Raw genomic sequence first — 57,671 nt, 5'->3', positions numbered from 1 at the left:
ACTGGCTAACGTCAGCAAAACCGCGACGGCGATGAGCGTGATTGAAAACCTGCCGCCGGGTAATGTCGATTTGCGCCACGCCATTGCCCGCCGCTATGCACAGCAGGGGATGAATATCTCACCGGAGGAGATCGTGATCACCGCAGGCGCGCTCGAAGCGCTGAACTTGAGTCTCCAGGCGGTGACCGAGCCGGGGGACTGGGTGATTGTCGAAAACCCCTGTTTCTACGGCGCGCTGCAGGCGCTGGAACGTCTGAAGTTGAAGGCCCTGTCGATTGCGACGGACGTGCGCGAGGGAATCGATCTCAATGCCCTTGAACAGGCGCTGAATGATTACCCGGTCAAGGCCTGCTGGATAATGACCAACAGTCAAAATCCGCTTGGCTTTACGCTCAGCCTGGAGAAAAAAGCGCAGCTTGTGGCGCTGCTGACGAGGCACAACGTCACGCTGATTGAAGATGATGTCTACAGCGAGCTCTATTTTGGCCGTGAAAAGCCGCTCCCGGCGAAAGCATGGGATCGTCAGGACATGACGCTGCACTGCTCCTCGTTTTCGAAATGTCTGGTGGCCGGTTTTCGTATCGGCTGGGTAGCGGCGGGTAAACATGCGCGGCGCATTCAGCAGCTTCAGCTGATGAGCACGCTCTCTACCAGCTCCCCGATGCAGCTGGCGCTGGTGGATTACCTGGCGACCAAACGCTACGACGCCCATCTTCGCCGTCTGCGACGCACGCTGGCCGAGCGTAAACAGCAGGCGTGGCAGTCACTTTTGCGCCATATGCCGCCGGGCGTCAAAATCCATCATAACGATAGCGGCTACTTTTTGTGGCTGGAGCTTCCGGCACAGCTGGATGCAGGACTGTTAAGCGAACAAGCGTTACGCCATCACATCAGTATTGCCCCAGGCAAGATGTTTTCCACCTCAGATGTCTGGACACCTTTTTTCCGTTTTAATACCTCCTGGGCATGGGGAGAGCGGGAAGAGCAGGCCGTTATTCAGTTAGGGAAATTAATCAGCAGCATGTTGAAATAACGATTCCGGTCTCTCGCTAAATAATCATTGCTTATCTTTTTGCCGCCGCGGCGACCATTTTGCCGCGTCTCATCATACGAAATCTGCATACCACCTCTCACGCCTAACCCCTTGTCTATAATCCAGTTAACGGGGAATGCGCCCTCGGTCACACCTTGATGAAATTTCCTTAAGCCGCACGGTGCGGGGCATTTGCGCGGTCTACGTTTAATGAGGGAGATATTTTTACGGCACGGCTGCCGCTAAATTTTCATTGCGACTGGAGTAATGTTTATGAGCAAAAAATTTGCCCGCAGCAGCCTGTGTGCGCTTGGTATGGCCATAATGACCGCGCAAGCCGCCGAGCCACCGAAAGCGATTGGCGACGGAGAAGGTCGGCTGGATATTATTGCCTGGCCGGGTTACATCGAGCGGGGACAAACGGATAAAAATTATGACTGGGTAACCCAGTTTGAAAAAGAGACCGGCTGTGCGGTAAATGTCAAAACCGCCGCCACGTCGGACGAGATGGTGAGCCTGATGGCGAAAGGCGGGTATGACCTGGTCACCGCGTCCGGAGATGCGTCGCTCCGTCTGATTATGGGCAAACGCGTTCAGCCGATTAACCCGGAACTCATCCCCAACTGGAAAACCCTCGACCCGCGCCTCGTTAAAGGTGAATGGTTTAACGTGGGCGGCAACGTCTACGGCACGCCGTATCAGTGGGGGCCAAACCTGCTGATGTACAACACCAAAACCTTCCCGACACCGCCGGACAGCTGGAGCGTGGTGTTTGTAAAACAGGACTTACCGGACGGTAAAACCAACCAGGGCCGCGTGCAGGCCTATGACGGTCCGATTTACATTGCCGATGCGGCGCTGTTTGTGAAGGCCACTCAACCCCAGTTGGGTATTAACGACCCCTACCAGCTGACGGAAGAACAGTACGCTGCGGTTCTGAAAGTGTTACGCGATCAGCACGCCCTGATCCACCGCTACTGGCATGACACCACCGTACAGATGAGTGACTTTAAGAATGAAGGCGTGGTGGCGTCCAGCGCCTGGCCATACCAGGCGAATGCCCTGAAAGCCGAAAACCAGCCGATCGCGACCGTCTTCCCGAAAGAGGGTGTCACGGGCTGGGCAGACACCACTATGCTTCACGCTCAGGCAAAACACCCGATGTGTGCTTACAAATGGATGAACTGGTCGCTGACGCCAAAAGTGCAGGGCGATCTGGCGGCGTGGTTTGGCTCTCTGCCGGTAGTGGCGCAAGGGTGTAAGGCCAGTACGCTGCTGGGTGAGAAAGGCTGTGAAACCAACGGTTACGACGCTTTTGACAAAATCAAGTTCTGGAAAACCCCGATCGCCGAAGGCGGCAAATATGTGCCTTACAGCCGCTGGACGCAGGATTACATCGCCATCATGGGTGGCCGTTAATCATCCGGGAGCAGAACATGACGTACGCGGTAGAGTTTAATGACGTTTCCCGTCTGTACGGCGACGTACGGGCGGTGGATGGGGTGAGCATTGCCATTCGTGACGGGGAGTTTTTCTCCATGCTGGGGCCGTCGGGCTCCGGCAAAACCACCTGCCTGCGGCTGATCGCCGGTTTTGAACAACTCTCCGGCGGGGCGATCACAATCTTCGGTAAAGAAGCGAGTGAGCTTCCTCCGTGGGAGCGAGACGTCAATACGGTGTTCCAGGATTACGCGCTGTTTCCGCATATGTCGATTCTCGATAACGTCGCTTACGGGCTGATGGTCAAAGGCATCGACAAGAAAAAACGCCATGCACTGGCGCAGGAGGCGCTGGAAAAGGTCGGGCTGAGCTTTGCCATTGCGCGCAAGCCGTCGCAGCTTTCTGGAGGCCAGCGTCAGCGCGTTGCCATTGCGCGTGCGCTGGTCAATGAACCCCGCGTGCTGTTGCTGGATGAACCGCTGGGCGCGCTCGATCTGAAACTGCGTGAACAGATGCAGGTCGAGCTGAAAAAACTTCAACAGGCACTCGGGATCACCTTTATTTTTGTGACCCACGATCAGGGGGAAGCCCTGTCAATGTCCGACCGGGTCGCCGTTTTCAACAACGGACGCATTGAGCAGGTGGATACCCCGCGTGAGCTATACATGCGCCCGCGTACGCCGTTCGTGGCCAGCTTTGTCGGCACCTCGAACGTTTTCGATGCGGCACTGGCGCAGAAAGTGTGCGGCATGCAGGGCGCTTATTCGCTTCGACCGGAACATATCCGACTCAATGAGAGCGGTGAGGTTCAGGTTGAAGGCGTGGTTCAGGCTGTCCAGTATCAGGGTGCGGCAACGCGCCTGGAGCTGAAACTTGCCGGGGGGGCAAAACTGCTGGTGAGCCAGGCCAATCTCAGCGCGGGCACACTGCATACCGGCGTTGAGCCGGGGCAGGCGGTGCTGGCGTCATGGTCGCGCGACGCCATGATCCGCCTGCATGAGGAAGGGTGAAATGGCGATGAGCGTCTTACATCCTCCCGCACCGCGCGGTACCCTAAGCCGCATTACCGCGCACTTCTGGCGCAAACCGTCGCTGGGGATATTCCTGCTTCTGCTGGCACCGCTGATGTGGTTTGGCATCGTCTATCTGGGATCGCTCCTTACGCTACTGTGGCAGGGCTTTTATACCTTTGATGACTTCACCATGTCGGTTACGCCGGACCTGACGCTGGCGAACATTCAGGCACTTTTTAACCCGGCAAACTACGACATCATCATCCGTACGCTGGTGATGGCGATTGCGGTCACCGTCGCCAGCGCCATTCTGGCCTTCCCGATGGCCTGGTATATGGCGCGTTACACCAGCGGCAAATGGAAAGCGTTCTTCTATATTGCCGTTATGCTGCCGATGTGGGCGAGCTATATCGTCAAAGCGTACGCGTGGACGCTGCTGCTGGCGAAAGATGGCGTGGCGCAGTGGTTTCTCAGCCATCTGGGGCTGGAGCCGATCCTGGTCTCTGTTCTGACGCTTCCGGCGATTGGCGGTAACACGTTATCAACCTCCGGGCTGGGGCGGTTTCTGGTCTTTGTCTACATCTGGCTGCCGTTTATGATCCTGCCCGTGCAGGCGGCGCTGGAACGGCTGCCTGCCTCGTTGTTGCAGGCCTCTGCCGATCTCGGCGCGCGTCCGCGTCAGACCTTTCGTTATGTTGTTCTGCCGCTGGCGATCCCGGGTATCGCGGCGGGCTCGATATTTACCTTCTCTCTGACGCTCGGTGATTTTATCGTGCCACAGCTGGTAGGGCCGCCGGGCTATTTCATTGGCAATATGGTCTATGCCCAGCAGGGGGCCATCGGCAATATGCCCATGGCTGCCGCCTTCACCCTGGTGCCGATTGTGCTTATCTCGCTTTATCTGGCGTTCGTGAAACGTCTGGGAGCATTCGATGCACTCTGAACGCGCACCGTTGTTCCTGAAAGTGGCCGCCTGGGGCGGGGTGATCTTCCTCCACTTCCCCCTGCTGATTATTGCCATCTACGCTTTTAATACTGAGGACGCGGCCTTCAGCTTCCCGCCGCAGGGGCTGACGTTGAAGTGGTTTAGCGTGGCGGCGGGGCGTGGCGACATCATCGATTCCGTGACGTTGTCACTTAAGATTGCGACGTTTGCGACGGCTATTGCCCTGGTACTTGGCACGCTTGCTGCAGCGGCGCTGTGGCGTAGCGCGTTTTTTGGCAAAAACGCCATTTCGCTGTTGCTGCTGTTACCGATAGCGCTGCCGGGCATCATCACCGGTCTGGCGCTGCTGACCGCTTTCAAAACCATCAATCTGGAGCCTGGTTTTTTTACCATCGTTGTCGGGCACGCCACGTTCTGCGTGGTGGTGGTGTTTAACAATGTGATTGCCCGGTTCCGACGCACCTCCTGGAGCCTGGTTGAAGCGTCGATGGATTTAGGGGCCGATGGCTGGCAAACCTTCCGTTACGTGGTCCTGCCCAATCTTGGGTCGGCGCTGCTGGCCGGGGGCATGCTGGCGTTTGCTCTGTCGTTTGACGAAATTATCGTCACAACCTTTACCGCGGGACACGAGCGCACGTTACCGCTGTGGTTGCTTAACCAGCTCGGACGTCCGCGTGACGTGCCGGTCACCAACGTGGTCGCACTGCTGGTGATGCTGGTGACAACCTTCCCCATTCTGGGAGCCTGGTGGCTAACCCGCGACGGCGAGAACAGCGCCGGGAGCGGGAAATAACATTGATTTCAACGGGACAATGCTATGCAAAAACGACTGCTGATTAATGGTGAACTGGTGAGTGGCGAGGGGGAAAAACAGCCGGTCTATAACCCTGCCACCGGAGAGGTTCTGCTGGAGATTGCTGAAGCGTCAGCCGCGCAGGTCGACGCGGCCGTGCAGGCAGCCGATCGGGCGTTCGCACAGTGGGGGCAAGCCACGCCCAAAACGCGTGCCGAATGCCTGCTGAAACTGGCTGACGTTATTGAAGCGCATGCCGACGAGTTTGCCAGACTCGAATCCCTGAACTGCGGTAAGCCACTGCACTGCGCGCTGGGGGATGAGATCCCCGCGGTAGTCGATGTGTTTCGGTTCTTTGCTGGCGCGGCCCGCTGCCTGAACGGACTGGCGGCGGGTGAGTATCTGGACGGGCATACTTCGATGATCCGCCGCGATCCGGTCGGGGTTGTCGCCTCCATCGCCCCCTGGAACTACCCGCTGATGATGGCGGCGTGGAAGCTGGCACCTGCGCTGGCCGCCGGGAACTGCGTGGTGATCAAGCCCTCTGAGATTACGCCGCTGACCGCCTTAAAACTGGCCGAACTGGCGAAGGATATTTTCCCGGCTGGCGTGCTGAACGTGCTGTTCGGGCGCGGAAAAACGGTAGGCGATCCGCTGACCGGGCATGAGAAAGTGCGCATGGTGTCACTCACCGGCTCAATTGCAACCGGGGAGCACATCATCGGCCATACGGCATCCTCGATAAAACGTACCCACATGGAGCTGGGCGGCAAGGCACCGGTTATCGTCTTTGATGACGCCGATCTGGATGCGGTCGTCGAGGGTGTGCGGACGTTTGGTTTCTACAATGCCGGGCAGGACTGTACTGCGGCCTGCCGAATTTATGCCCAGAAGGGCATTTATGCTGCACTGGTGGAAAAACTGGGCGCAGCGGTGGCCAGCCTGAAGATGGGGGCGCCGGAAGAGGCCTCTACCGAGCTGGGGCCGCTGAGCTCGCAAGCGCATCTGTCGCGCGTCTGTCAGGCTGTGGAGGAGGCCAAAGCGCTCAGCCATATCCGCGTGGTGACGGGCGGCAGTAAAAAAGAGGGGGCGGGTTACTACTTCCAGCCAACCCTGCTGGCCGGGGCAAAACAGGAAGATGCCATTGTGCAACGTGAAGTCTTTGGTCCGGTGGTGAGCGTCACTGAATTTGACGACGAAGACCAGGCGCTGGCCTGGGCTAACGATTCACAATATGGCCTGGCCTCGTCCGTCTGGACCCGGGATGTGGGGCGAGCTCACCGGCTGAGTGCGCGTCTGCAATACGGCTGCACCTGGGTGAATACCCATTTTATGCTGGTAAGCGAAATGCCACACGGCGGCATGAAGTTATCCGGTTATGGGAAAGATATGTCGGTATATGGGCTTGAGGATTATACCGTTGTCCGGCATGTGATGATAAAACACTAATATGCAGTTAAGTGACTGTAATATATTGGAAATATATTGCAGTCGCTTGCTTGTGGACCATTGAAGTTAAAATTAGTGCTCAGCAGAGCTGCTGGTTGATGATTATGCCATCCTGACTGGAATTGGATAAACATGTGTAATAATGGCCCAAAACGGCAACTGGAATGACAGGTAATGGGATTTCAATATTGGTTCACGGTGTGTGCAATTTTTCTGACCTGCCCCTTTATGCTTGTTCAGTCGATTATCTTTTTGCGACGAGGTGTCTACACTAAAACCTTCAAGGGAACGATGCGAAAGGAATATATCCACAAAGACACTAAACCTATTGAATACTGGTTTAACGTTATTGCTCAAATGATGATGAGTGCTGCAGTACTTGGTTTAGGCTTCTGGTTATTAGATGACCTACCTGCCTTTCATAATTGGCACACTGAAATCCGCGCAATGCTTCCTTTTTAATTCACCATTGAAAAGATGCCAAACCTCGCTCAAGCGGGGTTTTTTGTTACCTGAAGATAACCACGGGGCATCGAAGCCAGAGGGATTAAATAGTCAACTGCAATCTTGATCTTGTCATGCATGGTTTTCGAAGACGGATCCTTGTCAGGGCATAGTTGTAACGCAATATACTCATTTGTTATTAGCCTTAATATTTAAGTGGTTATTGTGTAACGAAAAAACTTGATCTGTATCAACATATGACGCATATTGCGTGCGGTTATTTTTTCGGCTCTGGAATACAGAATGACGTTGTATCAAAAGATGTTGGTTTTTTACGCAATCATGGCTTCTATCTGCGCATTAATCACCTGGTTCCTGTCTAAAGATCGTAAACGCATCCGCCTGCTCAGCGCGTTTCTGGTAGGGTCGACCTGGCCGATGAGCTTCCCCGTTGCGCTGCTGGTCTCGCTTTTCTGAAGCACGCTTCCATTTTTAAACGATGAACATGGCATTCCCGTCACGATAACTGTATAAATAAACAGTGCATCGTAAAAGGAGTGCTTATGAACAGTTTTTACTCGCAACATGCGGGTTGCATCGTCCGCTGGCATGATTTGCCCGGCACCGGCGATCCTGTCGTCTTCATCCACGGATTGGGCTGCGCCTCGTCCTATGAATATCCCCGCGTCGTTCGTGACCCTCAGTTTGGCGGGTGCAGAACGATTCTCATCGATTTACCCGGCAGCGGTTACAGCGATAAGCCTGAGCACTACAGCTACAAAACTACCGATCAGGCCCGCGTTGTGGCTGAACTGATGGATCATCTCAAGCTCGATGCCTTCTGGCTGTACGGTCACAGCATGGGCGGCAGCATCGCCATTGAAGCGGCGGGGCTGCTGGCATCGCGTGTTAAAGGGCTGATGGTGTCGGAACCCAATTTTCATGCCGGGGGTGGGATGTTCAGCCGCTCGATTGCCGCACAAACGGAACAGCAGTTTCTGAAACAGGGATATCAGGCCATGCTCTGTGCAGAAAAAACGGCGTGGGCCGGGTGCCTCCAAAGTAATGCACCTTATGCTGTCTGGCGCGGCGCATCGAGCCTGGTGGCAGGCGTTGAGCCAGACTGGGAAACGCAATTTCTGTCGCTGCCTTGCCGGTGACGTTGATTTTTGGCGAGCTCTCTTTGCCGGATGACGATGTAGAGCGCCTGAAGCAGAAGGGCGTTGAGGTCAAAATCATCCCTGCTGCGGGGCACTCCATGTCGTGGGAAAACCCGTCGGCACTGGCGCAGACGTTAGCGGAGTGTATGGCGGCGTGATTATCGTTGCGGAATGTTGGCCGGGTAAGCGCAGCGCCACCCGGCAACAAAGGCTGCTACATGATTAAAGCCCGAAGTGCCCGACGTGCGTCAGGCTGAACATCATGCGGGTGCTGATAATCAATGTTCTCTATTGCCCGGCTATAGAGGGCAACCAGCCAGTCGTAAACGTATGCGGTGGCCGCATGGACAGGCTGTTCCCCCAGGCGCGTCAGGCGCGGCGCGGCGCAGCTAACCACGGGCGTAACAAAGATTGCCAGCCCCTTACGGATGCGGCTTGCCGGACGTTCAGCAACAGGCGTCTGGTCGTAACCCAGCCAGCCAACGAAATTACCTATCACCGCATGCAGCTGTGCGGCGCTGCTCTTGTCGGTTTCGACAATACGCTGAAGCTGCTGAGGCAGGTTAAGACGGTAGCTGGCGACCACCAGAACCTCGGCAATTTGCTGTAACACCGCAGGCTCAAGACCCAGGCGTGTGGCCGCTGCGTCATTGCGACTCCACTGGCGCAAATGGTTCATCCACACTTTATGCGCCAGGCGCGCTTTATCTTTTGTCTGGAACGTGCTGGCACTTTCCTGCGCATTATCGGCAAACAGATCGATGGTATCCGTAAACAGACCGTTGACCTGCTCCTCGCGCGGTTGCTGGACGGCCAGAAGCGTTTCAAAGGCTTTGAGCGGAGGCAGAAGCCCTTCGAGCAACTCACCGTGGCGGGCAGCGCTGCTTTGCAGGGTACGAACCATGTTCTCGGCCTGAGTTCGTCTTGCTGCAGGCTCCTCAACCAGCGGTGCCAGATAGCTGTGCATTAAAGCCGACAGATCCTGGCGCAGCGCCGTTTTCAGCGTGTTAAGACGTTTCTGTCGCTGGGCAGGTAACGTGGCCTGAGACAGCCACTCGATGACGCGCTGCATGCTGTGGCTGTCCAGCGCCTGCAGCGTGCCCCAGCGCAGGCCTGGTTTACCCAGCAGATGCTGGACCGCTTCATCGAGATTTTGCCGGGTGGTAAAACGTGCGTCGTGAGGCGTAATCGCCCACACCAGACCCGGCAGGGCTGATTCCTCCGCAGGCTGCGTCTCTTTGACCCAGTTCATCAGTACCTTTGCTTTTTTTGCCGTCTGGTCGTGCTGCGCGGTCGCATTGCAGATCACCAGCACATCTGGCTGCAGCTGCTGGCGATAGTGTTCCAGCAGCCACTGACATTTGGCCTGGCTTAGCGGATCGGCGCTGTTGTCTGCAAATACCGGGATATCAATAATATCGACGTTATCCAGCGCGCTGCTCTCGACAGGCAGTACCAGTTCACGCGTCAGGAATGCCAGTACATCGACGGGGAGGCTAATAGCATTAAGCATCTCGCCGTTGTTCAGGGGATGCAGCAGCGTCTCCTGAGCGTCCGGAAGGGTAAAGGTGCCATGGGTCAGGAAGCCTTCGCCAGGCAGACCAAAGTTATCAACCAGCAGGCTGAGCGGGGCGGCAAGTTCGCTGGCGTGGCTGGTCTGGTGCAGAACATGGGCGAGTTTTAACCACTGCTGGGTCAGTTCCTGTTGCTCACCCCACAAAAGCGACCAGACGCTGGCCCGGGTGGTTAGATCAAGCGATGGCACCAGTTGCGCAAACTGATGCCACAGCACATCATCAATTTGCTGTCTGGCGGCAGGTACCGTGCTCTGCCAGAAGCGGGCAATCGCGCCAACTTCCTGCGCCGTTATGCCCGGTACACCCTGCGGCTGACGCAGGCCGCGCCACTTCTCAAGGCGCGTCTCGATAACGGCTTTATCCACGGCGCGGATCTGCGGGTGTAAGGTGGTGCGGGCAATAAACAGCTGCACCAGCTCGGCCTCGGTGACCAGGCTCAGACGTAGCGGGAAAGCCTCATCGTCCACTGCCGCGCTTTCAGTGGTGAAACGCAGTGCCATGTTGGTCAGGGCATGTCCCGGGTTGATATGTGAGAAGTAGTCAAACGTGCGTTGCCCGGGGGTGACGTTCAGCCGCCCGTTACCGTTGCCGCACAGGGACAGCAACAGATGCGCTTTGGCGCTTTGGGAGTGGCCATACAGACCAATGCTGCTCCGCCGGGTCAGGGCCTGTTCAATGGCCTGCTCCCGCGCCTGCGCCGCATTGATACGGGCCAGCAGGGCGTCGGCATCGTTATCCAGCACCGGGGCGTGCAGGCGCGTCTCGTTAATCCACCCGATTAAGGCCTGCGTGGTGGTCATCGTTGCACTCATTTCAGGTATACACTCCCGCTGTCGATCCAGTAGTGGCTACCGCTATGACGGCGATCGGCCAGGGTATTCAGTTTGAAGGTTAAGGCGTCTGGTGGGACAGGGGTTCCATCCTGCAGCCAGGCGTCGCTCAGCTCGAAAGATTCCGGGCCTTCGTGCTTGCTGCCTCCGCAGAGCTTAAGCCGCACGTTCAGCACGCCGTCGCCAGCAATCGCTTTGGCCAGTTCCGCCGAGTTGATACTCAGGGTGTACAGCGGCGTCGCCGGCCAGCGTGCGTTCGCCAGCTGGCGGAAGCCAAGCGTGACGTTCCCACGCAGCGGGAAATGCAGGCGGGCGTCGAGTTTTGCGCCAGGTTTATCCAGGTCGATATCCTGATACCAGACGTTCTCCTCACGCAGCGTGTTAACGGTGTTATCCAGCACGCCCAGATAGCGCACGGTGGAGTAAGCGCCAATATCGGCCGCCTTAAAGTTAAAGCGCGGCAGACGCAAATCGAGCGCCAGGCTGCAGAGCATGGCCCCCACGGCGGCGGTCGATTTCGGGTTGCCGATGCGACCCTGCTGGCTGAACGGATACCACTCATGAACCTGGTATTTATCCAGCCATACGATGCGATTAACCGGCACGGGCTGGAGATGGCGGATCAGCGCCTGCACGCCCGGCAGGCACCCCGGACGACCGGTGATCAGCAAAATATCGCAGCTGTAATGAGAGATCGCTTCGCACACCGCATGAAGCGGAGAGGCCAGCGTGAACTGACCTGCCAGCATCGCATCCTGCATTTCGCGGAAATTCACATGCAGCGGCACGGCAAACAGGTCGAAGGCTTCAGAGCCAGCAGGCAGAGCGTGGTCGACTGCCTGCTGCAGGTAGTTCATCACGTTGCGGGTCGGCTTCTGCGGCAGCAGATCGCCAAAGGTGGCATGCAAACCGGCCAGCGGATCGTCAATGTCGCTGGATTCCCACGCGGCAAGGATCGCATGACCGATCGGCATAAAGAGCTGAAGTGCGGTCTGCTGGCGCAATACCGCTTGGGTATCAATACGCCCGGAGTCACCGAACAACGACGCCATCAGCAGAGACGCGTCCGCAATGCCGGACTTCTGCAACTGCGTTTGCAGGGCTGGCAACACATAGCGCTGGATAACGTCCAGCAGCGTGTCGTCGCCGGCCACTTTAAACCCTTCGCGGAAGAGAAGCTGTGGCGTGATTTTGACGTTATTCCCGGAGCCGTCATCCAGCTGATAGTGGGTGATCGCCATATCTGTGGTGCCGCCGCCAATATCGATAGAAGCAACGCGCAGCGCGCGACCCGGCTGGACACCAGGCTCGGGTTCACGATCCGGGCGGGCGAGGGAGGCGAAGAAGGCTTCCGTCTGACCACCAAAACGGGAGATCGCTTCGTTGTAAAGCCAGACCAGTTGCCCGCAGCTCGCTTCATCCCACTCCATCTGGATCTCAGGCACCGGCACCACGCTTTTATCCTGCTGCTTGCGGGTGGCAAAGTCTTCATCCTGCGGATGCCATCCCATCGCTTTCCAGACGATGGCAATCGCTTCAAACATGCGGCGACGGAAGATCTCGCGCTCCTGCTTCGGCATCGCCGAGGGCAGTGTGAGGATCAGCGTGCGCAGCTGGCGCGGAGACGCCGGGAAGCCCAGACGCAAGCGCGTGGCGACGCTGTTGATCTGGCCCAGCGCCTGTGCCAGCAGCTCGCACAGCATATGGGTCATCAGGGTGCTGCGGCTGTACTGCGGGGAGAAAACCGGCAGACGCTCGTCCTGGGGCAGCGTAAACAGCGGTTCGCCGTCATCATTCATCAGGTTCATCAGCGGGAACGCGGTCGCCAGCGGCTCGCGTTGGGTTTTGCTGTTCATCTGGCTGAAACGCCAGTCCTGCACCACCGGCGTCTCATCCCACAGGTAGCGACGCGGGCTGGAGATACCGCTGTTACCTTCAGTCCCCAGACGCTGCATAGCCAGCTTACGCGCCTCATCGCCAACCCGGACAATAGAAGGCCAGACGAAGGCATCCTCGCGACCGCTTTCAACCGAGAAGTGCTGTTTGCCAAAGCGTGCTTCCGAGAACTCCAGGCGGCTGGTAAACAGGGGCTCATTGAGGAACTGCGGCTCGCTTAAAGAGCGCACCTGCAACTCGGCCGTCTGACGCAGACCGTCGTTGGCGTCGCCGTGATCTTCAATAATCACGCCGCAGGTATGGGTGTTGCCCACGTCGAGGATCAAATCGACCGGAATGGCAGGCGTGCTGAGCGTATGGGTGACAAATTTGACTTCCGGCACGGTGAGCTGTTCACCAAGCATGGTCAGCACATTCAGCCAGTGTGCCTGATACTCAAAGCTGCGCATGGCCTGCTGCAGATCGCGTTCTGAACGGTGTTCGACGTCCGAGGCGTACTGCGTGAACGCTTCGCGCAGCCAGCCATCTATCCACGTCTGGTCGAGGAAATTTTCTACTTCGGCATCGCGCCAGGCCAGCGCGAAGCGGGTCCCGTTAAGAATATCGTTTTCCACCGGCGACAGCGCGGAGGTGGCATGCTCTGCAATCTGGCTGTCGAGGGCGAGGGCGACACGATGGGTGTTACCTGCGGTGTCCGGCGTCTCCAGCTTGCGGACCTGAACGCGCGCCCAGTTGTCCGGGCCGTCAACAAAGGTTCGCGGCGGGTTGAAGCGCAGGAACGGAACGGGGAGCCAGACGCCATCCAGCACGGCCAGGGACTGATGCAGCGCGATGGTTGTCTCAGGCTTGACCACCTCAGGTTGGCCGCCGTCCGTGCCGGGCAGTGTGTAACGCCCGTTAACCAGGTCGAAATCAAGGCGCAAAAGCGGGCCGTTCGCGGTTTTACGCACGAAACGTCCGTTGCTGGCGGTGTCCTGCGGGGTCAGGCCGAAATCGAGGAACTGTACACCGCTGTTGGCAATAAGCGTAACGCTCTGTTTATAGTCGCAAAGATTTACCAGCATAGGATCAGGCACCTGCTTTCTTAAACGTCAGTGGAACGACGGTTTTTGCATCATAACGGGCATTGCATTCGGCGACATCGCTGGTGCCTGCTTTACAGGAGACTTCCGGCATCGGGTAGCGGGAACCGTCTGTGCAGCGTGCATTGCCGCGACTCTTAATCATCAGCTCGCCATTGCTGTGCAGGCCGGAGAAAACCTCTACGCGGCACACAACGTTATCGCCATGCACAACACGGGCGAAGCCTTTGTTGTTCTGGATCTGATAGCGCAGTGACGGCGGTTTGCCGGTCACCGGATCTTTTACGTCAAGAATGGCGCGCCAGGTGCCGTTCAGGAAACGCGTCGAGCCCGCTTTGACCTGACCGGCCTCCATGACCATGGCATCTTTCGGGATCGCGGCAATCACCACCGGGGCAGACACCGGAGCGGGATCGGGTTCCTTCGCTTTATTCTCTACCACCTCAGCCTGATGCAGCGGCAGCGGCTCAACCACTTTAATCGGTTTTGGGGCAATCGCCACGGGTTGCGGTGCCGGGGCGGCGGCTGGCGCGGGCTCTGCCGAAGGGGCCTGTTTTGGCCACAGCAGCGGGGCGGCAATGGCGGCAACGATCACAGCGGCAACCGGCAGCGACCATAAGGGCACGCGACGCTTTTTCACGACGGGCGCAGGAGCAGGCTCTTCAACAGGCGGCGCAACGGCGGGTGCGGACTCGGGCTCATACAGCGCTTCCGGCGTAATGCGCACAACCGTGGCCGGCGCGATCAAAGGTTCGTCAGCGTGTTCAAAGGTGACGGCCGGGGTCGGTTCTGGTTCCGGTTCAGGATCTTCAATCACCACCGGCGCGGGCTCAGGGATCAGCGATTCGCGCAGGCAGTCGAGTACGTCATCGCGTGCATTTTCGTTCAGGTTTACAAATCCCCAGAACGCAATGACCGGTTTACCGTCGACCAGATAAAGGAAATTTTCGCTCGGGAACTGGAAGGCTTTCGACAGCAAGGAGCCAAAAAGCTGTTGTGCGGTTTTAGGCGACTGGAGGCATTTCTTACTCAGCGATTCAACGCTGGCAAGGGTATTTTCCAGATAGCGCAGGGCGCGAAAACGGTCATCTTCATTGGCCGTTTTCCAGCTGGTGACGCTACCTTCCACCGGGGAGTACCAGTCCACGCGGTCACCGCCGTCGTTGACCTGTGGAATGGCCAGACAGTCGACAATGGCCTGCTGTTTGCGCAACCGGAGTGCTTCACGTATTTGCAACGCTGATTCAAAAACGGCTTGTCCGCCGCCGCCAACGGCCTGAAAATCATCCAGATTACCGCTGCGTAAAAGAGTTTTTGCCACGATTTGATCCCATATACTTCTTCACACCGTTACTTTAACGAAACCGGAAAGCAAACAAACGGAGGAAGAGACGCTAAAAGCGCCGATTTCTTGCGGCATAGATCGTGACGGTTGTGCTTGACGGATAATGGAACTTAAGACAAATCACCTTTTTCGGCACTGGCTGTAAAACCAGCGAAAAACGCGGCTTTAGAATAACCTGATAGTGTTTCGTTATTTGCCAGCTTATAGCGGCTGTGCTGTTATTACTGTCCTATATAATAAAACTGTCAGGGTTATAACCATGTCTACAGGGAAAACACTGCTCGCCCTTGCGCTGAGCGCTATTTTACCAGCCGGTGCCGCATGGGCGGCAAACAACGACACCCTTATTTACTGTTCTGAAGCGTCCCCCGAGTCGTTCAACCCGCAAATTGCCAGCTCAGGCCCGTCATTCGTCGCCAGCTCTCAGGTACTCTATAACCGCCTGATCAATTTCGACCCGGTGAAAAACACCCCGGTTCCGTCTCTGGCGGAATCCTGGACGATTTCACCGGACGGCAAGACCTATACCTTTACGCTGCGTAAAGGGGTGAAGTTCAACAGCAACAAATACTTCAAACCGACGCGCGACTTTAATGCCGATGACGTTATTTTTTCGGTCATGCGTCAGAAAGACCCTAAACACCCGTATCACAATGTGTCGCAGGGCAATTACGAATACTTTAACGACGTCGGCCTCGATAAGCTGATCCAGGACGTTAAAAAGGTCGATGATTATCATGTTCAGTTCACCCTCAGTGAACCGAACGCCGCGTTCCTGGCCGACTGGGGCATGGATTTTGCCTCCATTTTGTCTGCCGAATATGCGGATGCGATGCTGAAAAAAGGCACGCCTGAGAACGTCGATACCTGGCCAATTGGAACCGGCCCCTATGTACTCCAGCAGTACAAAGTGGATTCTCTGATCCGCTATGTGGCTAACCCGAACTACTGGGAAGGCCCGGTCCCGACCAAACACCTGATCTTCTCCATCACGCCAAACGTGGAGACCCGTCTGGCGAAACTGCAAACCAATGAGTGCCAGATCATTCCTGCGCCATCTCCGGTGCAGTTTGACGTCATTAAGAACAACAAAGACCTGACGCTGCACTCCGTCGATGCGCTGAATGTGGGGTATCTGGCGTTCAATACCGAGAAAAAGCCGTTTGATAACGTGCTGGTGCGCCAGGCGCTGAACTACGCCACCGACAAAAAGGCCATCGTTAACGCCGTCTTTATGGGCTCCGGTACGGTCGCGAAATCCCCAATTCCGCCAAATATGATGGGCTTTAATAAAGATCTGAAGGATTACAGCTACGACCCGGAAAAAGCGAAAGCCCTGCTGAAACAGGCCGGACTGGAGAAGGGCGCGGAGGTCACGCTGTGGTCAATGCCGGTACAGCGTCCGTACAACCCGAACTCCCGCCGTATTGCCGAGATGATCCAGAGCGACTGGGCGAAAGTGGGCGTGAAGGCCAAAATCATCTCTTACGAGTGGGGAGAGTATCTTTCCGGAATGCGTAAAGGCGAGCATGACTCCGCGCTGTTCGGCTGGATGTCGGATAACGGCGATCCGGATAACTTTGCCGATGTGCTGCTGGGTTGCAATAGCATCAAAACCGGCTCCAACGCTGCGCGCTGGTGTAATAAGGATTATGATGCCCTGGTGCAGAAAGCCAAACTGACCAGCAACCCGGACGATCGTGCGAAGCTGTATAGCCAGGCGCAGGAGATTTTCTATCAGCAGGCGCCGTGGATTGCGCTGGCAAACGGCAAAACGTTCTATGCAACCCGCAGCAACGTCACGGGTTACAGCGTGAGCCTGATGGGCAGTGATTTCTCAAAAGCGAAGCTGAACTAAGCATTTTATAGCCGGGTGGCGGCTACGCCTTACCCGGCCTACTCATGCCCCGTAGGCCCGGTAAGCGCAGCGCCACCGGGCAGATGAAAAGGAGTGACAATGTCACATTTAAACGAAGTTATCGCCCGTGTGGATGCCGCGATTGACGAAAACGTCATTGCGCATATGAACGAACTGCTGATTGAACTGAGCGAAGATGCTGAGCTGAGCCGCGAAGAACGCTATACCCAGCAGCAGCGCCTGCGTACCGCGATTTCGCACCACGGTAAGCAACATAAAGAAGAGATGGAGGCGCGCCAGGAGCAGCTCACCAAAGGCGGCGTTATTCTGTAATGTTCAAAACTGGCGTCGGGCCACCAGCCACGCGCCCACCACCAGCATTACTGCACCGCACACCGGGCCGATCAGCGCCCGCAGCGGGATGCCATGGCTTTTTAGCACGTCCATTATCAGCCCGCCGATGAGCTGGCTTGCCACCAGCACGGCGATGGTTGTCGCCGCGCCAACGTTCTGGTAACCACTAATGCTGGCAAAAACAAAAAATGAGCCCAGCAACCCGGGGATCAACGTCCACCAGCGCACCGTGGATGCCAGCTCGCTAAACCCCGCGACCCCTTGTTTAAACAGCAGAATGCTGACAAACAACACAATGCCGACCAGCGAGTTCAGCAGCATCGCAATGAGTATGGTGGAGGAGGACTGGGTGATGCGCACCATCAGGGTATTTTGCACCACCAGGCCAATGCCCGCCGCCACCAGAAAAGCCAGCGTCAGTGATTGGTTCATTTAATCGCATCCGGATCGCTGCGCTCATCAAGCTGCAGCTGCATAAAGGTTAAGTCCAGCCAGCGGCCAAATTTGGTGCCCACCTGCGGCATCTGACCCGTTGTAACAAAGCCAAGCGTCTGATGAAGATGGATAGAGGCGTGGTTCTGCGCTTCAATCCCCGCCACCATCACATGCTTGCCGATGTCACGGGCTTCAATAATCAACGCCTTCATCAGCATACGGCCAATGCCTTTGCCCTGGTGATCCGGGTGGACGTAAACCGAGTGCTCTACCGTATGACGAAAACCGTCAAAGGCGCGCCAGTCACCGAAGGAGGCGTAGCCGGTGATGATGCCATTCTCTTCGCTTACCAGCACCGGATAACCTGCGAGGGTGCGGGCCTCAAACCATGCGATACGGTTATCAGTATCGACCGTGGTATCGTTCCAGATCGCGGCGGTGTGCAGCACCGCGTGGTTGTAAATTTCACCAATAGCGGCGCAGTCTTCTTTGCAGGCATGACGAACGATCATGATGGAACCCCTGAATGTGTTGTTTACTATGTTATTACGTTATTGCTACGATATTACACAACAACCCGGACAGATGGCTACGGTATAAGCCCGATTTTTTTGTTATTAAAACCTCATTGAAATACCGTTCATACACTATAGTATGACGTCATGAACACCATAACAGACACGATGAATCAACGGATTAGCGCAAGAATTCGCCTTGAACGCGAATCACGCGGATGGTCGCTGAGCGAACTCGCCGATCGGGCAGGCGTCTCGCGCGCCATGATCCACAAAATTGAGCGCGGCGACAGCAGCCCGACGGCAACGCTGCTTGCGCGCTTATCCGGCGCGTTCGGCATCAGCATGTCAACGCTGATAGCAAGAGCGGAGATGCAGGAGGGTAAACTGCTGCGCCTTGCTAACCAGCCCGTCTGGCGCGATCCGCAAACCCATTACCTGCGCCGCCACGTTTCACCGCGCACCGATCTGCCCATCGATCTTGTCCAGGTTGAACTGCCCGCCGGGAGCGATGTGCCGATGCCCGCATCGTCCTATGCGCTGGCCCGCCAGCTGATCTGGCTGCAGTCCGGGGAGCTGGTCTTTCAGGAAGGCGACACCCGCCACGAAATGCAGGCCGGGGATTGTCTGGAGCTCGGGCCGCCCAATGACTGTCGGTTCATTAACGAAACCAATGAACCCTGCGTCTATCTGGTGGTTCGTCTTAACCAGTCTGGCTCGTAATGTTAAGGCGCTCAGGCGGATCATGAGCCAGGATCAATGGACATCTGTACCATAAGGAGTCTCTGATGAATCAATCTGTTTCGCAAAATCGTCGCTGGGTACTGGCTTCGCGTCCACATGGCGCGCCGGTCGCGGATAACTTTCGTCTCGAAGAGAAGCCGGTTCCGGTACCGGCGGCAGGACAAGTTCTGCTGCGTACGATCTGGCTTTCGCTTGACCCGTACATGCGCGGCCGCATGAGCGATGCGCCATCCTATTCACCGCCGGTTGAAATTGGTGCGGTGATGGTCGGCGGAACGGTCAGTCGCGTTGAGCAGTCCAGTCATCCGGATTTTAAAGCAGGGGAATGGGTGCTGGGATACAGCGGCTGGCAGGAGTACGACCTCTCTGACGGCAGTGGTCTGGTCAAACTGGGCGAAAATCCCTCCCATCCTTCCTGGGCGCTGGGCGTTCTGGGAATGCCGGGCTTTACCGCCTACATGGGGCTGCTGGATATCGGGCAACCCAAAGCGGGTGAGACTCTGGTGGTTGCCGCGGCAACGGGGCCCGTAGGTGCGACGGTTGGGCAAATTGGTAAAATCAAAGGCTGCCGGGTCATCGGTGTGGCCGGAGGCGCAGAAAAATGCCGCCATGCCGTTGAGGTGCTGGGCTTTGACCAGTGTCTGGATCATCATGCCGATGATTTTGCCACGCAGCTTCAGAACGCCTGCCCGAACGGTATTGATATCTATTATGAAAACGTTGGCGGTAAGGTCTTTGACGCCGTGCTCCCGCTGCTCAATACCTCCGCGCGGGTGCCGGTATGTGGTCTGGTGAGCGGCTACAATGCCACCGGTCTGCCTGAGGGGCCGGATCGTTTGCCGCTGTTAATGGGCACCATCCTGAAAAAACGCATTCGTATGCAGGGCTTTATCATCGGCCAGGATTACGGACACCGCATCAAAGAGTTCCAGGAAGAGATGGGGCGCTGGGTGCAGGAGGGTAAAATCCACTATCGTGAACAGGTGACCGACGGGCTGGAAAACGCACCGGATGCGCTGATTGGCCTTCTGGAAGGCAAAAACTTTGGCAAAGTCGTGATTCGCGTCGCGGCAGACAATAAATAAACAAGATTATGGCGGGGTAACCCGCCATATTTATTTGTGAAGATACGATATATTGTCTTTAATTAAACCTACACAGCTTTCGTGCCTTCCTTGCGGATGAGCCAAAGAGCGATAAAAAACCGTGTTTGTACTTTTTGATGTTTATACGCATTTCCCACCACCAGGCATGACGATACAGGATATATCGGACCAACGTCGTTTATTTAAACTGACGTTAATAAATAGCATTAAGTTTTAGCTACAGGAATTGAACATGCTTGATTTGGATCATTTAGAGAAAGCGCAAAGAATCAGTCTTACCATGCAAGTTGAAATCAGTTTGAAAGGGGCATTAATTACAGGCTCGTTGAAACCTGGCGCTCGACTGATTACCAAAGAGATTGCCGATAAATTAGGAACCAGTATCACACCGGTTCGTGAGGCACTTTTGCGTCTGGTCTCCTCAGGGGCGCTGCAGGCCACACCGGCGCAGGCGTTTCTGGTGCCGGAGGTCACGCTGGAACGCTATAACGAGATCACCGCTATCAGGAAACAACTGGAACCAATGGCGGTAGCGGCCGCCTGTCAGCATATGACGCCAGCTAAGCTTGAGACGTTGCGCAAAATGTCGGATGCCTTTCATGAGGCGATGCGCAACGGCAATGTTCAGCAGGCGCTGCACGCGAATCGCGTGTTTCGGTTCACCCTTTATCAGTATGCGGAGATGCCAACGCTCAGCGCATTAATTGAACAACTGTGGATACGCATCGGGCCCTGTATTAACTATCTGCATCAGGAGCTCAACGACATCAAAGCGTCGGCGTATCACAACGAGGAGTTACTTGCGGCACTGGAAAGAGGGGATGTTGAAGCCAGCCAGAAAGCGGTGGATAAACTGATTGATGAAGCTAATTCACTTTTACAGCGTCAATATTTTAGCTGAGGAATGATTTAGCAGCCAATCTATATTTCCGTCGTAAAACATTCGCTCCATGAATAAGTCCTGATGGCTTTACGCCATCAGGAACGATATTTAAGATTACGAAAGAGAAAAACAGGCAATAAAATGCCTGTTTTAGTCCTACTCGAAACGATAAGCAACCGACAGGCCAACGCCGTAGTTACGACCCGGAGCAGGTTCGTAATAACGCCCGTTGGATTCGTTGACAATCACCGAGCCGGCATACGTTTTGTCGAACAGGTTATCAACGCGACCAAAGAGATCCAGGCCCCAGTTGCCATAGTTGAACTTATACCCGGTATTCAGACCGACCACCGTGTAAGACGGAGACTTTGCCGTGTTTTCGTCGTCGGCCATGATATCGCTCATGTAACGCACGTCGGTACCCGCGTACCAGCCTTCCTCAGGCTGCCAGCCAAACGAGGCAAAGCCCATATTGCGGGCAATACCCGGCATCCGGTTGCCGTTACAGTTGTCATCACCGCAGACGTTGGTGCGGTAGGTGGCGTCCAGATATGTCCATGCCATTTTCAGCTTCCAGTTTTCAGCAAACTGCTGATCGAGGGAAACTTCCACTCCCTGACGACGGGTTTTACCGGCGTTTTTGTAGCTGGTACGTCCGCCAGAGCTGGCATCCACCACAATTTCATCGTCGGTGTCGGTGCGGAACAGGGCCGCGGTCAGCAGACCATTGCCGATGCGGGTTTTGCTACCCACTTCATAAGTATTGTTGGTGGACGGTTTCAGGCCAATGTTCAGGCCGCCCTGGTTATCCGCGCGGTAGGAGAGTTCATTGATGGTGGGGGTTTCAAATCCACGACCCGCCGCAGCGTAAAGGTTCCACGCGTCCGTCACGGCATATTTCACCGCCCCGGCCGGGAGCCACTTGTGATAGCTCGCGTCGCCGCTGTCGTCACCGTTGCCTGGCGTAACGTAATGATCGTTGGAATCAAACCAGACGGAGCTGTAACGCACCCCGGCATCCACAGAGAGTTTCTGGGTTAACTGCCAGCGGGTTTGCAGGTAAGGATCAACGTTCCACATCAGGTTACGTTCGTTGCGGCGCTTGTCGCCTTTTACGCCGTACTCCGGTACGCCGTTGTTCATCACGAAATTCTCATACCCGCGACGATCTTCGCTCATGTTTTCGTAGTTCAGGCCGGTGGTAAAGGTCACCGGCACCAGCAGTTCGCCGCGGTGCGTCCAGCGTGTATCGATGCCCTGATAGTGACGCTGCATATCAATCACACCGCCAGAGTGGGAGGGGCGCAGCTGTGGCTGATAAGGGATCGACTGGTACTGGGTCATTTCGCGCTCGCCAGCGTACATCATGACGCTGAGATCGTCCTGCGCGCTGAGCTGGCGGTCATAGCGCAGCCCGGCCTGGGTCTGCTTGATGGTTTTGCGCGTGTTGTACTGATCGCCACGCGGAGACTGGCGCGGGTTATCCTGCCACTCCTGGTAATTCAGTCCACCCGGATCGTTGGCTTTCATGTCCACGCTGTTAAAGATCAGCGTCAGCTTGCTGGCATCGTCAATCCGCACGCCCAGTTTGGCGTTGGCGAGATTCTTCCGCGCACCGCTGTGATCGCGGTAGCCTTTGGTGGTGAAGCGGGTGGTGGATACGGTGTAATCCACATCGCCCGCGTGTGTGCCGTCGCCCATCGCGCCGGTGGCTTTCATCCCGTAGCGCCAGGTACCGTAACTGCCGTAATAGCTGCTGGCCTCAATGGTCGGCGGCTGTTGACCGGTCTGGGTGTTGATGTTGATCACGCCGCCGGAGGCGTTGCCATACAGGGCAGAGAAGGGGCCGCGCAGCACTTCCACGCTCTCAACGCTGGAGAGATCGATGTTAGAGGTCTGGCCCTGGCCGTCTGGCATGGTCGCCGGGATCCCGTCCACGTACATTCGAATACCGCGCACCCCGAAGGTGGAGCGGGCACCAAACCCACGCATCGACAGCTGCAGATCCTGGGCGTAGTTCTGGCGGTTCTGAATTTGCAGGCCGGGGACGCTACCAAGCGATTCCGAGAGGTTAATGCGTGGCGCGGCGTGACGCATATCATCGCCGTTCACCACGCTGACCGCCGCCGGGGTATCAAGCTCCGATACCGTTTGTGGGGTGGCGCTGACGATCAAGGTCTGTTCATCCGCGCCCATCGCGGTGAGGGGCGAAAAGATAACAGGAGCCAGCAGCAGTGGAAGCGTAGCCCTATGGGCAGAAATGATTTTCATGAAATAAACCGGTTAAGGATAAGAAACGTACCAAATGGAACATGTGCATATATGTTAAAACTTTTGTAAATGCTTTGAAAACTATAACCGCACATTGCGTTAAGGAAAGGCGAAACGGAAAAGAAAAACTCCACATTTTGCTGATTAATGATTACTATTCTCATTAACAAAACGGCAATGCCATGACGTTGCCGACCGGAAGTGATGTCAGCAGTACACCCCCTCTTGTGAAAAAGGAATTGTTATGTCTTTACGTCATCTGTGCTCGCCGCGTCTGCGTCGTTCTCTGTTGTGTAGCGCTTTACTGCTTGCCGGTACCTTCCAGGTGCATGCTGGCGAAGAGATGTTGCGCAAAGCGGTAGGCAAAGGCGCGTATGAAATGGCCGTGAGCCAGCAGGAGAATGCGCTGTGGGTTGCGACATCACAAAGCCGTAAAATGGATAAAGGCGGAATTGTGTATCGCCTCGATCCGGTCACACTGGACGTGACGCAAGTTATTCATAACGATCTTAAACCGTTTGGCGCCACCCTGGATTCGGCCTCCCAGACGCTGTGGTTGGGCAACACCATCAACGGTGCCGTGACCGCCATTGATGCCAAAACGGGCGAGGTGAAAGGGCGCCTGGTTCTGGACGACCGCAAACGCAGTGACACGGTCAAACCGCTGCAGCCACGCCAGCTGGTGGCGGATGATGCCACCCACACCGTGTACATCACCGGGGTCGGTAAAGAGAGCGTGATCTGGGTGGTGGATGGCACAACGCTGAAGCTGAAGGATACCATCGCCAATACCGGTACTTACGGCACCGGCCTGGCGCTGGATGCGCAGGCGAAACGACTCTATACCACCAATGCCGATGGCGAACTGGTGACAATTGATACCGCCAGCTACAAAATCATCAGCCGCAAAAAGGTGCAGGATGATGGCAAAGAGCACTTCTACCTGAACCTGAGTCTGGATACGGCCGGGCAGCGTGCCTTCCTGACCGATTCAAAACAGCCGGAAGTGCTGGTGGTGAGCCTGAAAGATGGCAGCGTGATTGAGAAGATTGCGACGCCAGAGTCGCTGGCGGTGCTCTTTAACCCGACGCGCAACGAAGCGTACGTGACGCATCGTGAAGCCGGAAAGGTGAGCGTGATTGACACCAAAACCTACAAAGTGACGAAAACCTTCGACACGCCGGTCTATCCAAACAGCCTGGCGCTCTCTGCCGATGGCAAAACGCTGTACGTGACGGTGAAACAGAAATCCACCCGTCAGCAGGAAGCGACCCAGCCTGACGATGTGGTACGTATCGCGCTCTAATGTGGGCATTGCCCGGAGGCGCTGCGCTTACCGGGCCTACAAAATCCTGAAATGTAGGCCGGGTAAGGCGAAGCCGCCACCCGGCTTTTTTTATTAACGCGAGGTCTCTTCCACCAGCGGGCCGTCGTGTTTTTCATCGTCATGATGAACCGGCGCGGTGCTGTGGATTTCATGCACGCGCTTACGCACGCCAAACCAGCCGGCAATCAGCAGAACGGCCAGCAGCGGAATGGTGGCGATGGTATAGGTGCCGTTCGGGTAGTCGAACGCCATCAGTACCAGCACGCTGAACAGGAACAGCAGGGTGAGCCATGAGGTCACCGGAGCACCCGGCATCTTGAAGCTTACGTCAGCCGCTTTGCCCTCTTTAATGGCTTTGCGCAGACGCATCTGGCAGACCACGATAAAGGCCCAGGAGGCGATAATCCCCAGCGCGGCCACGTTCAGCACGATTTCAAACACGCGGGACGGCACCAGGTAGTTCAGGAACACACCGAACACGTAGACCACCAGCGTCGCCAGGATACCGGCATATGGCACCTGCTGCTTGCTCATCTTCGACATAAACTTCGGCGCAGAGCCGCCCATCGACATGGAGCGCAGAATACGGCCGGTAGAATAGAGGCCAGAGTTGAGGCTGGAGAGCGCCGCGGTCAGCACCACGATGTTCATGATACTGCCCACGTATGGCACGCCGAGCTTAGAGAAGAAGGTCACAAACGGGCTCTGACCCGCCTGGTAGGCGTTCCATGGCAGGAGCAGAACCAGCAGCACCACAGAACCCACATAGAACAGACCGATACGCCAGATCACGCTATTAATGGCTTTTGGCACCATGGTCTGCGGGTCTTTACATTCGCCTGCCGCCGTACCCACCAGTTCGATAGAGGCAAAGGCGAACACCACGCCCTGCACCAGAACCAGCGCCGGCAGCAGACCGTGCGGGAAGAAGCCGCCGTTATCGGTTATCAGATGGAAGCCGGTTGCATTGCCGTCCAGCGGCTTACCGCTGCCAAGGAAGACGGTACCGACGACCAGGAAAATCACAATCGCCAGCACTTTTACCAGTGCAAACCAGAACTCCATCTCGGCGAACCACTTCACGCCGATCATGTTCATGGTGCCGACAATCGCCAGGGCGCCAAGCGCAAAGACCCACTGCGGGATATCGCCAAACGCGCCCCAGTAGTGCATATACAGCGCAACGGCAGTGATATCGACGATACCGGTCATCGCCCAGTTAACGAAGTACATCCAGCCAGCGACGTAGGCGGCTTTTTCACCGAGAAATTCGCGGGCGTAAGAGACAAAGCTGCCGCTGGAAGGGCGATGCAGTACCAGTTCGCCCAGCGCGCGAAGAATGAAGAAGGAGAAGATCCCGCACACCAGATAGACGAGGGCGAGAGCCGGGCCAGCCATCTGCAGACGTGCACCAGCACCTAAAAACAGACCTGTACCGATAGCGCCGCCGATGGCGATCATTTGAACCTGACGGTTGCCCATCGCTTTGTGGTAGCCCTCTTCATGGGAGTTTAACCAGCGACGTTTAGCAGCATGATGATCGGCTGCGCTTTTATTGCTTGTTTTCATTGAGTTACCTGTTTGCCTGTCTGAACCATTATCGTGATAGTCCTGCCTGGCAGAGAGCATACAAACGATTGCTTCTGCGCAAACACATGTCGCCTTCCCAGTCATTCTGCGTATGGATAAGGCGAAACATGGCGAGGCATCCTACCTGCAATTGATAAGCGACGCAAAATATAACCGTGCCGAAAGTGATGCACGTCGAAGGAAATCGTGTGGTCAGAGCAGACGGGGATCACAACGCGCTGAATCGTGGTGAGTTTTTAGACAAAAGATTCGCGGATTGATGATTTAAACATCAGTGGCGCTTATCAGTTGCTCAGTGGAACTAGCGGAAGGTAAACGCTATGATCGGTTTGGTTTTTATTCTGCCAGAACGAGGCTAACGGTGAAAATTAATGTAATCGGCACCAGCGGAAGTGGAAAAACCACGCTGGCAAGACGGATCGCTGATGAGCTGGCTATTCCTTATATTGAGATGGACAGGCTTTACTGGCGCCCGAACTGGCAGGGCACAGCAGATGATGCGTTTCTGGAAAAACTGGAGCATGCATTAAGCGCTTCTCAAAACTGGGTGCTCGATGGCAACTATAACCGCACGCGCCCCGTTAAATGGCGCAATGTGGATCTGGTCGTCTGGGTGGACTATGGATTTGTCCGTACGCTGTATCAGGCCGTTATCCGGGCGAGCAAGCGGGCCTGGCATCAACACGAACTCTGGCCGGGAACGGGCAATAAAGAGAGTTTCCGGCGCGCCTTCTTCAGCAGAGAGTCCATTATCATCTGGACGATTAAAACCTGGCGCAACAACCGCAGGCGTTATCAGGTCGATATGCAAAACCCGGACTACGCACACATACGCTTTATCCGTATTACCCGCCGCGCTCAGGCGGAAACGCTTATCGCCTCCCTAAAGTCTTATTCTTAACAGGGTTTTATATATCTGATTTCCGGCAAACCAAATGTAAATTAATTGTTTCTCAGCGGTGAAATACGCCTTTATTAATAACGACATGTTAAGTCAAACGAGAACGCAACATGTCCTGGCGAATCAGCATTCTGGATAAAAGCCCCATCGCTGAAAATGAAACAGCCGCCGATGCGCTGGCGCGAACCCTGGCGCTGGCGCAACAGGCGGAAACTCTCGGTTATCACCGTTTCTGGATTGCCGAACACCACAACACCCCGCAGCTGGCCAGCCCCTCGCCGGAGTTATTGATTGCCTGGATCCTCGGGCAGACTACGCGTATCCGGGTGGGATCGGGCGGTGTCATGCTGCAACACTACAGCCCGTATAAAGTTGCAGAAAATTTCAATCTCCTGGCTGCCCTGGCTCCCGGACGCGTGGATCTGGGCGTTGGAAAAGCGCCTGGCGGTCTGCCGCTCTCCACCCGCGCGTTGCAACTCGGTCTGAATCAGCAGGAAAAGGGCAGCTTTGCCGAACAGCTGGCGCAGCTCGATAGCTGGATCCGTCCTGAAAATCAGTCCGCGGAGGAGGCGGTGCGCGCCACGCCGTTGCCGCCGGTTCCGGCGCAGGGATTTCTGCTGGGGGCGAGTGTCGAAAGTGCTCTGCTGGCCGCAAAGCTCAACTGGCATTTTGTCTTTGCTGCTCACCTGAATGGCGATCCCGACCTGCTGCGCGAGGTCATCACCACCTGGCGTGAACACAGCGCCCGGGAGGTGATTGTGGCGGTGCAGGTCATTGTGGCGGACTCTCAGGCCCAGGCGCACTCGCTGGCACAAAAGGTTGAAGTCTGGGGCGTGGAGCTGGCAAACGGCCAGCGCGTTACGGTGGCCAGCGAAGAGCAAGCCTATGCGTTTGCGCGTCAGGCAGGCAGCGAGCCGCTGCGTATAGCGCGTCGCGCGCAGTCGCTGGTGGCCGGGACCGCTGAGTCGGTACTGGCACAACTGGACGCTCTGCATCACCAGTGGGGGATTGACGAATTCATTATCGACACACCGGTTGCGGACGGCGCCGCGCGCGTGCAGTCCCTGCGTCTGCTGGCGCAGGCGCGACTTAACAGGGAGGTTAACGTATGCGTTTTGGCGAACAACTGATTGCCTGGCGTCGTGAGCTGCACCAGCACCCGGAGCTGTCGGGCCAGGAGGTGGAAACAACCGCCCGTTTGCACCAGTGGCTGACCCATGCCGGTATTACGCCGCTGCCTTATGACTTGCCTACCGGGCTGGTGGCGGAGATCGGCACCGGCAACAAACTGATTGCCCTACGGGCGGACATTGATGCCTTACCGATCGAAGAGCGCAGTGGGGTGGCGTTTAGCTCGCAGCGTGCAGGAGTGATGCACGCCTGCGGTCACGACATCCACACCAGCGTGATCCTCGGGGCGGCATTAAAACTAAAAGAACGTGAAGCGTTGCTCAACGGTCGCGTGCGGATCCTGTTCCAGCCTGCCGAAGAGAACTTTGGCGGAGCCAAGAGCCTGGTGCGGGCCGGGGCGTTACGTGATGTCAGCGCCATCTTCGGTATGCACAACGAGCCGGGGTTGCCGGTGGGTGAATTTGCCACCCGCGGCGGGCCGTTCTATGCCAACGTCGATCGGTTTGTGATCCGCATTACCGGCAAAGGTGCTCATGCCGCACGGCCTCATGAAGGCAACGACGCGATTGTGCTGGCAAGCCAGCTTGTTACCGCGTTGCAGAGCGTCGCCAGTCGCAACGTGAATACGCTGGACTCCGTTGTGCTGAGCGTAACGCGCATTGCGGGCGGCAATACCTGGAACGTCCTGCCGGAAAGCGTTGAGCTGGAAGGGACGCTGCGCACGCATCGCACGGAAGTTCAGCAGAACGTCAAAGCGCGCGTCGGTGAAATCACTGCCGGATTCGCCAGCGCCTTCAGTGCCCGGATTGATATCACCTGGTATGCCGGACCGACTGCGCTGGTCAATGACGAGCATTGGGCGGCGTTTGCCACCTCGGTCGCCCGGGAAGCGGGTTATGAAACGCAGCATGCCGAGTTGCATATGGGCGGAGAGGATTTTGCAGTCTATCTGCAGCAGATCCCCGGCGCGTTTGTCAGCATTGGCAGCAATAGCCCGTATGGTTTACATCACCCGGCCTTTAATCCGGACGAAGCATTAATTGAGCCGGCTGCCCGTTATTTTGCACAGCTTGCGGAAAAAGCCCTGCAACACGTTTAATTCAGAAGAGGTGAATATGTCTGCAACCCGACAATTGCGGCTGGGGACCATTTTGCACGGTGCTTCCGGGAATATGTCCGCCTGGCGCCATCCTGCGGCGGTGGCCGATGCCAGTATTAATTTTGATTTCGTCAAAGCGACGGCGTTAAAAGCAGAGGAGGGCAAGCTCGACTTTTTATTCGTAGCCGATGGCCTCTACATAAATGAGAAGTCGATCCCGCATTTTTTAAATCGCTTTGAGCCGTTAACGGTGCTCTCCGCGCTGGCGAGCATTACCTCGCGTCTGGGGCTGGTGGGCACGTTATCCACCTCCTACAGCGAACCTTTTACCGTGGCACGCCAGTTTGCCAGCCTGGATCATCTGAGCAACGGCCGCGCGGGCTGGAACGTCGTGACCTCGCCGCTGGAAGGGTCGGCCAGGAACTTCTCGCGTGAAAAACACCCCGAGCACGCGCTGCGCTACCGCATTGCGGATGAGTATCTCGATGTGGTGAAAGGGCTGTGGGACTCGTGGGAAGGCGATGCCTTTGTGCGCAACAAAGAGAGTGGTCAGTTTTTTGACCCCGCCAAACTGCATACCCTGGATCACCGGGGTGATTTCTTCCAGGTCGCCGGGCCGCTCAATATTGGTCGCACGCCGCAGGGACGTCCGATTGTGTTCCAGGCGGGCGCATCGGACGACGGTAAAAAGCTGGCTGCGAAGCATGCCGATGCGATCTTCACCCACCATGAAACTCTCGAAGAAGCACAAGCGTTCTACCGCGATGTGAAGCAGCAGCTGGAAAACAACGGTCGTCGTGCCTCTGATTTGCACATCTTCCAGGGCGTGAGCGTGATTGTCGGAAAAGATGCCGAAGATGTGGAAAACCAGTACCAGACCACCGCGGCGCTGGTGTCGGTTAAGGATGCCCTCAATTATCTCGGACGCTATTTCGAACATCACGATTTCAGTCAGTATCCGCTCGACGAGCCGTTCCCGGACCTCGGCGATCTGGGGAAAAACAGCTTCCGCAGTACCACGGATGAGATAAAGCGTAATGCCCGCGAACGTCAGCTGACGCTGCGTCAGGTCGCGCTGGAAGCGGCCTCACCACGCCCCCGTTTTTCCGGTACGCCGGAGCAGGTGGCGGACGGCCTGCAGGCGTGGTTCGACGGCTATGCAGCCGACGGCTTCATCATCCAGGGCGGGACACCCGATACCTTCCCGCGCTTTGTTGACCAGGTGGTGCCGGTGCTACAGGCCCGCGGCCTGTTTCGCACTGACTACCCCGGGACCACGCTGCGCGACAGCCTGGGCCTGGACGAACCCAAAAATCAGTTCACACAACAATAAAAGAGAACCCGCTATGCAGAAACCATCGCTTATTCTGGCGCTCGCGCTGGCCTTTACCCCTGCCGTCTGGGCAGAGAATGTGAACATTAACGGCACCGGCGTGAGTATTGAGGCCAACAAAACGCCGATCAATACCGCCAAAAACGGCGATGCCATCGCGCAGTTGCCGAAAGATTATCGCTTTGCCGTGCCGGGGAAATTTACCGTCGCGGTGGCGGGCCTCAATCAACCGCCGCTGACGGTTTTCTCGGATGACAACAAAACGCTTCTGGGAAGCGAAGTTGACGTGGCCCGTCTGGTGGCGGATAGCCTCGGGCTGGAGCTGAACGTGGTGCCAACCTCCTGGGAGGACTGGCCGCTGGGGGTGGCCTCCGGGAAATACGATGCGGCGATCAGCAACATCACCGTGACTAAAGCGCGTAAGGAGAAGTTTGATTTCGCCACCTACCGTAAGGATTCGCTCGGTTTCTATGTGAAATCAACCAGTCTAATCACATCCCTGCAGAAGGCGGAGGACATTGCCGGGCTGCGGATTATTGTCGGCTCAGGCACTAACCAGGAGGCCATCCTGCTGGCATGGAACGCCGAAAACCTTAAGAAGGGACTGAAACCGTTTACCCCGGTCTACACCAAAGATGACGCGGCACAAACGCTGGCGCTCCAGTCCGGGCGTGCGGATGCGTATTTTGGCCCAAACGTGATTGGCGCGTGGAAAGCGGCGCTGACCGGTAAAACCAAACTGGTGGGAAGCGTTGACGGCGGCTGGCCGAAGGCGGCGCATATCGCGGTGACGCTGAAAAAAGGCAGCGGCTTGGTGGAACCGGTGCAGACCGCGCTCAACGGCGTGATCAAAAACGGCGATTACGACAAAGTGCTGAACCGCTGGGGAGAAGGGGTGGAACGCATCCCGCAGTCGGAAGTCAACCCGGCCGGTCTGGGCGATTAAGGAGGTGTTATGAGCGAACAATTTCGTGACGTTTCGCCGGAAGATGCCGATCTTCAGCCCATCATCAATGGGCTGTTCGGTGAATACGCTGCCCGCTACGGTGACTATTTTTCGAAAGATGCTGAGGTCGAGCTCACCGAGTGGTATCTGGCGCCGCAGGGGCTGTTTATCGTCCTGGAGCGTGACGGGAAGATTATTGCCACCGGGGCGTACAAACCCTTCGACGAACGCACCGCAGAAATCAAACGCATCTGGACGGACAAAAGCCTGCGTCAGCAGGGGCTTGCGGGGCGCGTGGTGCAGGAGCTGGAGCGCCGGGCGGTGCTGGCAGGCTACAGCCAGATCTACCTGACCACCGGTTTTCGCCAGCCGGAAGCGGTACGGCTCTATCTTAGCCAGGGTTACCAGCCGCAGTTCGATCTTAACCGCGATCCGGAAGAGTACAGCCATCCCCCGTTTGATGGCCGGCTGCGTTTCACCAAAACGCTGGTTCGTGAAGCGTTAAGTAAAACCGCATGAGGTACGATGATGAGCAACGTTGAAACCATAAAAGTGGTCCCGGCGCGTTATCCGCTGCGGGCCGTCGGTGCCGTGGTGGCACTGTTTGTCCTGGCGGTCGTTGTCCAGTCCGTCGCCTTTAACCCGCGCTGGGAGTGGTCTGTATTTGCCCGCTGGTTCTTCGACCCGGTGATCCTTGAAGGCGTCGGCCAGACATTACTGCTGACGCTGATCGGCACCGCGCTGAGCGTGATTTTGGGCGGTATGCTGGCGCTGGCGAGACTCTCGTCATCCTGGCTGCTGAGCAGCCTGGCCTGGGGCTATATCTGGCTGTTTCGCTCGCTGCCCCTGATTGTAGTGCTGATCATCCTTTATAACTTTTCCTATCTCTACGACACGCTCTCGCTCGGGGTGCCGTTCACCGGCATGACCTGGGGCAGCTTTGAAACCATCAATGTGCTGGGGCAATTCTCTACCGCCGTTGTCGGGCTAACGATGGTGCAGAGCGCCTATAGCGCGGAGATCATTCGCGGGGGCTTCCTCGGCGTGGATCATGGTCAGTATGAAGCGGCCGCTGCGCTGGGGCTACCGGCCTGGCGTCGTACGGTGCGGATCATTCTGCCGCAGGCGCTGCGCACCATACTGCCGTCCGGGTTTAACGAAATCATCAGTCTCGCGAAGGGGACGGCGATGGTTTACGTGCTGGCCATGCCGGAGCTGTTCTACACCATCCAGATGATTTACAACCGCACGCAGGAGGTGATCCCGCTGCTGATGGTGGGGGCCGCCTGGTACCTGGTGATTACCACCGTGTTGTCCGCTATCCAGTATGGTGTTGAGCGGGGACTGGCCCGCAGCGAACGTCGCTCGGCGGTGAATCAGAACCGTACCCTCAGCCGTACCCGTTCCCGTTCCGTCACCACCACGCCCGCACAGGAGCCCGTCCATGCAAGCCTCTCATGAAGGACATATTTCCATTACCGGCGTCAGTAAATTCTTTGGTCGCCATAAAGCGCTCGATAACGTGTCGCTTGAGATCCCACCGGGATCCGTCACGGTGATCCTCGGACCGTCCGGTTCCGGTAAATCTACCCTGCTGCGCACCATCAACCACCTTGAGCGCGTCGACGAAGGGTTTATTCAGATTGACGGGGATTACATCGGCTATCGCCGTCGGGGTGACAAACTCTACGAGTTAAAAGAGAAAGAGATCCTCAAACAGCGCGTCAATGTGGGTTATGTGTTCCAGAACTTTAATCTCTTCCCGCATCTCACGGTGCTGGAAAACCTGATTGAAGCACCTGTCGCCCATAAAAAACTGAGCAAAAAAGAGGCCGTTGAGCAGGCGTATAGCCTGCTGGATGTGGTGGGGCTGCGTGATAAAGCGGATGCCTGGTCGCGCCATCTCTCCGGCGGACAGCAGCAGCGCATCGCCATTGCCCGCGCGCTGGCGCTGCGTCCGCGAGTCATGCTGTTTGATGAACCCACCTCGGCGCTAGACCCGGAGCTGGTGGGCGAAGTGCTGGATGTCATCAAGAAACTTGCCCGTTCCGGCACCACGCTGGTGGTGGTCACCCATGAGATCGGCTTCGCCAGAGAAGTAGCGGATCAGGTGGTGTTTATGGTCGACGGCAAAATTGTGGAGCAGGGCAGCAGCGATGAGGTGCTGAACCGGCCATCGCACGCGCGAACGCGTCAGTTCCTTTCCCGAGTCCTGTAAGGAGTACCCATGAAATATGGACTTTTGGCAGGGCTGGCCTTTACCGCCGCCAGCCATGCCAGTATTGATTTAAAAGCCAACGAGCAGCCGCTGCCGGTGACGGTGGATCAGCAGGCGGTGGCGAAGATCCCCGCTCATTACAAATTTGTCGAGCCGGGAACGCTCACGGTGGCCATTTCTGCGCTTAACTCACCGCCGCTGGCCCTGCTTGCCAGCGACAACTGTACGCGTATCGGCAGCGATCCGGATATCGCCCGGCTGCTGGCAGGCAGCCTGGGGCTAAAACTGAAGCTCGTTCCCACCGCCTGGGAAGACTGGCCGCTGGGGATCACTTCCGGGCGCTATGACGTGGCGCTGGTGAACATTGCGGTGACCGAACAGCGCAAAGAGAAGTTTGATTTTGCGACCTATCGCGTCGATTCGCTGGCGTTTACGGTGAAATCCACCAGTCCGGTGCGGTCGATTAACGGTCCTGAAGATCTTGCGGGTAAAAAGGTTATTGTCGGATCCGGCACCAATCAGGAGCGCATCCTGTTAGGCTGGAACGAGGAGAATAAAAAGGCCGGGCGTGAGCCCGCGCTGCCGGTGTACCTGACGGATGATGCCTCGGGCAATCTTTATATTCAGTCCGGGCGGGCGGATGTGTTCTTTGGACCACAGTCGGTCGCGGCGTATAAAGCCGCGCTGACCGGTAAAACGCGCGTTGTCGGGCTGGGCCCGAAAAAAGCGTATGTCGCCACGACCACCAAAAAAGGCAATCAACTGGTCTACGCCCTGCAGGCCGCGCTGGACGGCGCGATCACGCGCGGGGAGTATCAGAAGGTGCTGGCGCGCTGGGGAGAGCAGGGCGAAGCGGTGACACACTCGGAGGTTAACCCGCCTGGGATCACGTATTAATTGTGCTCTACACTTAGGATTTTCACTCCTGAGAGGGCAACATGATCAAACTTTATGGTGCACCCGGCTGGGGCTCGGCAATCAGCGAAGTGATGCTGACTCTGGCAGACATCCCTTACGAGTTTATTAATGTGGACGGGTTTGATGCGCCCGGTCCGCAGCGCGAATTGCTGCAAAGACTCAATCCATTGTGCCAGGTGCCGACGCTGGCGCTGGAAAATGGCGCGATCATGACCGAAACAGCCGCCATCGCCCTGATGGTGCTCGACAGGTGTCCCGATCTGGCGCCGCCCGTCGGACAGGCAGAACGTCAGCAATTTCAACGCTTGCTTATCTGGTTTGTCGCGAACGTCTATCCCACCTTTACCTATGCCGATTATCCCGAACGCTGGGTGCCTGACGCACCGGAACAACTGAAGAAAAATTGTATCGAATACCGCAAATCCCTCTATTTGTGGTTCGATAGCCAGCTCAAAGCGGCCCCGTTTGCGCTGGGTGAACAGCTTACGTTACTCGACGTCTATATTGCGGTCGCACGTACCTGGGGGCCACGGCATGCGTGGTTTGCCGAGAATACGCCAAAGATAACGGCCATTGCAGACGCCGTGTGTCAGCTTCCTGAACTGCACAAGGTGTTAAAGGCAAACGGCATTATCTGATAACGTGTAAACCTGATTCATAACAGGAAGCCTGCACATGCCACATGTAGATATCAAATGTTTTCCCCGGGATTTAAACGACGAACAAAAAAACGCGCTGGCGGCTGATATTGCCGAGGTGATAATTCGTCATTTCAACAGTAAAGACAGTTCAGTGTCGGTGGCGTTAAACCAGGTTAATCCTGAAGACTGGAAAGCGCAGGTCTGGGACAGCGAAATTGGCCCGAATCTGGATTCGTTGATTAAAAAGCCCGGCTATTCGATGTAATTTTATTTGCCGGGCAGCGGCTTCGTTGACCCGGCATTTAAGTTTCTCCCGACATTTCGCAAAAATCGATAATACGATCCTGTGACGTTTCCGTTACACTTTCCCTCTCTAAAACTTTCACGAAATCATCTGGTAAGCACAGCAGTTGCGTTAAATTCAGTACAGGATAATTTTCTCATGACAAAATTACCTCAGTTCTCACTCGCCTTTTTTCATCCTCGTTACTGGCTCAGCTGGACAGGCATTGCAGCGCTCTGGTGCATTGTGCAGCTCCCGTATTCCCTTTTATTAAGAATCGGACACGGGCTTGGTCGTCTGGCCATGCGTTTGCTTCCCCGTCGTGTGGACATCGCTCGCCGCAACCTTGAGCTCTGTTTTCCCGACATGAAAAAGGATGAGCGCGAAAAGCTACTGCTGCGTAATTTTGAATCGGTTGGCATGGGCGTCATCGAAACCGGGATCGCCTGGTTCTGGCCTGACTGGCGTGTGCGTAAATGTTTCAGCGTCAGCGGATATGAACATATGGAAGCGGCCCGGGCCCGCGGAAATGGCGTGGTGCTCATCGGTATGCATTTTCTCACGCTTGAACTGGGGGCGAGGATCTTTGGCATGCTCAACCCGGGTGTCGGTGTTTATCGCCCTAACAATAATGCGCTGCTGGACTGGCTGCAGACGCGCGGCCGTCTGCGCTCAAATAAAACCATGCTGGATCGCTATGACCTGAAGGGCATGATCCGCGCCCTGAAGCAGAATGACATTCTCTGGTATGCCCCGGATCACGACTACGGTAAAACCAACAGCGTGTTTGTACCGTTCTTTGCGGTTCCTGATGCCGCGACAACCGCCGGAAGTTATATGCTGGTGAAGAGTGCCAGACCGGCGGTGATCCCGTTCGTTCCACGCAGAAAGGCAGACGGCAGCGGTTACGAACTGATTATTCTTGAAGATATCGGCGAAACGCTGCAGGGCGGTGATAAAGCGTCGGTAGCCACGCAAATGAACAGGGCGATTGAGCGCGCGGTGCTGATGGCGCCGGAGCAATATATGTGGTTGCACCGACGCTTCAAAACCCGTCCTGAAGGCCAGCCGGACAGATATGTGCGCAAAAAAAGCGTGGTCACTTCCAACAGTACTGTATCTACAGGCGACATGCCTGAACAGTCAGGCATTCAGCACTAAAGTATGCCCTCACCGTAACGTGAGGGCAGGCCGACGGCTACAGCGCAGCCCTGCGGTACGGGGCATAATCTGCTTGCCACCAGGTCTCTTCAATCCGCGCCAGCAACATCTCATCCTCCATGGCTGGCGCAACACCTTGCTCAATGGCCGCTCGGGCGACGGCAAACGCGATATGGCGTGACACCGTTTCTATATGATCCACCGGCGGCAATAACCCGCCTTTTTCGGTTGTCACCAGCGGCGACTGCGCGGCCAGGCTGCGGCTTGCCGCCATCAGCATCTCCTCGGTGACCCGGCGTGCATGGCAGGCCAGAATACCCAGCCCCAGCCCGGGGAATACATAGGCGTTATTACACTGGGCAATATCGTACTGCTCGCCCTGCCTGAACACCGGCGCAAACGGGCTGCCGGTGGCAACGAGCGCGGCGCCCTGTGTCCAGGCAATGAGATCCTGCGGTTGCGCCTCCGCGCGGGATGTGGGGTTAGAAAGCGGCATAATCACCGGACGCGGGCAGTGGCGATGCATCTCTTTCACAATCTCTTCGCTGAAGAGGCCCGGCTGGCCTGAGACCCCAATCATTACCGTCGGATGCGCGTTTTTAACCACGTCCATCAGCGAAATATTGTTCGACTCAACCTGCCAGTCGCGGATCGCCTCGCGCGCCGTGAGCAGGTTTTTCTGGAAGTCGAGGAGGTTGGTCATATCGTCAGTCAGCAGGCCAAAGCGATCGACCATAAAGACCCGACTGCGGGCTTCGGCTTCGGTTAGCCCGTCATCCATCATCAGCGCCACGATTTTTTCGGCGATGCCGCAACCGGCGGATCCGCTCCCCAGGAAGACCACGCGCTGATCGCGAACACGGGTCCCGGCAGCATGGGCGGCAGCAATCAGCGTGCCAGCGGTCACGGCGGCGGTACCCTGGATATCGTCGTTGAAACAGCACAGCTGGTCGCGGTAGCGCTGCAGCAGTCTGGTGGCGTTTTTCTGCGCGAAATCCTCAAACTGCAGCAATACATTGGGCCAGCGCTGCTTCACGGTACTGATAAACATGTCCATAAACTCGGCGTACTGATCGTCGCTGATGCGTGGGTGACGCCAGCCCATATACATGGGATCGTCCAGATGCTGCTGATTATTGGTACCGACATCGAGCATAATCGGCAGGGTAGACGCCGGGTGGATCCCGCCGCAGGCGGTATATAACGAGAGTTTTCCAATGGGTATTCCCATCCCACCAATTCCCTGATCGCCAAGCCCCAGAATACGCTCTCCGTCGGTCACGACGATGACGCGAATATCATTGCGTGAGAAGCTTTGCAGCATTTCATCGATACGGTGACGATTGGGCCAGGAAATAAACAGCCCACGCGCGCGGCGATAAATAGTCGAGAAGTGTTCGCACGCTTCTCCTACCGTGGGGGTATAGATAATGGGTAACGTCTCTTTCAGGTGCGAACGCAGCAGGTTGTAAAACAGCGTCTCATTAGTATCCTGGATATTACGCAGATAAACGTGGCGGGAAATATCGCTTTTAAAATGACAGAATTGTACCCAAGCGCGTTCGGTTTGTTCCTCGATGGTTTCAACGTTGTGTGGCAACAAACCGTGCAGATTAAAGTTATCACGTTCTTCTTTAATAAATGCGAGCCCTTTATTTAATAACGGGTTTTCCAGTAATACGGCGCCGCTATAAGGGGTATACAGTACTTCTTTGCGAGACATGAATGACTCCTGAATTTCAATAATCGGATAAGGTTCAGTTGCAGGCGCAGGTTTATTTATGTCTGTCGTTTCGCGCTAATCTAGCGGTTAAGGATCAGAGGCGTAGTGATAACGGTCACAGTCTTTCTGGTTTAATTAATTTCAAAACACCGACGCGGCGATTAAAAACTTTAGTTACGAAAAGATGAATTAAGTTATTTAAAAACAAATTCTCGTGCTGTTCACATTTCCGGCGAAATCGCCATGCTAATTTCTCGATGAACCATTTTTATAAATGGCAATTTGAATACGATTAAATATTAAAGCTTTATTAAGTACAGGCCAATTACGATTTATTCCTGTTTATTGATATCCGAACCTACTAATCCGGTGATTATATGAAAGATAATTCTGTAACCACGTCTCCAGTCGCTTCACGTTTTGCTTTTGGGTTGAGCAATGCTGAAGTTGGCGCGGTCCCGTTGATGCTGTTTGTCGGGATCGCGGCCATTGTGGCCACCTCCGCGTGGGCGGAGCTGCTGCCGAAAAACATGATCGGTGGACTCGCGGTGATCATGACGCTCGGTTTCGCCTTTGCCAAAATTGGCCGACAAATCCCGCTGCTGAAAGATATTGGTGGCCCGGCAATATTGTGCCTGATGCTGCCCTCGGTGCTGGTCTATTTTGGCGTATTCGAGAAACACACCCTGGATACGGTTCACCTGTTGATGAAAGAGGCCAATTTGCTCTATTTCGTCATCGCCTGTCTGGTGGTGGGAAGCATTTTGGGGATGAACCGCGTGCTGTTGATTCAGGGGATGATCCGCATGTTCGTTCCGCTGGTGGTGGGTACCCTGATGGCCGTGCTGACCGGCTTACTCGTTGGTTCGCTGTTTGGCTATACGCCGTATCACACCTTCTTCTTCATCATCGTACCGATTATCGGCGGAGGGATTGGCGAGGGGATTTTGCCGTTGTCGCTGGCCTATTCGGCGATACTGGGTCAGACACCTGACGTCTACGTGGCGCAACTGGCACCCGCCGCCGTAGTGGGGAATATCTTTGCCATTATTTGTGCGGGTACGCTGGCGCGCCTCGGGGCAAAACGTCCCTCGCTTTCAGGCAATGGCATGTTAACCCGCAGCAAAGATGACACAAGCCTGTTTGCCAGCGCGCAGAGCGTACAGCAGACGGATTTCCATCTGATGGGGGGCGGGCTGCTGATGGTGTGTGCGTTTTTCATCGTTGGCGGACTGTTTGAGAAACTGGTGCATATTCCCGGCCCGGTATTGATGATCCTCATCGCCGTGCTGTGCAAATACTTCAAGGTGATCCCGGCCTCCATGGAGCAGGGGGCGCACAGTTGCTATAAATTTGTCTCCGCTGCGCTGGTCTGGCCGTTGATGATTGGTCTCGGCATGCTGTACGTGCCGCTCGAGAGCGTGGTGTCGGTCTTTTCGGTGGGATATGTGGTGGTGTGCGGTTCGATCGTCATCGCAATGGCGCTGAGCGGCTATTTTATTGCGTCGCGTCTGAATATGTACCCGGTGGAAGCGGCGATTGTCACCTGCTGTCATAGCGGGCTGGGCGGGACAGGAGATGTGGCAATTCTTTCCGCGTCTAACCGCATGTCGCTGATGCCGTTTGCCCAGATTGCGACCCGCATTGGCGGTGCGTCGACGGTGATTTTCGCCACGCTTTTGATGGGCTGGTTAATGGCGCACTGATCCCGGATGTCAGAAGACTGAATCGCAACGACATTTTGAGCACGCCGTTGCGGTTCAGTTCTTTATAAATATCACTGCGCTGGATAGAATTACCGCATTCACAGCGACGGGAAACCGCACGATGACCGGAAGAGTTGATTACCAGATTGAAAAATTTCTCTTTACCGAAGCCGCCGAACCGGAACGTCTGACGCGCCAGTGGGCGGAGGTACTGGAAGAGTGTCGGGAGCAACAGGCCGGTGCAGAAGAACGTCTTCGTCTGGCGCTGCTGAATGTGGATTACGTCACCAGCTTTGAGCTTCCTTTCCGGTTACTCCTCACCCGCGCCCCACAGTTAATTGACGGCCTCAGAAAAGAGCTTCAACTCAGCCAGAAAAATGTGCTGTTCAACGGCAAGCGCTTCGGCTGTGTTTATAGCCTGAAAATGAATCTGGACGGGATCCCCGATGAATTTAACTACCACCTGAAAACGCGTATCCAGCGCAGTGATAGCGAAGGGGGGAGCGAAGTGCCGTACCGGCAAATCGCCCAGCAGGTGAAAGCGCCCCGTGAGCGATTAAAGTTAGCGCTGGAAAACGGGCTCGCGGTAACCGCACTCGACGGGCTTTTCTGGTTCGGCATTCAGCGCATCGCGGCCGATGTGCAACGGTTGCGCAAAACGGGGATGAGAATAACCACCTCCGGGACCGAGGTCTTTGATACCCTTACCAGGACCCGACGGCAGATCCCGGTCTATCGTCAGGAAAAAGCGTAGCGTTGCCACGGATATTAACGTAACCGCAGCGCTACTCAGCCCGCAGCAATATCGCCATCAGCCCAGGAAAACGGGCATCCAGATCGTCTCTTCGCAGTGAAATCATATTCTCTCGCCCCTGCGGGCGCTGCCAGATTACACCGCTGTCGCGCAGTACGCGCCAGTGGTGGGTCATGGTGGATTTCACCACATCGTCCGGGCGCAGCGCGTTGCAGCTCAGTTCACTGCCATCGGCCAGCCTGCGGATAATCAATAGCCGTAGCGGGTTGCCGAGAGCAAACAGCACATTTTCCAGCAGTATTTGTTCAGGTTCGGGGTGGTTTGGGATCATCGTTTTCCTGCGTCAACGTTCAGATTGAGCTATATCAACAATAGGTCGACCGTGAAAAAATAGTTCGATAATACTCGTACAATAGGACTATTATAGCAAACGAACGCACAGGCGACCATCCCGGTCGTCACAACTCAGTCTTACAGACTTAAGGAAATATTATGCCCCGACCCATCCCTCTCGAACGTTATCGCAACATCGGTATTTCCGCGCATATCGATGCCGGTAAAACGACAACCACCGAACGCATCCTGTTTTACACCGGGATGAGCCACAAGCTGGGTGAAGTACACGATGGCGCGGCAACAACCGACTGGATGGCGCAGGAGCAAGAGCGCGGGATCACCATTACCTCCGCGGCTGTCAGCTGCTTCTGGCCGGGTATGGACAGAGGGTTTGAACCGCACCGGATCAATATCATCGACACTCCGGGGCACGTGGATTTCACCATTGAGGTGGAACGTTCCATGCGCGTGCTGGACGGTGCCGTCATGGTGTACGACTCCGTGGGCGGCGTGCAGCCACAGTCAGAGACCGTCTGGCGTCAGGCGAATAAATATCATGTGCCGCGCCTGGCATTCGTCAACAAAATGGACCGTCCGGGTGCCGATTTCTTCCGCGTCGTACGGATGATGCAGGAACGCCTGAAGGCGAATCCGGTGCCTATTGTGATCCCTGTGGGCGCGGAAGAGCACTTCACCGGCGTGGTGGATCTCATCAAGATGCGTACCATTGTGTGGGATGATGCCACACAAGGCATGGTGTTTAACTATGCGCCGGTACCGGACGAATTGCTGAGCACCGCGCAGGAGTGGCGGGAAAAAATGGTCTCTGCGGCAGCAGAAGCCAGCGACGCGCTGATGGATAAATACCTGGAGACGGGCGACCTTGATGAGGCTGAGATCATCAAAGGGCTGCGTATTCGGACCATCTCTGGTGAAATCCAGCCGATGCTGTGCGGCAGCGCCTTTAAAAACAAAGGGGTACAGCGCATGCTCGATGCGGTGATTGAGCTGATGCCATCCCCTCTGGATGTACCGGCCATCGACGGTGTGGACGAAAAAGGGCAGCATGCGGAGCGTCATCCAAGTGATGAAGAACCGTTTTCTGCGCTGGCGTTCAAACTGATGAGCGATCCGTACGTCGGGCAGTTGACCTTTATTCGCGTTTACTCTGGCGTGTTGAGAAAAGGCGACGCGGTGTATAACCCGGTGAAGGGCAAGAAAGAGCGTATCGGACGCATCGTGCTGATGCATGCCAACGATCGTCACGAGGTGGACGAGCTGCGCGCCGGTGATATTGCGGCCTGTGTGGGTCTGAAGGATGTGACCACCGGGGACACGCTCACCGATCCGAATGCGGTCATCACGCTTGAGCGAATGGAGTTCCCGGACCCGGTGATCTCCCTTGCCATCGAGCCAAAAACCAAGGGCGATCAAGAGAAAATGGGCATTGCCCTGCAACGCCTGGCGGCGGAAGATCCGTCGTTCCGTCTGCATACCGATGAAGAGTCCGGCCAGACGATTATTTCCGGTATGGGTGAGTTACATCTTGAGATTATCGTCGATCGCATGAAGCGTGAGTTTGGTGTCGAGGCAAACATCGGCCGTCCGCAGGTGACCTACCGCGAGACGCTGCGCAAAGCGGTGAAAGATATCGAAGGCAAATTTGTCCGGCAGTCCGGCGGTAAAGGGCAGTACGGGCATGTGGTGCTGAGCCTTGAGCCGTTAGAGCCTGGCAGTGGCTTCAAGTTTGAAGATGCCACGAAGGGTGGCGTGGTGCCGCGTGAGTATATTCCCTCTGTGGAAAAAGGGCTGCGCGAAGCCATGAACAGCGGCGTGCTGGCGGGGTATCCGGTTGTCGATGTAAAAGCGACCCTGACCTTTGGGTCGTATCACGACGTCGACTCCTCGGAAATGGCGTTCCGCATGGCGGCGATCCTCGGGTTTAAAGAGGGCGCACGCAGAGCGGATCCGGTGATCCTTGAGCCGGTGATGCATGTCGAGGTGGAAACGCCGGAAGAGTACGCCGGTAATATTATGGGCGATCTCTCATCCCGGCGTGGCATGGTGCAGGGCATGGAAGAGCAGTACGGCAGCCAGATTATCCGCGCTGACGTGCCGCTGGCAGAGATGTTTGGATACGCCACCACGCTGCGCTCGATGTCGCAAGGCCGCGCGACCTACACGATGGAGTTCCACCATTTTGCGGAAGCACCGCGCAATGTGGCGGATGAGATTATTGCCCGGCGTGCGAAGAGTTAATTAATTACACATGGTAGTCGTTGGGCTACCATGTGTTTTTGAGCCTGCCACTGAGTTATACAAAAAGCCCTTCTTTTCTTTCATCGTTTTACTTAATCAGCGTAGCCGATCGAACTTTCCATTTTCCTTTTTCCTGGACGAGACAATCTGCGACAACATGATCTTGCGTTTTACCAAATGCGAGATAGACATTTGTGCATACGGCATCAAAATCTGAATGCAAGACTGTTATCTGATCCCAGTCCTCATTCCAGTCCTGAGATTTGATGAACATATCCGCGTCAGGCATATCTTTTTCGTTACTGTCGCCTGAGTACATTGCTTTAATTGCTGCAACGGTCTCAGAGGTAACGTAATCATTCATGATGTCTGGATTGAGGACTGGCGGTTTGTCCTGATTCAACTGCGCGATATACCATTGATTAAATGTAAGAGCTGCCACTGCCGGTGCATCACTGCTATCAGCGACTGCGAACGGTGACAGGGCGAAAAGTAAAAAGAAGCGTCTTTTCATTAGTCATGCCTGAATAATTCATAATGTGGCTGTATGTTGCGGTATGCCTGACCTGGGTACATGGTGCGTTGTACAAAATCGCTAATCCACTGTTGCCCATCGTATATACAAACGTGGCCACTATCGTGACCCACAATATTTTGAATAACGGCTACGTCACCTGCATGCGGTTGATCATATACCAGGCGGAAGCCAGCGTTGACTAATGTCAGCCCCATGTCTTTTGCAAGACGCGTATTGGGAATTTTTAATCTTCCTCCCACTCTGATTGCTTTTGTGACGTAGTGAGCGCAATAACCTGTGCTCCGAGGTTGGGCATGAGATTTGGCATACGAGATTGCACCATCTTTATTCCATGACATTGATATTTCCTTAATGAGAGATTGCTAATGCAACAGTCCGGAAATATCCTCTGTTTTACATCGTTATGGTAAACATAAAATGCCATAGAAGTTTTATATAATTCAGTGGGATACAATTAAAAATATCAATCCAGCGCCTTCACCATTTTCCCACTCGCCACAAACGTCCCGGCTCCCAGATGGTGCAGGGTATTCAGCTTATCCCCGTCAAACTGCCAGCGTCCGGCGACAAACGCGCGTTCATCGGCGGCGGCTGAAACCACTTCCCCGAACAGCGTATCGTACTTTTCTGCCGCGGATGTAACGGGTAATAACCGGCACTCCATCCACGCCAGACATTTCTCTTCAATGACGGGCAGGCCGAGTGCCGGACCGTTCACCACCGGGATGCCGTAGCAGTTGAATTTGTCTTCGTCGCGCCCGCTAACGCTACCCACCGCGTAGGTCCAGTTGGCGGCGGACACGCCGGGAATGACGATGCCAAATTGCCCACTGCGTTCAATCAGTTCACGCGACCAGGTGCTTTTATCCACCACAATGGCGATACGCGGTGGTTCAAATTCAACCGGCATCGACCACGCGGCAGCCATAACATTACGCCTGTCCAGGGTTTCATCCCGACTGGTGATAAGCACGGTGGGGCCATGGTTTAATAGACGGCTGGCATGACGTAATTCAACAGGACGAAAGTGGCTCATAAGGTCTCCTCATCAATAACGATGAGTATGGCGAAAAAGCACGGAAATCAAAGTGGACGCGTAAAATTAGTTTATAAACAGAACATCACTGTTAAAGGAAACTGATGCATGTCCCCATTTCTGACTGCTTATTTCGCCCGCATCGGCTGGAAACAACCGGCTATTGTTGATATCGACACCTTGCGCGCGCTGCATTTACATCACAACTGTGCGATCCCGTTTGAGAATATCGATGTCGTTCTGCCGCGCGAAATACAGCTCGACGATCAAAGCCTTGTCGACAAACTTGTTAAGGCGCGTCGCGGGGGGTATTGCTTTGAACAAAATGGCTTGTTTGAGCGCGTGTTGCGCGAAGTCGGGTTGACGGTGCGCAGCGTGCTGGGACGTGTGGTATTAGCGAATCCACCGCAAATGCCGCCGCGCACGCATCGCCTGTTGCTCGTCGAACTTAACGGCGAACGCTGGATTGCCGACGTTGGGTTTGGCGGCCAGACGCTGACGGCACCGATTCGTCTGCTTGCCAACCAAGAGCAGGAGACGCCGCACGGTCTGTATCGTCTGCTGAGCGAGGGGAACGACTGGGTACTGCAATTCCGTCACCATGAGCACTGGCAGTCGATGTACCACTTTGACCTGACGACACAATATTTCAGTGATTACGTCATGGGGAATTTCTGGTCGGCGCACTGGCCGCAGTCCCATTTCCGCCATCATCTGCTGATGTGCCGCCATCTGCCTGACGGCGGCAAACTGACGCTGACCAACTTCAACTTTACTCACTGGCAAAAGGGCCATGTAGAGGAGCAGATCCATCTTCCCGATGCTGCGGCGCTGTATCAGTTGATGCAGGAACGCTTCGGGCTGGGTGTTGACGATCCGAAGCACGGTTTTTCCTTGGCAGAGTTGACGGCGGTGATGGCAGGGTTTGAAACTCACGGAAAATAGCCGCCTCGCTATCGGCCGCGAAACTCGCGCCGATAGCGAGAAGGCGAGGTGTTAAGCAGTTTGTGAAAGTGACGGCGCAAGGATGTTGTTGAGGGAAACCCGACACGCTCGGCAATATCATCCACAGGCTGGTCGGTTTTTTCGAGATAACGTTGTGCGACGATAATGCGCTGGTTTAGCAGCCAGCGCGAAAAGCTCTCACCGGTGGTTTGCTGAAAACGCCGGGTAAAGCTGCGACGGCTCATGCAGGCTTTTTCCGCCACGCAGTCCAGCGTGAGCGCAAGCTGGAGGTTTTCCGTCGCCCAGGCTAGCGCGTCGGTGAAGTTGTCTCCACGACGCGTGTTCTGAACCGGCAGTTCTACGTATTGACGTTGTCCACCCTGGCGATGGGGCGGTACCACCAGCAACCGCGCCACGCTGTTTGCCACTTCCGCGCCCCAGGCCTGACGCACCAGATGCAGGCAGCAGTCGATACTGGCCGCCGTGCCCGCAGAAGTGACAACGTCACCATTATCGATATAAAGAACGTCTTTATCCATCTGCACAGAGGGATAGAGACGTTGAAAGTCAGACGCCCAGCGCCAGTGCGTCGTCGCAGGGCGGTTTTCAAGTAGCCCGGCAGCGGCTACCACAAACGCGCCCATACACAAACCCACAATACGCGAACCCGCGGCATGTGCTTTTTGCAGGGCTTGCAGGAGATCGGGGGCCGGGGCATGCTCGGGACTGTCCCAGCTTGGGACGATCACCATATCCATTCCGGCCAACTCATCAAGCCCACGCTCGACAACGATTGAAAATCCGGCATTGGTTTTAAGCGCGCCGGGCGTGGTGGCGCATACGACAAGCTGGCAAAGGGGGGCGCCCGTTGGTGTTAGCGCTTTCTCAAATACGGCATAGGGCACCGAAAGGTGAAAAGGAATAATGCCATCAAATACAACAATACCAATTTTAAGCGTCATGTAAGCCTCCGTGTGCCAGCCAGTGCCAGTATAGAGACCTGGCTGGCAACGGGGATCAAGTCCAGTCTTATTCTGTGACTGGCAGCGCCATAACGTCTTTGGTCGTCATAATCTCGGCAAACACATCGGCAACACCGGCTAATGCCGCACGTTGCAGCGCTTTGTGGTCCACCACGCCACCCTGACCATCATCCAGATCGCGTGTTGCTGTCGCATCTTCAGGGATAATCACGTTATAGCCCAGCGGAACAGCGTCACGTGCGGTAGAGGAAATGCACATGTGCGTCATCAGGCCAATGACTATCACCTTTTTGATCCCTTTTTTCTTTAATTGCGCATCCAGATCGGTGCCAACAAAAGAGCTCGGGGTCGCTTTGGTGATAATGGCATCGCGTGCAGAAGGCTGTAGGTCTTGATGGAACCTGGCATAAACAGACCCTTCGGCAAACAGCGGGCTATCCTTTGGCGCTATATGGCGCACGAAGTACACCTGCATCCCCTTTTGATGGGCATAGCTAACCAGCTTTTGACTGTTCTTCAGTACCTTATCGCCATCAGGGATCACCATCTGACCACGAAAATTTTTACCTGCGTAATATTCGTTTTGGATATCCACCACGATTAACGCCGTTTGTGAGGCGGATAAAGACGAAGTCGCCGTTGCGCCTGTCATTGCACGAATGGTTTTGCTATTCGTGCCGGTCGTTTCCTGCGCGCTAGCATAAGTGGAAAAAGTGCTCATCATGCCGATCAGCAATGCTGTACGAAAAAATGGTTTCATCACGCGAACTCCTTCTGTGTTGTGTTCGGGAGCCATTATTCCGCACAGTTGCTCACAGTATGAGTCACCTGGAGAACCAATAACGATACTTTTGGGCCATTATGAGACGACATTTCGTGGTGGAATTTTCTTCTGCAAAGCGGCATGCTTCAGCCTTCATCGCCCGGTGGCGGCTACGCCTTACCGGGCCTACAGCCCACGCGGCGGCATCATTCGAAGGCATGTTGATATGGAAATCGTTTTGCGAAATAAATTCAGTTCATTGGGTATGTTGCTGGGAGGAATTGCACTCATTCTCTCAATCGTCCAGTTTTCATTCGGCCCGTTTTCTCCAAAGCCGCCAGCGCTTGAAGTTATGGTTGCTGAGAAAGTTTCGGCTGTAAAACAAGGGATAATTGCGGGGCTAAAGGGGGAGCGGCCTGCTGCACGGACAGAAAAAACAACGGTCGATATCGACCGCATTCTTCTCAATGCCGGGATTATTCTCGCTGTTGTGGCTCTGGGGCTTTCGTTCATCGGAGGGATGTGCAAGGAGAGCCGTTGGGGGATCTCCGGGGCACTTCTTTTCTCAGGGCTAACGCTAACGTTCCATGCTGTGCTACTTGCATTCGGATTGATCGTCGCGGTGCTGTTGCTGTTATTTATTCTCTCTCTGATAACCGGAGGGGCAGTAAGTTGACATTAAAGCCCGGTGGCGGCTACGCCTTACCGGGCCGACAAGTGCTTGAACGTAGGTCGGGTAAGGCGAAGCCGCCACCCGACAAAATCAACGGCGCGATCTCACCACCTGATACCGACGGGTAAAATACTCAAACGGTGCGCTCCACACGTGCACCAGACGGGTGAACGGGAAGATGAGGAAGATTGTCATCCCCAGCACCAGATGAACGCGGAAGATGGGGGCAACGCCACTCAACATTTCCGATGAGCCGCCCTTAAACGTCACAATTCCCTGCGCCCAGCCGACCAGCTTCATCATCTCACTTCCGTCAGGATACTGGGCGGAGAAAGGAATGGTCGATAGCCCCAGAATGCACTGTATCAGCAGGATACTCATGATGATGATATCCGGCGTGGTGGAAGTGGCGCGCACCCGCTGGTTGAACAGGCGGCGAATCAGCAGCATGGACCCGCCAATCAACGTCAGCACGCCGCAAATCCCCCCTGCAATCATGGCTAACTGCTGCTTAACCGCGACGGGTAAAAACCAGGCATACATCCAGTGCGGGGTTAGCATGCCGAACAGGTGGCCGAAGAAAATCCCCAGGATCCCAATATGAAACAGGTTAGAGGCCCAGTTCATACCGCGTTTGCTGAGCATCTGGCTCGATGAGGCGCGCCAGGTGTATTGCCCGTAGTCGTAGCGCAACCAGCTGCCGAGGAAAAACACGGTGGCGCAGATGTAGGGGTAAATGTCATAGAAAAAGACGTTCAGGTAATGTGTCATTTTGGGCCTCCGGCGCTGACGTCCACATACTGCGGCGCGACGTCCTGGCTAAAGCGTCGTTGATAGTGCTGCATCGGCGAGCTGTCGCACGATGTGGCGTTGTCTTCGATAAACTTGACCTGTTCCTCTTCCCAGACGGCGTCCAGCGCCTGGCGGGTGTCATCGCGTTTCTCCGTGGCCACCTGTTTCGCCACGCTGTCGCTGGAAAGCCGCGTTCCGGCCAACACCAGCAGGGCATCAAACAGCTGATAATGGGCCACGCCGCGCTGCTTCAGACGCCCGCCAATCAGCGCCAGGATCGGCGCGACGTTCTGCAATCCTTCGCGCGCCTCGTCGTCCGTAACGATACTGAGGTACTCCAGATAGAGCGGCAGATAGTCCGGCAGTTCGCGGCAGTCGAGCTGTAGCCCGGCTTTCTCATACTGGCCCATGAGGTCAACCATCGCCTGACCGCGATCGCGGGATTCAGCGTGAACATGCTCGAACAGCAGCAGCGATGTCGCGCGGCCACGCTCAAATACCTCGCACCACTCGGCCTGTTTATCCAGCAGCGGGGCGCTCAGGTGCTGACGGGCAAACGACAGCAGCATGGGTGCGTCCTGCTCAATGAGCGAAAGCGCTTCCTCGCGATTTTCCCACAGGGTCTCATCGGGATACTCAATCAGCAGCGCGATGATTTTGAGGATCTGCATTACTCTCCCTCCCCATGTTCGCGCACCTCGGTGATGTTGATGGCATCAATCCGGCTGCTGTTGAAGAGGTTAAATTTGGTGTCAGAGCCGTGGCAGCCGTCGCCAAAGGTGAAGCCGCAGCCGTTACGTTCCGGGAAGGCATCGCGCGCCATTTCACGGTGGCTGGTGGGGATCACGAAACGATCCTCATAGTTGGCGATGGCCAGATAACGGTACATCTCTTCAACCTGTTCCACGGTAAGGCCTACCTCCTCAATCGCACGGGTGTCCGTGACGCCTTCTACCGTCTGGGAGCGCTTGTAGTGTCGCATCGCCATCATGCGTTTAAGGGCGCGCAGCACCGGACCGGTATCCCCCGCGCTAAGCATGTTCGCCAGGTACTGTACCGGGATGCGCAGGCTTTCCACCGCAGGCAGGACGCCGTCGCTCTGCGGCAGGCCGCCTGCGTCAGCGTAGGACTGGATCGGTGACAGCGGCGGCACATACCAGACCATCGGCAGGGTGCGGTATTCGGGGTGCAGCGGCAGGGCCAGCTTCCAGTCCATCGCCATTTTGTAGACCGGGGAGCGCTGGGCCGCATCAATCACGTTCTGCGGAATGCCCTGTTTCAGCGCTTCTTCAATCACCGCCGGGTCGTTCGGGTTGAGGAACACGTCGCACTGGCGTTCGTAGAGATCGGTTTCATGCTCGGTACTGGCGGCCTCCTCAATACGGTCCGCGTCATACAGCAGCACGCCGAGATAGCGGATGCGCCCGACGCAGGTTTCCGAGCAGACGGTCGGCTGGCCGGATTCAATGCGCGGGTAGCAGAAGATGCATTTTTCTGACTTGCCGCTCTTCCAGTTGAAGTAGATCTTTTTGTACGGACAACCGCTGATGCACAGACGCCAGCCGCGGCATTTGTCCTGGTCAATCAGCACAATGCCGTCCTCTTCGCGCTTGTATATGGCGCCGCTCGGGCAGGTGGCGACGCAGCTTGGGTTCAGACAGTGCTCGCACAGGCGCGGCAGGTACATCATGAAGGTGTTTTCAAACTGGCCGTACATCTCTTTCTGGATCTTCTGGAAGTTACGGTCGCGGGCGCGTTTTTCGAACTCGCCGCCCAGCAGCTCCTCCCAGTTGGGTCCCCAGACGATCTTGTCCATCCGCTTGCCGTCAATCAGCGAGCGCGGGCGAGCGGTAGGGAGGTGATCCCCCTCCGGCGCGCGGTGCAGATCCTGATAATCGAAGGTGAAAGGCTCATAATAATCGTCAATCTGCGGCAGGACGGGGTTAGAAAATATTTTCGACAGCACCCCCATTTTGCCGCCGAGACGCGGCGTCAGCTTACCGTGAATACCGCGGATCCAGCCGCCTTGCCACTCCTCCTGATCTTCCCAGTTTTTCGGGTAGCCGATCCCCGGTTTGGTCTCGACGTTGTTAAACCATGCATATTCCATCCCTTCACGCCCGGTCCAGACGTTTTTACAGGTGACCGAGCAGGTGTGGCAGCCAATGCATTTATCGAGATTCAGTACCATGCCAACCTGTGAACGTATTTTCATTTTTTCGTCTCCTGTACCTGATCCCGACCTTCGCCATCCAGCCAGTTAATGTTTTTCATTTTGCGGATCATGATGAACTCGTCGCGGTTGGAGCCAACGGTGCCGTAATAGTTGAAGCTGTAAGCCAACTGCGCGTAACCGCCAATCATGTGCGTCGGTTTCGGGCAGACGCGGGTCACCGAGTTATGAATACCGCCGCGCCGTCCGGTCACCTCGGAACCCGGAATGTTAAGAATGCGCTCCTGGGCGTGGTACATCATGGTCATACCCGGCGGCACGCGCTGGCTGACCACCGCGCGGGCGGTGAGGGCGCCGTTGGCGTTGAAGGCTTCAATCCAGTCGTTGTCCTCAATGCCCAGCTCACGCGCGTCGGTTTCACTGATCCAGACAATCGGCCCGCCGCGCGACAGAGTCTGCATCAGCAGGTTTTCACTGTAGGTAGAGTGGATGCCCCATTTCTGGTGCGGCGTCAGGAAGTTGAGCGCTTTTTCCGGGAAGCCGTTCGGCGGGATCTCGCGCATATGGCTGACGCTGCGGGTATCAATCGGCGGACGGTAAGCCACCAGACTTTCGCCGAAGGCGCGCATCCACGGGTGATCCTGATACAGCTGCTGACGGCCGGAGAGGGTGCGCCACGGGATCAGCTCGTGAACGTTGGTATAACCCGCGTTGTAGGAGACATGCTCGCTTTCCAGACCGGACCAGGTCGGGCTGGAGATGATTTTACGCGGCTGCGCCTGAATATCGCGGAAGCGGATTTTTTCATCTTCTTTATTCAGCGCCAGGTGGGTGTGGTCGCGTCCGGTCAGTTCGCCCAGCGCTTCCCACGCCTTCACTGCCACCTGACCGTTGGTTTCCGGTGCCAGCGCGAGGATCACTTCGGCGGCATCAATGGCCGTCTCGATACGCGGACGGCCTTTCGCCGGACCGTCGAGCTTGACGTAGTTCAGCTTGCCGAGGAACTCGACCTCGTTTTGCGTGTTCCACGAGATCCCTTTCCCGCCGTTGCCGAGCTTGTCCAGCAAGGGGCCGAGGGAGGTAAAGCGCTCCCAGGTTTCCGGGTAGTTACGCTCGACGACCGCAATGTTCGGCGCGGTTTTGCCGGGGATCAAATCGCATTCGCCTTTGCGCCAGTCCTGAATATCAAACGGCTGGGACAGTTCCGCCGGGGAGTCGTGCTGCAAAGGCTGCAACACGACGTCCGTTTCCGTACCAAGATGGCCGACGCACACGTCAGAGAAAACTTTGGCGATGCCTTTGTAAATCTCCCAGTCGCTGCGCGATTCCCACGCCGGGTCGACGGCGGCAGACAGCGGATGAATAAACGGATGCATGTCGGAGGTGTTCATGTCGTCCTTTTCATACCAGGTGGCGGTGGGCAGGACGATGTCAGAGAACAGGCAGGTGCTGGACATACGGAAATCGAGCGTTACCAGCAGGTCGAGTTTGCCCTCAATGGCGTTAGTCTGCCAGTCGACCTCTTCAGGCTTCACGTCATCGGTCGAGCCTAAATCTTCCCCTTGTATCCCGCTTTCGGTGCCGAGCAAATACTTGAGCATGTATTCGTGGCCTTTACCGGAGGATCCAAGCAGGTTCGAGCGCCAGACAAACAGGTTGCGCGGGTGGTTTTTACCGCTGTCGGGCTGCTCGCAGGCGAAGCGGATATCACCCGATTTCAACGCCTGAACGGTGTACTCCTGCGGCGTCATGCCCGCCGCCTCCGCGCGGGCTTTGATGTGCAGCGGGTTGAGGTTGAGCTGCGGCGCCGACGGCAGCCAGCCCATACGCTCGGCGCGGACGTTGAAGTCGATCAGGTGACCGGTGAATCGGGATGCGTCCGCCAGCGGAGAAAGCAGCTCCTGCGCCGTCAGCTTCTCATAGCGCCACTGGCTGGCGTGGTTGTAAAAGAACGAGGTGCTGTTCATCTGGCGCGGCGGGCGGTTCCAGTCCAGCGCGAAGGCCAGCGGCAGCCAGCCGGTTTGCGGACGCAGCTTCTCCTGGCCCACGTAGTGCGACCAGCCACCACCGCTTTGGCCTACGCAGCCGCAGAAGACCAGCATGTTGATCATGCCCCGGTAGTTCATGTCCATGTGGTACCAGTGGTTTACTCCGGCACCGAGAATGATCATCGAGCGTCCATGCGTTTTGTGTGCCGTGTCGGCAAACTCACGGGCAATTTTTTCAATCAGATACGCGGGGACACCGGTGATCTGTTCGCCCCAGGCCGGTGTATACGCTTTGATCTCACCATAATTTTCAGCCGCGTTATTGTCTTCCAGACCACGGTCGAGACCGTAGTTGGCGAGCACCAGATCGTACACGCTGACCACATGTTTCTGGCTGCCGTCGGCAAGCGTCAGGGTTTTACTCGGCACGCGGCGGGTCAGCACTGGCTCCTGTTTCACGCTGCGAAAATGCGGGTTCTCATTACCGCCAAAGTAGGGGAAGGCGACATCCGCCACGCTGTCGTGGGTGATCAGCAGGGAAAGGGTCAACTCCGTTTCCTGACCCGCAGCCAGCGATTCCAGGTTCCATTTGCCTTTTTCGCCCCAGCGGAAGCCAATGGAACCGTTAGGAACCACCAGATTACCGGCAATATCAAAGGCGACGGTTTTCCACTCCGGGTTGTTGGCTTCGCCCAGCCCGTCCACAAGGTCGGACGCCCGCAGCATGCGTCCCGGCACCAGACGACCATCGGCCTGCTCATCCAGCAGAACCAGCATCGGCATGTCGGTGTAGCGGCGGCAGTAGTTGAGGAAGTAGTCGCTTGGGTTATCGAGGTGGAACTCTTTGAGGATCACATGTCCCATGGCCATCGCCAGCGCGCTGTCGGTCCCCTGTTTGGGGGCGAGCCACTGGTCGCTCAGTTTGGCAACTTCTGAGAAGTCCGGCGTGATGGCAACGGTTTTGGTCCCTTTATAACGAACCTCGGTAAAGAAATGGGCGTCGGGGGTGCGCGTCTGGGGAACGTTAGAGCCCCAGGCGATGATATAGCTGGAGTTGTACCAGTCGGCGGACTCCGGCACGTCGGTCTGCTCGCCCCATGTCATGGGAGAGGCGGGAGGCAGGTCGCAATACCAGTCATAGAAACTCAGGCATGTACCGCCGAGCAGAGAGAGATAGCGGGTACCGGCAGCGTAAGAGACCATCGACATTGCCGGAATAGGCGAGAAACCGGCCACGCGGTCCGGGCCATAATTTTTGATGGTCCAGACGTTGGCGGCGGCAATCAGCTGGTTCAACTCTTTCCAGTTCGAGCGGATAAACCCGCCTTTACCGCGTGCCTGTCGGTAGCTCTGCGCTTTTTGCGGATCGTTTTGAATGGCATCCCAGGCGAGTACCGGGTCGCTGTGCTGCGCCAGCGCCTCGCGCCAGAGTTCAATCAGCCTGCGGCGCACCAGCGGATATTTGAGGCGGTTGGCGCTGTAGAGGTACCAGGAGTAGCTTGCGCCGCGTGGGCAACCGCGTGGCTCATGGTTAGGCAGGTCCGGGCGAGTGCGGGGGTAATCGGTCTGCTGGGTCTCCCAGGTCACCAGTCCGTTTTTGACATAAATCTTCCAGCTGCAGGAGCCGGTACAGTTCACGCCGTGGGTAGAGCGCACAATCTTGTCGAACTGCCAGCGCTGGCGGTAGCTGTCTTCCCAGTCCCGGTTGGTGTGATACACCTGCCCGTGCCCATCGGCGAAACTGTCGCCTTTTGTTTTGAAGTAACGAAAGCGGTCCAGCAGTTTGCTCATGACATTTCTCCTGCTTCGATAGCATGGCCGGAGGGTGCTGCATCACGCTCCGGCGAAGATGTAGTTATTATTTTTGTGAGGATTTACGGCCGTACACCAGCCAGGTGACGAGCACGCAGACGATGTAAAACACGAGGAAGACTTTCATGGCGCCGACCGGCGATCCGGTCATCGCCAGCGAGGTGCCGAAGGCTTTAGGGATAAAAAATCCGCCTACTGCGCCAATGGCGGAAATAAAGCCCAGCGCGGCAGCGGTGTCTGTCACGGCTTCATGCTGCGCCTGTTCATCGGTGCCACCTTGCTTTCTTACCCGGTCAATGGTGATTTGGCGAAAGATAATCGCAATCATCTGGAAGGTTGAGCCGCTGCCCAGCCCGGCGGTGAGGAACAACCCCATAAAGACCAGGTAAAACGCGACAAAGCTGCCGGAGCCCGAGCCGGGCAGGGTCAGGAAGATCAGGGCGCTAAAAATGGCCATAAAGACAAAGTTGATGAGCGTGACGCGCACGCCGCCCAGCCTGTCGGAGATCATCCCGCCCGCTGAACGCGCCAGCGCACCAATCAGGGGGCCAAAGAAGGCAAGGTGAAGAATGTTAACGTCCGGAAACTGGGTTTTCGACAGCATGGCAAAGCCTGCCGAGAAACCGATAAACGAGCCGAAGGTCGCCAGATAGAGCAGGCTCAGCAGCCAGAGATGAAACCGCTTAAGTACCGGAAGCTGGCTGGCGATAGAGGCTTTTGAGCTGGCGATATCGTTCATGCCAATAAACGCCGCAATGGTGGCCAGCAGCAGAAGCGGAGCCCAGATCCAGGCGGCATTCGCCAGCCACATGGTGGACCCGTCCTCCAGAGGCACACCGTTTACCCCCAGAAAGGTGAACATCGGCAGAAAAATGACCAGTGGCGCAATCAACTGCATTACGCTGACGCCCAGGTTTCCCAGCCCGCCGTTGATTCCCAGTGCGCTACCCTGTCTGGATCTCGGGAAGAAAAAGCTGATATTCCCCATGCTGGAGGCAAAGTTAGCGCCCGCAAATCCGCAGAGCAGGGCAATGACGATAAAGACCCAATAAGGCGTCGCGGTGTTCTGAATGGCAATCCCCAGCCAGACGCAGGGGATAATCAGGATCACGGTGCTCAATACTGTCCAGTTACGTCCGCCAAATATCGGCACCATAAAAGAGTAGGGGACACGCAATATTGCGCCGGAGAGAGAAGGTAATGCCGTTAGCATAAAAAGCTGATCGGTAGTGAAATTAAATCCGACTTTATTGAGGTTAACCGCAATGGCACTAAATAACATCCAGACGCAAAAGGCCAATAGCAGGCAAGCCACAGAAATCCATAGGTTTCTTCGCGCGATATGTTTGCCTTTATTCTCCCAGAATTGCGGATTTTCCGGTTTCCAGTTACTTAAAAGATGGTGATGACTTTTCTCACTTTGTTGTGACATATCGCCCTCTTGCTTACCTAAATGGAGATAAAAAATAAGTAAAAACAGCTAGATATGTGAAGGTCTGGTATTGTGGTTATAGGAAGTATTGAGATACAACTGAAAGGATAGATAAAAAAGCGAACCCCAGAGTTTGGAAATGAAATAGGGGATCGCCTAATGTGTTACTAATTGTAACAGTGGGATTTAATTACTCAGAAGGGAGTATTAAAACAACTCCAGAGAAATTAATTTATCAAGATGATTATTAAACGCAGCGTCATCCATTTCAGGCATGTTTAATAGATATATGCCGTCAAGGCCACACACCAGGCCAATTAAACGCCAGGCAATACTTGCTGCCGGGTCACCGGAACGGAATACGCCTGCATCCCTGCCAGCTTCAATAAGGGCAACCGTTTCCTGATGCCACATCTCCATTGTCAGCACATACGCGCCCTTGATCTCTGCGTCGCGGGTTGCGAGGATTTGCGCTTCTCGCCAGAGGCGAATGTAGGGTTCAAACCTGCCGTCATCGCTGCCGAGCATGGCATGTAAACGTGCCCGCCAGCTGGCGTGTTCCCCGAGCACATCCGCATCCAGCAGTTCGCGGATCAGCCGGATAAAGGCCAGCGATTTTAACTCACCGCCGGAGGTGAAATGGTGATGCACTTGCCCGGTTGCGACACCGGCTTCGGACGCGATGCGGCGCACCGTCATGGCGGAAAATCCCTCGGCCAGCGCCACGCGCATGGCGGCCTGTAAGATCTCTTCCCGTCTTTCATCCCTGGTCAGATAACCCATTTTCTCTCACTCTTAAATAGCAATGAAACGAGTGTAACAAAGAGCTGGACAAGTGTTCAACATTCCGTAGGATCGCATCCTGGACATGTGTCCATTTTTATATAAAAAGGAAATTTATGTTTCGTCAGTGGTTAGCGTTAGTGATTATCGTGCTGGTGTATATCCCGGTGGCGATTGACGCGACGGTGCTGCACGTGGCGGCGCCGACATTGAGCATGACGCTGGGCGCCAGCGGTAATGAATTATTGTGGAT

The 57,671-nt window shown here is 55.9% G+C and carries 50 protein-coding genes and 2 pseudogenes (2 of these 52 cut by a window edge); 32 read left to right on the top strand and 20 right to left on the bottom strand.

Features of this window, described 5'->3' with window-relative positions; all coding sequences use genetic code 11:
- The 9 genes and pseudogenes from PUZ33_RS03455 to PUZ33_RS03415 all read left to right on the top strand — a co-directional run.
- A protein-coding gene (locus tag PUZ33_RS03455) for an aminotransferase-like domain-containing protein (RefSeq protein ID WP_023621162.1) crosses the window boundary here: on the top strand, window positions 1-1,033 show its 3' portion. 377 nt of this gene lie to the left of the window's left edge; the window shows 1,033 of its 1,410 coding nt (coding positions 378-1,410); the start codon falls outside the window, past its left edge; it ends in the stop codon at window positions 1,031-1,033.
- 273 nt (window positions 1,034-1,306) lie between these two features.
- The gene (gene ydcS / locus PUZ33_RS03450; RefSeq protein WP_014832084.1) at window positions 1,307-2,452 is read left to right on the top strand and encodes a putative ABC transporter substrate-binding protein YdcS; all 1,146 of its coding nucleotides are present in this window, start codon (window positions 1,307-1,309) and stop codon (window positions 2,450-2,452) included.
- Between the two features lie 17 nt (window positions 2,453-2,469).
- Window positions 2,470-3,483, top strand: coding sequence for an ABC transporter ATP-binding protein (locus PUZ33_RS03445; RefSeq protein WP_058682815.1), 1,014 nt, complete (start codon window positions 2,470-2,472; stop codon window positions 3,481-3,483).
- 1 nt (window position 3,484) lies between these two features.
- Window positions 3,485-4,429: an ABC transporter permease gene (locus PUZ33_RS03440; RefSeq protein WP_058682816.1), complete on the top strand. Its 945-nt coding sequence runs from the start codon at window positions 3,485-3,487 to the stop codon at window positions 4,427-4,429.
- The gene (locus PUZ33_RS03435; RefSeq protein ID WP_062676874.1) at window positions 4,419-5,225 is read left to right on the top strand and encodes an ABC transporter permease; all 807 of its coding nucleotides are present in this window, start codon (window positions 4,419-4,421) and stop codon (window positions 5,223-5,225) included. Before PUZ33_RS03440 ends, PUZ33_RS03435 begins: the two co-directional genes overlap by 11 nt.
- Window positions 5,226-5,249: 24 nt before the next feature.
- The gene (patD, locus tag PUZ33_RS03430; RefSeq protein ID WP_062676875.1) at window positions 5,250-6,674 is read left to right on the top strand and encodes an aminobutyraldehyde dehydrogenase; all 1,425 of its coding nucleotides are present in this window, start codon (window positions 5,250-5,252) and stop codon (window positions 6,672-6,674) included.
- A 174-nt stretch (window positions 6,675-6,848) separates the two neighbouring features.
- Window positions 6,849-7,136, top strand: coding sequence for a hypothetical protein (locus PUZ33_RS03425; protein WP_020689178.1), 288 nt, complete (start codon window positions 6,849-6,851; stop codon window positions 7,134-7,136).
- Between the two features lie 285 nt (window positions 7,137-7,421).
- Entirely contained in the window at window positions 7,422-7,595 is a 174-nt protein-coding gene (locus PUZ33_RS03420; RefSeq protein WP_013096478.1) for a GhoT/OrtT family toxin, read from the top strand.
- Between the two features lie 86 nt (window positions 7,596-7,681).
- Window positions 7,682-8,436: pseudogene (locus PUZ33_RS03415) on the top strand (alpha/beta fold hydrolase).
- Window positions 8,437-8,492: 56 nt separating this feature from the next.
- On the opposite strand, the gene PUZ33_RS03410 reads toward PUZ33_RS03415, so the two are convergent.
- The 3 genes from PUZ33_RS03410 to PUZ33_RS03400 are packed head-to-tail and all read right to left on the bottom strand — an operon-like array spanning window position 8,493 to window position 14,984.
- On the bottom strand, window positions 8,493-10,667 hold the full coding sequence (locus PUZ33_RS03410) for a virulence factor SrfC family protein (protein ID WP_062676877.1): 2,175 nt from the start codon (window positions 10,665-10,667) through the stop codon (window positions 8,493-8,495).
- A complete protein-coding gene (locus tag PUZ33_RS03405; RefSeq protein WP_063161212.1) occupies window positions 10,664-13,645 on the bottom strand; it encodes a virulence factor SrfB in 2,982 nt (993 codons plus the stop codon). The genes PUZ33_RS03410 and PUZ33_RS03405 overlap by 4 nt, the downstream gene beginning before the upstream one ends.
- Window positions 13,646-13,649: 4 nt before the next feature.
- Window positions 13,650-14,984, bottom strand: a complete 1,335-nt coding sequence (locus PUZ33_RS03400) for an SrfA family protein (RefSeq protein WP_062676879.1) — start codon at window positions 14,982-14,984, stop codon at window positions 13,650-13,652.
- Between the two features lie 283 nt (window positions 14,985-15,267).
- Between PUZ33_RS03400 and PUZ33_RS03395 the strand changes: the two genes are divergently transcribed.
- Together PUZ33_RS03395 and PUZ33_RS03390 are read left to right on the top strand one after the other, a co-directional pair.
- Entirely contained in the window at window positions 15,268-16,866 is a 1,599-nt protein-coding gene (locus PUZ33_RS03395) for an ABC transporter substrate-binding protein (protein WP_062676880.1), read from the top strand.
- A 99-nt stretch (window positions 16,867-16,965) separates the two neighbouring features.
- Window positions 16,966-17,199 (top strand): YdcY family protein, encoded by a 234-nt coding sequence (locus tag PUZ33_RS03390; protein WP_062676881.1) that lies wholly within the window; start codon window positions 16,966-16,968, stop codon window positions 17,197-17,199.
- A 3-nt stretch (window positions 17,200-17,202) separates the two neighbouring features.
- On the opposite strand, the gene PUZ33_RS03385 is transcribed toward PUZ33_RS03390, so the two are convergent.
- Window positions 17,203-17,652 (bottom strand): DMT family transporter, encoded by a 450-nt coding sequence (locus PUZ33_RS03385; protein ID WP_023621252.1) that lies wholly within the window; start codon window positions 17,650-17,652, stop codon window positions 17,203-17,205.
- A complete protein-coding gene (locus tag PUZ33_RS03380; protein WP_013096485.1) occupies window positions 17,649-18,167 on the bottom strand; it encodes a GNAT family N-acetyltransferase in 519 nt (172 codons plus the stop codon). The genes PUZ33_RS03385 and PUZ33_RS03380 overlap by 4 nt, the downstream gene beginning before the upstream one ends.
- A 150-nt stretch (window positions 18,168-18,317) precedes the next feature.
- On the opposite strand from PUZ33_RS03380, the gene PUZ33_RS03375 reads away from it, so the two are divergent.
- The 3 genes from PUZ33_RS03375 to PUZ33_RS03365 all read left to right on the top strand — a co-directional run bounded on the left by PUZ33_RS03375 (window position 18,318) and on the right by PUZ33_RS03365 (window position 20,921).
- A complete protein-coding gene (locus PUZ33_RS03375; RefSeq protein WP_013096486.1) occupies window positions 18,318-18,893 on the top strand; it encodes a helix-turn-helix domain-containing protein in 576 nt (191 codons plus the stop codon).
- A 65-nt stretch (window positions 18,894-18,958) separates the two neighbouring features.
- The gene (locus PUZ33_RS03370) at window positions 18,959-19,999 is read left to right on the top strand and encodes an NADP-dependent oxidoreductase (RefSeq protein ID WP_062676882.1); all 1,041 of its coding nucleotides are present in this window, start codon (window positions 18,959-18,961) and stop codon (window positions 19,997-19,999) included.
- Window positions 20,000-20,252: 253 nt separating this feature from the next.
- Entirely contained in the window at window positions 20,253-20,921 is a 669-nt protein-coding gene (locus tag PUZ33_RS03365) for a GntR family transcriptional regulator (RefSeq protein WP_013096488.1), read from the top strand.
- Window positions 20,922-21,059: 138 nt separating this feature from the next.
- On the opposite strand, the gene pqqU is transcribed toward PUZ33_RS03365, so the two are convergent.
- Window positions 21,060-23,174, bottom strand: coding sequence for a TonB-dependent receptor PqqU (gene pqqU, locus PUZ33_RS03360; RefSeq protein ID WP_062676883.1), 2,115 nt, complete (start codon window positions 23,172-23,174; stop codon window positions 21,060-21,062).
- Window positions 23,175-23,418: 244 nt separating this feature from the next.
- Between pqqU and yncE the strand changes: the two genes are divergently transcribed.
- The gene (yncE, locus tag PUZ33_RS03355; RefSeq protein ID WP_063161210.1) at window positions 23,419-24,480 is read left to right on the top strand and encodes a 7-bladed beta-propeller protein YncE; all 1,062 of its coding nucleotides are present in this window, start codon (window positions 23,419-23,421) and stop codon (window positions 24,478-24,480) included.
- A 93-nt stretch (window positions 24,481-24,573) separates the two neighbouring features.
- Here the strand turns inward: yncE and ansP are convergent, their stop codons facing one another.
- The gene (gene ansP / locus PUZ33_RS03350; protein ID WP_020684770.1) at window positions 24,574-26,070 is read right to left on the bottom strand and encodes an L-asparagine permease; all 1,497 of its coding nucleotides are present in this window, start codon (window positions 26,068-26,070) and stop codon (window positions 24,574-24,576) included.
- Between the two features lie 382 nt (window positions 26,071-26,452).
- On the opposite strand from ansP, the gene PUZ33_RS03345 reads away from it, so the two are divergent.
- The 11 genes and pseudogenes from PUZ33_RS03345 to PUZ33_RS03295 all read left to right on the top strand — a co-directional run bounded on the left by PUZ33_RS03345 (window position 26,453) and on the right by PUZ33_RS03295 (window position 36,722).
- Window positions 26,453-26,992, top strand: a complete 540-nt coding sequence (locus PUZ33_RS03345; RefSeq protein ID WP_058682744.1) for an AAA family ATPase — start codon at window positions 26,453-26,455, stop codon at window positions 26,990-26,992.
- A gap of 110 nt (window positions 26,993-27,102) precedes the next feature.
- Window positions 27,103-28,122 (top strand): LLM class flavin-dependent oxidoreductase, encoded by a 1,020-nt coding sequence (locus PUZ33_RS03340; RefSeq protein WP_038981846.1) that lies wholly within the window; start codon window positions 27,103-27,105, stop codon window positions 28,120-28,122.
- Window positions 28,101-29,222, top strand: a complete 1,122-nt coding sequence (locus tag PUZ33_RS03335) for an amidohydrolase (RefSeq protein ID WP_062676885.1) — start codon at window positions 28,101-28,103, stop codon at window positions 29,220-29,222. Before PUZ33_RS03340 ends, PUZ33_RS03335 begins: the two co-directional genes overlap by 22 nt.
- A gap of 16 nt (window positions 29,223-29,238) precedes the next feature.
- Window positions 29,239-31,501: pseudogene (locus PUZ33_RS03330) on the top strand (NtaA/DmoA family FMN-dependent monooxygenase).
- 9 nt (window positions 31,502-31,510) lie between these two features.
- Window positions 31,511-32,020 (top strand): GNAT family N-acetyltransferase, encoded by a 510-nt coding sequence (locus PUZ33_RS03325; RefSeq protein WP_062676887.1) that lies wholly within the window; start codon window positions 31,511-31,513, stop codon window positions 32,018-32,020.
- Between the two features lie 9 nt (window positions 32,021-32,029).
- A complete protein-coding gene (locus PUZ33_RS03320; RefSeq protein WP_062676935.1) occupies window positions 32,030-32,962 on the top strand; it encodes an amino acid ABC transporter permease in 933 nt (310 codons plus the stop codon).
- Entirely contained in the window at window positions 32,946-33,719 is a 774-nt protein-coding gene (locus PUZ33_RS03315) for an amino acid ABC transporter ATP-binding protein (RefSeq protein WP_023621242.1), read from the top strand. Before PUZ33_RS03320 ends, PUZ33_RS03315 begins: the two co-directional genes overlap by 17 nt.
- 9 nt (window positions 33,720-33,728) lie before the next feature.
- On the top strand, window positions 33,729-34,616 hold the full coding sequence (locus PUZ33_RS03310; protein ID WP_062676889.1) for an ABC transporter substrate-binding protein: 888 nt from the start codon (window positions 33,729-33,731) through the stop codon (window positions 34,614-34,616).
- Window positions 34,617-34,657: 41 nt separating this feature from the next.
- Window positions 34,658-35,275, top strand: a complete 618-nt coding sequence (locus tag PUZ33_RS03305; RefSeq protein ID WP_013096501.1) for a glutathione S-transferase family protein — start codon at window positions 34,658-34,660, stop codon at window positions 35,273-35,275.
- A gap of 37 nt (window positions 35,276-35,312) precedes the next feature.
- Window positions 35,313-35,543: a tautomerase PptA gene (gene pptA, locus PUZ33_RS03300; RefSeq protein ID WP_023621239.1), complete on the top strand. Its 231-nt coding sequence runs from the start codon at window positions 35,313-35,315 to the stop codon at window positions 35,541-35,543.
- Between the two features lie 177 nt (window positions 35,544-35,720).
- Window positions 35,721-36,722: a Kdo(2)-lipid IV(A) acyltransferase gene (locus PUZ33_RS03295; RefSeq protein ID WP_062676890.1), complete on the top strand. Its 1,002-nt coding sequence runs from the start codon at window positions 35,721-35,723 to the stop codon at window positions 36,720-36,722.
- 37 nt (window positions 36,723-36,759) lie between these two features.
- On the opposite strand, the gene PUZ33_RS03290 is transcribed toward PUZ33_RS03295, so the two are convergent.
- Window positions 36,760-38,445: an NAD-dependent malic enzyme gene (locus PUZ33_RS03290; RefSeq protein ID WP_062676891.1), complete on the bottom strand. Its 1,686-nt coding sequence runs from the start codon at window positions 38,443-38,445 to the stop codon at window positions 36,760-36,762.
- A 377-nt stretch (window positions 38,446-38,822) separates the two neighbouring features.
- Between PUZ33_RS03290 and PUZ33_RS03285 the strand changes: the two genes are divergently transcribed.
- Entirely contained in the window at window positions 38,823-40,151 is a 1,329-nt protein-coding gene (locus tag PUZ33_RS03285) for a 2-hydroxycarboxylate transporter family protein (protein WP_048972818.1), read from the top strand.
- Window positions 40,152-40,272: 121 nt separating this feature from the next.
- Window positions 40,273-40,905, top strand: coding sequence for a DNA-binding protein (locus tag PUZ33_RS03280; RefSeq protein ID WP_013096506.1), 633 nt, complete (start codon window positions 40,273-40,275; stop codon window positions 40,903-40,905).
- Between the two features lie 31 nt (window positions 40,906-40,936).
- Here PUZ33_RS03280 and PUZ33_RS03275 read toward each other — a convergent pair whose 3' ends face one another.
- On the bottom strand, window positions 40,937-41,236 hold the full coding sequence (locus PUZ33_RS03275) for an ArsR/SmtB family transcription factor (RefSeq protein WP_062676892.1): 300 nt from the start codon (window positions 41,234-41,236) through the stop codon (window positions 40,937-40,939).
- Window positions 41,237-41,397: 161 nt separating this feature from the next.
- On the opposite strand from PUZ33_RS03275, the gene fusA reads away from it, so the two are divergent.
- Entirely contained in the window at window positions 41,398-43,500 is a 2,103-nt protein-coding gene (fusA, locus tag PUZ33_RS03270) for an elongation factor G (RefSeq protein WP_029883351.1), read from the top strand.
- Between the two features lie 88 nt (window positions 43,501-43,588).
- Here fusA and PUZ33_RS03265 read toward each other — a convergent pair whose 3' ends face one another.
- From PUZ33_RS03265 to PUZ33_RS03255, 3 genes are all read right to left on the bottom strand, one after another.
- Window positions 43,589-44,014 carry a DUF3828 domain-containing protein gene (locus tag PUZ33_RS03265; RefSeq protein WP_029883350.1) on the bottom strand — a complete coding sequence of 142 codons (426 nt, stop codon included), beginning with the start codon at window positions 44,012-44,014 and terminating at the stop codon, window positions 43,589-43,591.
- Entirely contained in the window at window positions 44,014-44,376 is a 363-nt protein-coding gene (locus tag PUZ33_RS03260) for a hypothetical protein (RefSeq protein WP_061771428.1), read from the bottom strand. Before PUZ33_RS03260 ends, PUZ33_RS03265 begins: the two co-directional genes overlap by 1 nt.
- 125 nt (window positions 44,377-44,501) lie before the next feature.
- A complete protein-coding gene (locus PUZ33_RS03255) occupies window positions 44,502-45,074 on the bottom strand; it encodes a flavin reductase family protein (protein WP_058684719.1) in 573 nt (190 codons plus the stop codon).
- A gap of 108 nt (window positions 45,075-45,182) precedes the next feature.
- On the opposite strand from PUZ33_RS03255, the gene nhoA reads away from it, so the two are divergent.
- Window positions 45,183-46,019, top strand: a complete 837-nt coding sequence (gene nhoA / locus PUZ33_RS03250; RefSeq protein ID WP_062676893.1) for an N-hydroxyarylamine O-acetyltransferase — start codon at window positions 45,183-45,185, stop codon at window positions 46,017-46,019.
- Between the two features lie 8 nt (window positions 46,020-46,027).
- Here the strand turns inward: nhoA and PUZ33_RS03245 are convergent, their stop codons facing one another.
- Entirely contained in the window at window positions 46,028-46,981 is a 954-nt protein-coding gene (locus tag PUZ33_RS03245) for a GlxA family transcriptional regulator (RefSeq protein WP_062676894.1), read from the bottom strand.
- Window positions 46,982-47,048: 67 nt separating this feature from the next.
- A complete protein-coding gene (locus tag PUZ33_RS03240; protein WP_062676895.1) occupies window positions 47,049-47,762 on the bottom strand; it encodes an isochorismatase family protein in 714 nt (237 codons plus the stop codon).
- A 229-nt stretch (window positions 47,763-47,991) separates the two neighbouring features.
- Between PUZ33_RS03240 and PUZ33_RS03235 the strand changes: the two genes are divergently transcribed.
- Window positions 47,992-48,441, top strand: coding sequence for a hypothetical protein (locus PUZ33_RS03235; protein WP_062676896.1), 450 nt, complete (start codon window positions 47,992-47,994; stop codon window positions 48,439-48,441).
- A gap of 87 nt (window positions 48,442-48,528) precedes the next feature.
- On the opposite strand, the gene narI is transcribed toward PUZ33_RS03235, so the two are convergent.
- The 6 genes from narI to PUZ33_RS03205 form a co-directional block, all read right to left on the bottom strand.
- Window positions 48,529-49,209, bottom strand: coding sequence for a respiratory nitrate reductase subunit gamma (gene narI, locus PUZ33_RS03230; protein ID WP_014883923.1), 681 nt, complete (start codon window positions 49,207-49,209; stop codon window positions 48,529-48,531).
- Window positions 49,206-49,901, bottom strand: coding sequence for a nitrate reductase molybdenum cofactor assembly chaperone (gene narW / locus PUZ33_RS03225; protein WP_013096513.1), 696 nt, complete (start codon window positions 49,899-49,901; stop codon window positions 49,206-49,208). The genes narI and narW overlap by 4 nt, the downstream gene beginning before the upstream one ends.
- The gene (gene narH, locus PUZ33_RS03220; protein ID WP_029883343.1) at window positions 49,901-51,445 is read right to left on the bottom strand and encodes a nitrate reductase subunit beta; all 1,545 of its coding nucleotides are present in this window, start codon (window positions 51,443-51,445) and stop codon (window positions 49,901-49,903) included. Before narH ends, narW begins: the two co-directional genes overlap by 1 nt.
- On the bottom strand, window positions 51,442-55,182 hold the full coding sequence (locus PUZ33_RS03215) for a nitrate reductase subunit alpha (protein WP_062676897.1): 3,741 nt from the start codon (window positions 55,180-55,182) through the stop codon (window positions 51,442-51,444). The genes narH and PUZ33_RS03215 overlap by 4 nt, the downstream gene beginning before the upstream one ends.
- A gap of 67 nt (window positions 55,183-55,249) precedes the next feature.
- A complete protein-coding gene (locus tag PUZ33_RS03210; protein WP_062676898.1) occupies window positions 55,250-56,635 on the bottom strand; it encodes a NarK family nitrate/nitrite MFS transporter in 1,386 nt (461 codons plus the stop codon).
- Window positions 56,636-56,842: 207 nt separating this feature from the next.
- Entirely contained in the window at window positions 56,843-57,418 is a 576-nt protein-coding gene (locus PUZ33_RS03205) for a TetR family transcriptional regulator (RefSeq protein ID WP_023621613.1), read from the bottom strand.
- Window positions 57,419-57,534: 116 nt separating this feature from the next.
- On the opposite strand from PUZ33_RS03205, the gene PUZ33_RS03200 reads away from it, so the two are divergent.
- A protein-coding gene (locus PUZ33_RS03200; RefSeq protein WP_047024879.1) for an MFS transporter crosses the window boundary here: on the top strand, window positions 57,535-57,671 show its 5' portion. It continues 1,351 nt past the right edge of the window; 137 of the gene's 1,488 nt are visible here — the first part of the coding sequence; it begins with the start codon at window positions 57,535-57,537; its stop codon lies off the right edge, out of view.

The organism is Enterobacter cloacae complex sp. 2022EL-00981 (assembly GCF_028737495.1).
Classification (GTDB): domain Bacteria; phylum Pseudomonadota; class Gammaproteobacteria; order Enterobacterales; family Enterobacteriaceae; genus Enterobacter; species Enterobacter cloacae.
The sequence above is the reverse complement of the archived record's forward strand: the minus strand, read 5'-3'. Positions and strand labels throughout refer to the sequence as shown.

Bases quoted from the DNA above. Each gene is read 5' to 3' on its own strand.
- ydcS (WP_014832084.1), top strand. From the start codon at position 1,307: ATGAGCAAAAAATTTGCCCGCAGCAGCCTGTGTGCGCTTGGTATGGCC.
- PUZ33_RS03445 (WP_058682815.1), top strand. From the start codon at position 2,470: ATGACGTACGCGGTAGAGTTTAATGACGTTTCCCGTCTGTACGGCGAC.
- PUZ33_RS03440 (WP_058682816.1), top strand. From the start codon at position 3,485: ATGGCGATGAGCGTCTTACATCCTCCCGCACCGCGCGGTACCCTAAGC.
- PUZ33_RS03435 (WP_062676874.1), top strand. From the start codon at position 4,419: ATGCACTCTGAACGCGCACCGTTGTTCCTGAAAGTGGCCGCCTGGGGC.
- patD (WP_062676875.1), top strand. From the start codon at position 5,250: ATGCAAAAACGACTGCTGATTAATGGTGAACTGGTGAGTGGCGAGGGG.
- PUZ33_RS03425 (WP_020689178.1), top strand. From the start codon at position 6,849: ATGGGATTTCAATATTGGTTCACGGTGTGTGCAATTTTTCTGACCTGC.
- PUZ33_RS03420 (WP_013096478.1), top strand. From the start codon at position 7,422: ATGACGTTGTATCAAAAGATGTTGGTTTTTTACGCAATCATGGCTTCT.
- PUZ33_RS03410 (WP_062676877.1), bottom strand. From the start codon at position 10,667: ATGAGTGCAACGATGACCACCACGCAGGCCTTAATCGGGTGGATTAAC.
- PUZ33_RS03405 (WP_063161212.1), bottom strand. From the start codon at position 13,645: ATGCTGGTAAATCTTTGCGACTATAAACAGAGCGTTACGCTTATTGCC.
- PUZ33_RS03395 (WP_062676880.1), top strand. From the start codon at position 15,268: ATGTCTACAGGGAAAACACTGCTCGCCCTTGCGCTGAGCGCTATTTTA.
- PUZ33_RS03390 (WP_062676881.1), top strand. From the start codon at position 16,966: ATGTCACATTTAAACGAAGTTATCGCCCGTGTGGATGCCGCGATTGAC.
- PUZ33_RS03385 (WP_023621252.1), bottom strand. From the start codon at position 17,652: ATGAACCAATCACTGACGCTGGCTTTTCTGGTGGCGGCGGGCATTGGC.
- PUZ33_RS03380 (WP_013096485.1), bottom strand. From the start codon at position 18,167: ATGATCGTTCGTCATGCCTGCAAAGAAGACTGCGCCGCTATTGGTGAA.
- PUZ33_RS03375 (WP_013096486.1), top strand. From the start codon at position 18,318: ATGAACACCATAACAGACACGATGAATCAACGGATTAGCGCAAGAATT.
- PUZ33_RS03370 (WP_062676882.1), top strand. From the start codon at position 18,959: ATGAATCAATCTGTTTCGCAAAATCGTCGCTGGGTACTGGCTTCGCGT.
- PUZ33_RS03365 (WP_013096488.1), top strand. From the start codon at position 20,253: ATGCTTGATTTGGATCATTTAGAGAAAGCGCAAAGAATCAGTCTTACC.
- pqqU (WP_062676883.1), bottom strand. From the start codon at position 23,174: ATGAAAATCATTTCTGCCCATAGGGCTACGCTTCCACTGCTGCTGGCT.
- yncE (WP_063161210.1), top strand. From the start codon at position 23,419: ATGTCTTTACGTCATCTGTGCTCGCCGCGTCTGCGTCGTTCTCTGTTG.
- ansP (WP_020684770.1), bottom strand. From the start codon at position 26,070: ATGAAAACAAGCAATAAAAGCGCAGCCGATCATCATGCTGCTAAACGT.
- PUZ33_RS03340 (WP_038981846.1), top strand. From the start codon at position 27,103: ATGTCCTGGCGAATCAGCATTCTGGATAAAAGCCCCATCGCTGAAAAT.
- PUZ33_RS03335 (WP_062676885.1), top strand. From the start codon at position 28,101: ATGCGTTTTGGCGAACAACTGATTGCCTGGCGTCGTGAGCTGCACCAG.
- PUZ33_RS03325 (WP_062676887.1), top strand. From the start codon at position 31,511: ATGAGCGAACAATTTCGTGACGTTTCGCCGGAAGATGCCGATCTTCAG.
- PUZ33_RS03320 (WP_062676935.1), top strand. From the start codon at position 32,030: ATGAGCAACGTTGAAACCATAAAAGTGGTCCCGGCGCGTTATCCGCTG.
- PUZ33_RS03315 (WP_023621242.1), top strand. From the start codon at position 32,946: ATGCAAGCCTCTCATGAAGGACATATTTCCATTACCGGCGTCAGTAAA.
- PUZ33_RS03310 (WP_062676889.1), top strand. From the start codon at position 33,729: ATGAAATATGGACTTTTGGCAGGGCTGGCCTTTACCGCCGCCAGCCAT.
- PUZ33_RS03305 (WP_013096501.1), top strand. From the start codon at position 34,658: ATGATCAAACTTTATGGTGCACCCGGCTGGGGCTCGGCAATCAGCGAA.
- pptA (WP_023621239.1), top strand. From the start codon at position 35,313: ATGCCACATGTAGATATCAAATGTTTTCCCCGGGATTTAAACGACGAA.
- PUZ33_RS03295 (WP_062676890.1), top strand. From the start codon at position 35,721: ATGACAAAATTACCTCAGTTCTCACTCGCCTTTTTTCATCCTCGTTAC.
- PUZ33_RS03290 (WP_062676891.1), bottom strand. From the start codon at position 38,445: ATGTCTCGCAAAGAAGTACTGTATACCCCTTATAGCGGCGCCGTATTA.
- PUZ33_RS03285 (WP_048972818.1), top strand. From the start codon at position 38,823: ATGAAAGATAATTCTGTAACCACGTCTCCAGTCGCTTCACGTTTTGCT.
- PUZ33_RS03280 (WP_013096506.1), top strand. From the start codon at position 40,273: ATGACCGGAAGAGTTGATTACCAGATTGAAAAATTTCTCTTTACCGAA.
- PUZ33_RS03275 (WP_062676892.1), bottom strand. From the start codon at position 41,236: ATGATCCCAAACCACCCCGAACCTGAACAAATACTGCTGGAAAATGTG.
- fusA (WP_029883351.1), top strand. From the start codon at position 41,398: ATGCCCCGACCCATCCCTCTCGAACGTTATCGCAACATCGGTATTTCC.
- PUZ33_RS03265 (WP_029883350.1), bottom strand. From the start codon at position 44,014: ATGAAAAGACGCTTCTTTTTACTTTTCGCCCTGTCACCGTTCGCAGTC.
- PUZ33_RS03260 (WP_061771428.1), bottom strand. From the start codon at position 44,376: ATGTCATGGAATAAAGATGGTGCAATCTCGTATGCCAAATCTCATGCC.
- PUZ33_RS03255 (WP_058684719.1), bottom strand. From the start codon at position 45,074: ATGAGCCACTTTCGTCCTGTTGAATTACGTCATGCCAGCCGTCTATTA.
- nhoA (WP_062676893.1), top strand. From the start codon at position 45,183: ATGTCCCCATTTCTGACTGCTTATTTCGCCCGCATCGGCTGGAAACAA.
- PUZ33_RS03245 (WP_062676894.1), bottom strand. From the start codon at position 46,981: ATGACGCTTAAAATTGGTATTGTTGTATTTGATGGCATTATTCCTTTT.
- PUZ33_RS03240 (WP_062676895.1), bottom strand. From the start codon at position 47,762: ATGAAACCATTTTTTCGTACAGCATTGCTGATCGGCATGATGAGCACT.
- PUZ33_RS03235 (WP_062676896.1), top strand. From the start codon at position 47,992: ATGGAAATCGTTTTGCGAAATAAATTCAGTTCATTGGGTATGTTGCTG.
- narI (WP_014883923.1), bottom strand. From the start codon at position 49,209: ATGACACATTACCTGAACGTCTTTTTCTATGACATTTACCCCTACATC.
- narW (WP_013096513.1), bottom strand. From the start codon at position 49,901: ATGCAGATCCTCAAAATCATCGCGCTGCTGATTGAGTATCCCGATGAG.
- narH (WP_029883343.1), bottom strand. From the start codon at position 51,445: ATGAAAATACGTTCACAGGTTGGCATGGTACTGAATCTCGATAAATGC.
- PUZ33_RS03215 (WP_062676897.1), bottom strand. From the start codon at position 55,182: ATGAGCAAACTGCTGGACCGCTTTCGTTACTTCAAAACAAAAGGCGAC.
- PUZ33_RS03210 (WP_062676898.1), bottom strand. From the start codon at position 56,635: ATGTCACAACAAAGTGAGAAAAGTCATCACCATCTTTTAAGTAACTGG.
- PUZ33_RS03205 (WP_023621613.1), bottom strand. From the start codon at position 57,418: ATGGGTTATCTGACCAGGGATGAAAGACGGGAAGAGATCTTACAGGCC.